We start from the raw sequence: 57,671 nt of genomic DNA, 5'->3' as shown, positions 1-57,671 counted from the left end.
CTTGGGAATACAATTGCAGCTCATCTTGAATTGAAAAGCACATTATAAAAACATCCTTTCTTTTGATTCTAAAGAAAGGTTAACGCTTTTTCCGTTTTTATAACAGGTTTTTTCGAAGGTTTTAACTTAATCCTAATTATATTTTTTATAAATTCTAAAAGTATATTCCCTATTTTGGGTATGATACTTTGTTTTTGGTAATGAGTTTTGGAACTAGATTTTAATCATATTTCAGTCAGTTTTGATAGATATAAATAAAGTTTCTTAAACGGTCATTTTTGGTACTTGTAACGAAAACATTGTTATATCAACGGATTTAGCCTTAACGTACAAAATCCGCGAAATTGGCGGTACCCCTTTTGGAGCAGAATGGGGAAAATCCAGAGGAGTAACGGGACACGATAGAGCAATAAAAACAGCAGCAGTCTAGGACTTTAATTCCAGATGTAAACCGATAATAAAGTTGTTTAATTTTGTTATGAGAATATAAGAGCCTTACTACAATCTAGTGTGTAGTAAGGCTCTTTAAAGTTGTTTAATTTCTATATATTTAAAAGGCATTTGTACTTAAAAATTATTAATAAAGTTGTTTAACTCCTATTGAACTAAAGCACCAGTTAAAGAAGGGAATTCTATATTACCTCGTATACTTCTTCTAAATACTTAATTGATTCTTGTTGAGCTTCTGATTTTACTTGAATGTCGATTTCATAATCTTTTCTGAGATGTAAATAAAGTGATATTGTAGATTTAATTGCATTATAGCAGCTTTCTTTTTCGTGGATGGCTACTGTTTTTTCTAATTTCTCAATGAAGTCTGGTGCATCTTCTTCAATTCTTCTTACCCCTCTTGGTAAAGAATTATTTTTTATTAGCACTAGCGGGCCTATTGCATTTTCTCTGAGAAATGAAAGGAAATCGATTACTTCAAACAATTCCCCTCTTCCAAGTTTAGTAGCAGCATAATGTATCCAAACCCAAAATCCATCTTCAATCCATTGCATATCTGGATAGGGAAAAGAATAATTAGTTTTATTTAGTATCTGACTTACTGTTGAACCTCTTTGCCAAACTACAATAGGTTTTTCAACTCCATTCGAAACCTCGTCAATGGTTACAAATTTTAAATCTACATGAAGAATAGGGGCATTGTACAAGCAAATTAGTAGTCGAGGCTCACCCACATGCTCCCCAGTGAATCCCGATAGAAGATGACCAAACCCACTTGCAATTTGCAACCTGTTCTTCATTATTGCGTCTTGGAAGGTTGAGTCATAAACAAGAATCAAATCTATATCACTAAACTGATCCATAGTATTGGTTATTATTGAACCACCTGCAAGTATACCTATAAAGCGTTCATCTTCTTGTATTTGCTTTTTTACTTTTTGGATAAAATCTTCATGCTGTTTTAACATGCTAATCACTCCCGTAAATTGACCTACTAAAAGTAGGTATTACTTCAGAATAACATAATAGAAATTCAAATTCCACAGTGGTTATTTTGCTATAAACAGAAAAATATGCTTTCTTATTAAGTTAAACTACTCCGTTATTGGAAGAAGGATTTTTAAACAACTATATTATTTTTAAATGACTTTATTGAAAATTAAACAACTTTATTATCGGTTTGCACCAGGGCTGCTGTTGCTGCGTCTTCATCAACATTATTTTTTTGTGTCAAGAACATGGAACGGATGTTTGAACTCTTGCACCGTTATTACATAAGCAGACGCGCCAAATTGACTGAGAATTTTCCTCCTTTGCCACTTCACTCGAATTATTCCCGACATTTGTTTTCGATTAAAAGAAACCGACTACTCGGTATGTTTTAAAGAGAATGTGAGTAATGTTATTTTTCATAGTCATAATATTACTAGTATTATTATGACTATGAAAAATATAAAAAAAACACAACGTTCCCCACTAGCCATGGCTATACTTGCGCTTCTTGCAGAAGAACCCATGCACCCGTATCGAATGCAGCAGCTCATCAAAGAAAGAGGAAAGGATCAAATAATTAACGTACGCCAGCGTGCGAGTATTTACCAAACCATTGAGCGTCTACTGCGGGACGGACAGATTTCTGTTAAAGAAACGTTACGAGAAACCGGAAAACCTGATCGAACTGTTTATGAAATAACTAAGGAAGGAAGAGAAATATTAATAGAATGGATTCGTGAGGTACTATCTACACCAATACAGGAGTTTCCTAATTTCCCGGTTGCAATATCGTATATCAGTATATTGTCACCGCAAGATGCCCTAGAGAAACTCGAGCAAAGGATAGATGTACTAGAAAAAACAGTACAACAGATCGATAATAATCTCCAAACCTACAAGAGTCTCATTCCAAGACTGTTTATGTTGGAATCTGAATATCAAAAGACGGTATTAGCAGCAGAATTGGAATGGGTTCGTTCTGCCAGCGAGGATATCAGGAATGGCTCCCTTTTCTGGAACGATGAGTGGCTCCGTGATATAGCGGAGCGACTGACCAGCCAAGAGGAGTAAGTAATTTTCAAAAAATGAAGGGAATTAATAAGGAGAAGTTTCGCATGACAAACAAAGATGTAACAGCAAAAGGAATGGATTTAACCAAAAGCGATTTGAAAAATTTTGATCTTCAAGCAACGGACCTAAAATACGGAAAGTTTTACTATAGTAATCTAAAAGCAACTGAACTATAGCCAATCTGATTTAACAGGGTGTTCCTTTAAATGCAGTAACTTGGATGACGCTGTATTTTATGGTGCCAGTTTGAATAAGGCTATATTCGATAAATCCGACTTGAAAAACGCATCTTTCTGAAATGCCTTTTTAAACAATGTATCATTCAAATCGGAACTAAAAAAAGTGATTTTTGATGGTGCAACGATGGATAAAGTGACGTATACGATCCTAAAAGGAAATAAAGAAAACCTTGATCATGTAAAGGTCATATAACAAGACTACTTCGGAAAAGGAGGAACACTTTCGTGAAACGAAAAAAGAGCAACTTAGGCATCGTCATTGCAGGACTTTTACTTGGTATATTAATGGGGTCAATGGATGGCACTATAGTCGCAACTGCTATGGGCACTATCGTCGGTGAGCTTGGAGGGTTAGACAAATTTGTTTGGGTTACATCGGCCTATATGGTTGCAGAATTGGCCGGCGTACCGATATTCGGCAAGCTGTCAGATATGTATGGTCGCAAAAGATTTTTCGTTTTTGGTCTTTTAGTATTTATTATAGGATCGGCTTTGTGCGGGACAGCGGATTCCATAACGGAACTGGCAATATACCGCGCTATTCAAGGTATCGGCGCAGGAGCGATCATTCCAATCGCTTTTACAATCATGTTAGACGTTGTTCCATTCGAATCGCGTGGCAAATTTGGTGGTGTCTTTGGTTCTATTTTCGGCCTTTCGAGCATATTTGGACCACTTCTAGGCGCGTACATTACCGACTATATTAATTGGAAATGGATATTTTACATTAACCTACCTGTGGGCGTAACGGCAGTTTTAATGATTGTGTTTTTTTACAAAGAATCCTACGAGCATTCTAAGCAACCAATCGATTGGGCTGGTGCGTTTACGCTTATTGGTGCAGTAATCTGCCTGATATTCATGATGGAGCTTGGGGGCAAACAGTTTGCATGGGACTCTGCTGCTATTTTGGGACTATTCGCCGGGTTTATCCTGTTAACGATTGCGTTTCTTATTATCGAGGCAAAGGTAAAGGAACCAATAATTTCGTACAGTTTATTCAAAAACCGTTTGTATACAACTAGCATCCTAATTTCCTTATTTAGCGGTGCGGCGTTCATCGTCGCTTCAGTATACATGCCGATTTTTATTCAAGGTGTTTTTTGGGGGAAAGCAACGGATTCTGGCCTTGTGCTGCTCCCAATGATGCTTGCATCTATCGTGACTGCAATGATTGGCGGTTTTGTGATAAACAAAGTATCTTATAGAACTGTTATGATTTCGACTTTGTTAGTGTTAGTCGCCGGTGTTGTGCTGGCATCGACCCTAAAGAGTGATTCGACGCGATGGTTAATAACATTAAGTATGATATTAATTGGTTCAGGTATCGGATCTTCGTTCTCTGTGCTTGGCAATGCTGTCATTCACGGAGTAGTGGCGAGACAACGAGGAACTGCGAACTCCACACTTACATTCATTCGATCTCTTGGCATGACTATCGGAATAACCACGTTCGGCATTATTCAAAGCCAGCTGTTTTCGAATAAATTGGCGAATTATCTTCAATCCATGGGTGGCAAAGATGCCCAATTGCCAAAAGGGCTTGACCTGAAAGACCCACATATACTGTTTTCACCAGAAGCGCGTGAACACATTCCGCACGAAATTTTGGACCAAATGAAGAACATGCTTTCCGACTCGATTACGCATACATTCGCATGGGCGATTATTCCCGCTTCTCTTGCATTTTTTATCTCCTTTTTTATGGGACGATCGAAGCTTGATGCGTCTGCAAATGCGGATGAAGAATATGTTTCAGGACATTAAGGAGTTTTGCAAAATGAACTGCTGCATACTCGCTGCAGTTTTAAATTAATTATTTCAAATAGATAGGTGGTAGTAAAGAAATGGCAAAATTTTTAATCAGTACAATGCCTGCTACTGGACATGTAAATCCAATCCTGACAACTGCAACGAAATTGGTTGAAGAAGGGCATCAAGTAGTATGGCATTCAGGACCGGCAATGGAAGGGAAAATAAAAGCTACCGGGGCAAGTTTTGTTCCATTCAAGCATACGCCTGATATTATTGAAAGTGCGATAGATAAACAGGAGAAGGGCCTTGCAGCAGCAAATACTGCTGTGACAAGCTTATTCGTCGACCCCATGCTTGGTCAGATGAAAGATTATCAGGAGATAATAAAAGAATTCCCCGCAGATGTATTAATTGTTGACATGTGTAGTCTAGGAGCTTACCTTTTTCATGAAAAAGGTGGTCCGGTTTGGGCAAGCGTAGGAATGATTCCTTTAAGAACCGGAGAAAGCGCCATGCATGGATCCGGAAAACCTCCAGCTAAAAGTGCTCTTGGAAGGCTTAACAATCGTATGATAAATTGGATCGGGACTAACGTTATGTTAAAAGATGTTACTAAAAAAATGATTAATGATCTTAGAAGTATACAAGGGCCTGAGATCCCTAAAGGTAAAACCGCTTTTGATTGTCTTATGTCTCCATTCTTGCATTTACATGGTACAACAGCAGCATTTGAATTTCCATATAAGGAAATCCCATCTCAACTTCACTATGTTGGACCTATGCTGCCTCCAATGCCGACAGATTTCATACTTCCCAAATGGTGGTCAGAGCTTAGCTCAGGCAAGCCTGTCGTTCATGTAACTCAAGGGACGGTTGCTACTGATGTCGAGGAGCTGACACTGCCGACAATTAGGGCAATGGCGGATGAGAATGTACTTGTTGTCGTTACTACGCCAAATCCAGAAAAACTGGGGGACGTACCGCGCAATGTACGTGTAGAGCGCATGATCCCACATTCTCTTCTGCTTCCGTATGTTGATGTCATGGTTACTAATGGTGGATATAATGGTGTCAAGGTCGCACTATCCCATGGAGTTCCTCTTGTGGCGGCAGGGATTCTATCCGATCAACCCGAAGTGTGTGGTCGTATTGAATACTTCGGTGCAGGGGTTAATCTTAAAACCAGTACCCCAAGCAGTTCTCAATTAAAGGAAGCTATTTTAAAGGTACTAAAAGAGCCAGCTTATCGTAGAGAAGCAAAAGTCATTCAGTCAGATTTTGCTTCCCATGATAGTGCAACGGAAGTGGTACGATTGCTTGAACTTCTAGCGAAAACAAAAAAGGCTGTTCTTCGAGAAAGATTGTAAATGATTGCATCTGTCTCTGTTGATTTGTAGTGTCAAGTGAAAACGTGAAGATAAGGCTTTCCTTAATCCTACGAGCCATATGAGATTATTCTCTTATAATTACATGGCTTTATAATATTGTTTAGCCAATAATAACTATTACAAAAAAATAAATCAGGTGGTATAAATGGAAATTCGTTTTGTAAAATGTTCAGACTACGATATTATTTCTCCACTACTCAATGAGTGGTGGGGGGGGAAGGAATATGTCTGATATATTTATATATAAGTGACATCTATTCTGGATGACACTAAGCCCAGTACTCCCAAGCACCTTCACTTATAATTTGAATGTACAAGTGGAGGTAAAAGCAAATAAATTATACTTAATCTTATTACGAGGTGTTATTAAATGACAGCAGATAAAATTCCCCGTTAAGCCCGTGATCCTCCGTGACCATTCATATATTATCCCATTCATAATTTTATTAAAAAGGAGAAATGATATATGATTGGCCCAAGAAAATTGACAAGAGAAGAAAGAATGGAAATTGCTTATACGATAGCAAAACAACTATTAGTGAGATATGGTTCAAACGTTAAAGCTATTGGAATCTATGGCTCTTTAGCTAGAAAAACTGATGGTCCCTTTTCTGATATTGAAATTAAATGTATTTTAAATCCTTTAGAAGAGAGCTATAGCTATGAATGGACATCAGGAGATTGGAAGGCAGAGGTGAATATTGATTGTGTAAAAGATATTATAGAAGAGGCTACCACAGTAGAAGAAGATTGGCCGCTCACACATGGACAATTTTTCAACATATCTCCACTTTATGATCCTGATGAATTTTTCCAAGCGTTAAGACAAAAAGCTGGTTCGGTAGAAAATAGTTTTTTCAAAGAGGCCATTTGTAAAACATTAGTCGAGGAAATGTATGAATACATGGGAAAATTAAGAAATATAGAATTTCAAGGTCCCAAAACATTCTTACCTACATTGGCGATGAAAATATCAACTACAGGTGCGATGATATTAGGACTACATAACAAACGATATTTTACAACATCCGCTCAAGTATTACCCGAGGCTATGTCTTTTACTGATAAACCTGATGGATTTGACGAGCTCTGCAAAATGGTGATGTCAGGATATCTTTCTGACTCAAAACAAATTGTTAATTCATGCGAAAAATATTGGGAGAATTTATTAAAGTGGTCAGCCAACCATGACTACATGATAAAATGTTCAAGTGACTTGCCTGTACGATCAAAATAAATCTACTTTTCAGGAAACAATTGTAACTAAATGTCTGAAATTTATAAAGCTATAACGAAAATCAAAACAACTCTAGGGATTTCTCACGAGTTGTTTTTTTATATTAAATGAACTCAATTATTGTGGACACCTATGAAAAGATGAAATTTTCGTTTTGTGGGTACTTCAAAATCTTAGCTTGATGGTGATGTGGCGGTACCCCATTGCCATCAACCTAAGAAAACAGTTCACCCCAAAAACGATAAATAAGCTTTTTCGTTACAAGAAATCCTAAAAATTTCGTTATGGGGGTGTAATAAAACTTTAGGTTGATGGGCATGTGGCGGTACCACTTTTTGGTGCGAAATCTGTTGATAGATTTTGCACTTTTTTTAATGTTTAATAGGATCAGAATGATATAGTGCCCCTATTTCTTGTAAACTCCTTTTCTCCATACCCACTCAATAGGACCATAACGGAAATATTTACTCCAAATCTTGCTGAATATAATTTGTACAAAAATAATTAAAAGCCCAAAGATACATAGTTGCCAGTAATATACGTGTGAGACATCTTTAAAGCACCACGAAAGAATGACAAGAGTTAGTATACTTTGGCTAATGTAATTCGTTAAAGCATACTGACCAACGTTCATAAAGGGTTGCAGACATTCTATATATTTTTTATTCTCACAAACTCTCAGTAGAGTACAAATATAGAATATAGCTAGCGTTTTCCCTCCAAATAGAATCCATAGTTGTACATCCTGAGAGTAATAGACATCTGTTTTTATAAAGTAGTAGATAATAGGACAAGAGAGAAGACATGAGATACATAACGAACTCCACTGTAAAAATCTAATTTTCTTTATTAATTCCGGTACCCTTTTAAAAATATTTTTCTTACCAGCCCATAACCCTATTAAAAATAAGCCTATATATTCAGGAATTCCTATTAGTAGTTGCTGGAATTCCTGAGTCATTAGAAAGAAAAGACGTGCTTTTACTTGATGAGAATAATGTATAAATAGATTTACAGTGTGATTGGTAGTGTTACCTGTAAACATATATTGATAGTAATTTGGTACTTCAGTAATAGAAGAACTTGCTCGTAAAAATACAATAATATGTAATACATAGCTAACCGTTAGGAAACTACAACCAGCTATAAAAATAAGCTTAGTAGATCGCTTATAAAAGAACAATAGAATAAATCCAGCTATAGCATACGCATGTAGAATATCTCCATACCATAGAAAGGTGAAGTGGAGTAAGCCGAAGACTAGTAAAATACATAGTCTCCGGGTAAATAGCTTATACATAGGATATCCTTTTGCTTCCGTATTTTTCATAAAGATATAAAATCCTACTCCAAATAAGAATGCGAAAATAGTGTAGAACTTTGTTTGTATAAACAAATCTACTAAAAAACGAATCGTTTTATCTGTACTGGTGTAACCTGCCTGATTAAAGGGATCTAGTCCCGTCATAGTGGGTAGATTCGCAAATAGGATACATAGTATGGCGATACCTCTTATTATGTCTAAAGAATGAATACGGGCGTTTTGTTGCATGTTAATTCTCCTTTCTTACAAAGAAAAACGAGCACTATACTAGCTAGCGCTCGAATTACGTCTTGCAAAGAATCCATCATATGTAGCAGCTGACACTGCCCCTTCTAGACGTTCAACTTCTTCACCTCTGTTATAAGCTACAACAACTGGAGTACCTGGAATGTCGAACTCTTGAAAGGCACTTTGATTTTCTGGTGTAGAGATATCAATACGATAGATGGTTCTATCATGCTTTTTTGACATACGATTGATATCTGGTGCAGCTTTTTTACAAAAATGACAGGTAGGTTGATAGTAATACGCAATGAACTCTTCATGGGATTGTATTTTTTCCTTTAATTCTTCTTTTGAAATATCTTTTATATTTTCAGGTGCTTCTTTTACATTTGCAGCAGATACAATTGTTTTTTCTGGTGTTATAGTTTCTGTATTGACTGATTCATTCTTAGTTAAAGTAAAGATCGCAATACAAGCAACACATAAAGTAGTAACAATTGCTCCAATTTTGTAGACTTTTTTCATAGTAAATTCCTCCTTAAAGAAAAAAAAGGACAAACCTCGCCCGAGTTAACTGGGCGTAAGGTTTGTCCTTCACGCTACGTACAATAGAGTATAAACAATGGAAACAAATTTTCTATCTATATAATACCATAAGATTTATATAGAATGCTATAAGAATTTTAAGAGAAAAACAAAGGAATAAATTAATCATAAATTTCATGTACCAGACTAAATATTAAAAACAATAAACAGAACAACAAGGGGATTCTCTGTGGTGTATCCAACTGATAGGGACACTATCCTCCTCAAATAACATTCAACAAACACATCTCAAAAAGTGTGTGTACTTATGAAGTATGTCTTAAGTACATTTTGATACCTTTTGAAGTAGTTATATTCTTGAAACCTACTTTATAAATGTAATTATGGTGTATAATCCCAACTTAGGTTAATGTGTGAAAAAGAATTAGAAAAGATTTTTGTATTTCCTATTAAAGTAAAAATAAAGGTGAGACAATAGCATTAAATAAAAGTTGAGGTGATTTCATGAAGAAAATATATTTTCTTCATGAAAGAGATAAAATAGATAATATCCCTGTATTCACAAATTATTACCAGTATCAGGAAATTACTTATTTTTTACGTGTTATAGAAGCACTTGATCCTCAATTTGTGGAAGATTTAAATAAGATTGTACCAATCTATACGACAGCGGAGCGATTACATAAAGCATTAGAGGATTCTAACGGTAGTTTTGTAGATATGAGTGATTGGGCAGTACTTGAAAAAGCAAATAATCAATGTAATTCTCATCTTCTAGAATTAAGAGATGCAATTATCAAATGGGCTCAAAAATATAATTTAGTGGATAATTCATTAAATAAGAAAACGTTTTTAGAAATTGGACTTTGGGCTATACCTAGCAAACGAAATCATCCTGCAGAAATAGAGAAAAAAAGAAATTTTATAGCCAAATGGGTAGAGAGCTACCACAGTAAATTATTAATTGGTCTATAACTGACTCAATTTATATAGAGGACGAAGAAGAGTTAGACGAAAGTAAAATCAAAGACAAAGTTTTCACTGGAGATGAATTTCCTTTTGTTTTTACTCCAAACTCTGAAAATATGAATCAGTATAACATTACAGGATTTACCATTGAAGCACATAGCTATGAGAACATTTATCCCAACTATGAATTTGATTTATTTGAGGCCTTTAATGGAAGAAAAGAAAATATACAAGGGTATACATTTGGGTATGCATGGGATCCTAGAGATCAAACATGGAATGAATTTGAGAAAAAATTAGATATTGCTTTTAAACAATATAAAGATTTATATAAGAATCGTACAGAAAATCATATGAAAAAATTAGGATATGTAGAGGGGAAGGAAAAAAGAAATAAAGAACATTTTGAATGGCTTGTACGTTTTCAAATTCAGGGATGGACGATAAAAGAAATTGCTGATTATTATAGTGAAGAAGAAAAAGTACTGGGTGAAGATACAATAAAAAAAGCACTACATTGCACATCAAATATTATTGGGGTTACATTAAGGTAATCTGTAAAGTTATATCTTTAATTTTAATATTTTTTCCTATTAATAAAAAGGAACACATATCAGCTATATAATATGTGTTCCTTTTTACTGTATATTTAAGGAACAATTATATTTCTATTATTTTTACGTACTCTAGTGTGAATGCAATTACATTTTTTTCTTATATATCTAAGGTGATATAATTATGCTAATGCATTACATCTTACTGTTTTAGTAAACCAAAGTGATAGGATGGTTAGAATGAATGTAATTACAGAAGACTTATTGGAGATATATAAGAAAATTGAAAAAGTGCAGAAAAGATATGGAGACTTGAAGAAGTGTGAGATTCATTTGCATACACCAGCTTCGTATGATTACCGTCTAGTTCCTGATAATTCGTTTCAACAACTAACAGAAAAAGAAGTAATCAATATAGCGAAAGATTATGGTTATTTTACCGAGATTCAGCAACAGAAAATGTTTGCTCTCGTTAATGAGGGTGAATATAAAGGACAAGAGTATCTTGATGCTTTATCTCATCAAAAAGTACCTTATGATAGCTTAAAAGAATACATAGCTTATATGTTGATTGCTCATCAATTATACTCACACAAAATTGAGGTTGTAGTAATATCGGATCATAATACCATTAGTGGTTATCATAAACTCCGGTATGCTCTTAATAAATACTTTATAGAGCGGCTAAAAGGGAAGGTATTAAATCAAAAAAGCATACATTTATTCTTAGGTGTAGAAATATCCTGTGCTGATAAAAATCATGTAGTTGGTATATTTGATGAAGCAAATTATGAAAATGTAATGGATTTTTTAGAACGCTTTGTAATTACAGAAAATGATGGAACTTGTGATCATAGTCTAACAATAATTCGAGCTATAGCAGATATTGGAGGGTTACCTTATATAGCACACATAAACAGCTCAGATTATATAGGAACAAATATCTATAAAAAAAGTTTATTTTCATCAGATACCTTAAAAGTGTTAGGTTTGACTAACATAAGTGTTAAAGGGAAAGTATTAAACTCAGTTAGAAATTATGTGAAAAAGAAAGAATTTTGTTTTCTTCATGAAAGTGATGCTCATGATTTAGACAGTATAGGGATAAACAATACTTGGATTAAATTTAATAGTTTTACTTTTGGAGCTTTAAAGCAAGCGATTAATAATTATAGTTTCTGTGTTTTTACTACCAAACCAAATTTTACAGATAAATATATAAAAGGGATATGTATCGATCCTGGAGATGATGGCTATTTATGTGGAACTCAAGGAAAACAAGATAAGTTTGATAAGAATATGTTCAACTTAGATTTTTCGAGGGATTTAAACTGTATCATAGGCGGAAGAGGTACTGGAAAAAGCACCTTATTGAATATTATTGAAACGATTTTTATCATGGAAACTACAAATAGAGATCAGCTAGAATCTCTTTCACAGCACAAGAGAATTTATATTGTATTTTCTTTAAAAGGAAAGGAATATATTATTCGTTTCCTTCCTCAACGAGATACAGCGAAAGTTACACGGGTAAACATGTTTTTCATAAGAATGCTTTTATAGGTGATACGCTTTAAGATGATAAAATAAAACTTGCTAACCACTTGATGGAATTATTTGGAATATAAATGAGAAGAGAAGATACATTTGTTGCATCCTTAGTTACTATTCAAAAGCGTCGTGAAATTTTAAAAGAAGTTTATAGAAAAGGGTACTCCATTAATAATATCATTCATCGAATAGATCAAGGGGAAATTGGTGATTTTGTAAGAGAGACAGTTTTCAATGGAATAAAACTTGAATTTAAAGAGTTTTTAAATCAACTAAAAAAGGAAAATAGAAATAAATATAGAAAGTATTTTAGAGAAAATTTGAATAACTTGATTGGAAGTCTAGATTCGCAAAAAAACATGTTAAAATTGTTATTGATGGGTTTAATAAAGAAAATAAAGATTTGATAAAAATTGAGCTTTCCCCTAAACAAGGACAGTTAGATTACTTTCTTGGAGATTTGTTGATTCGTATCAATCCAAATAAACATATAGCTAAAACCTTTTTAACATGGGGAGAAGTGGAACGATTTTTATATGAAATTGTAGACCGTATAGGATTCTTAGAGTTTTTCAATTTATTAGCAAATGACAAGTATAAGGAACTGGAAAAAACAGTTTCAATCTTGAACTTTACAAAAAATGCTAGTAGTTCTATGCATGATGTTGATGAAAGTTTTGAAGTAATTACTGAACGCAATTTATCGACAGTTTATAAGAAAATTAAAAGTGAGTTACTTAAGGACAAAGAACTTTTATTATCATCACTAAATAAATATTGTGCAATCATTGATGATTACACACTTTTCTTTAACATTAACTCAAAAGAGTCAATAAATTATGAAAAAGTAATAATGAAAAACATAGAATACTTGTCTTTAGGACAAATGGTAGTTGCAATATTAACATCTATATTGAACTATGGTACATATTGTGGTGATAATAGCCCTTTAATTATTGATCAGCCTGAAGATAATCTAGATAATCAATATATATATATAAGAATTTAGTAACTAGTTTGCGACAAGTAAAAAATGAAAGACAAGTTATTGTAGTCACTCATAGTTCAACAATTGTAACTAACGCTGATGCGGAACAAGTAATTGTACTAAAATCAGATAACAAGCATGGCTGGATTGAAAATAGAGGTTATCCAAGCGATAAAATAGTAATGAAGTACATTGTTCAATACCTTGAAGGTGGAGAAGAATCATTTAAACATAAGATGGATGCATATTCTACTATATTATTGGGCGTTTAAATTTTTTCCGTAAATATAATTATAAAACAAAAAGGACTTGTAGAAATCACTACAAGTTCTTTTTTAGATAATGTAGAAAAGGTGAAACAAACTATCTCATAATTTAAATCGGAGCAAACACCCTAACTACGGGATGTTTTCATTATTCGTCAATTGAATAATGAAAGCATATCAAGTGTGGGAAGAAAAAGACGGTTGGTTAAATCTTGGTGGAGATCAGTGGGTATATAGTAACCCATCGTATATTAAGGTTGAAAAGAAAGAATTAATAAACCTGATTGCAGAGAAACATGCTGTTTCAAAAGTGATAACTTGCGGTTCTATTTAGCCCCATCTTAGTAAGATAAAGTTGCTGCGGGTACTGTAAAATGCAAGTGAAGGGTTTATCATTGATACGAAAGTTAAGGTGATTGGATATCCACAATGCAAGGTACACGTATTATATAACGGCAAATGATACTTATGTTTATTGAATCCATGCAAGAATATCAGGTAACAGAAGGATGATAACAGCAAATAAGAGAGCACTTCAATTACAAAAAACAAAGAAATTCGTATAAAGAAGCCATAGCATATTAGATTGACTCCAAGTATGAGTAATAATACGATGTGAAAATCACACAGCAAGCTACCGCCTCCAATTAGGTATATTGCTGTTAGTATGACCAATTAATATGGTAGTAATATAGAAAAAATAATACGTTGGATAGTGAAGATTTAGGAGATATGACGAAGTTTGGTGGGGACAATAGGCATGGTAAATGAGAGATTTCCGAATGATAGCAAGACATAAAGAAATTTACGAAAAAAAGAGCAATCTCAGGTGAAGTGACCCCTAAAAGTTAGACACGGTTATTTCATTAGGCAGCTTGATAAAAGTGAGTCCGGTATTGTACCGGGCTCATTTGTAATTTTGCCTTAATCCGTTTCGTATTATAATAATCTATATATTTTTCTAATTCTATTTTAAAGTGCTCTACATTTTCAAATTCTTTTATGTAGAGGAACTCCGACTTCATAATCCCAAAGAAATTTTCTATTACTGCGTTGTCGTAACAGTTGCCTTTTCGAGACATACTCTGGACAATAGCTCTTGATTCAAGTGTACGGACGTACTGTCTCATTTGATAATGCCATCCTTGATCCGAATGCATCAGTAGCTGGTGGGTTTCAGGTAAACGTTCCAATGCTTTCTCTAACATGTCTGAAACAAGCGAATACGTCGGTCTAGAACCAATTGTATAGGTAATAATTTCACCATTATACAAATCTAATACAGGTGATACATACAGTTTTTCTCCAAACAATTTAAACTCTGTGATGTCTGTTACCCACTTTTGATTCGGTGCATCTGTATGAAAATTACGCTCTAAAATATTAGGGGCAATTCTACCGACTTTTCCTTTATAGGATTTATATTTCTTCATACGCACAACACACTTTAACCCAAGCTCTTTCATAATGCGCTGAACCTTCTTGTGGTTCACTTTCTGGACACGATTCGTTAATTCATCACGAATGCGACGGTAACCATAACGACCTTCATTTTCCTCATAAATCGCTTTAATCTCAGCTTTCAAATCGGCATCTACATCTGGACGATTCATTTTCTTTACTAAATCATAATACGTGCTTCGAGGAATAGTAGCTAGCTCCACGAGTGCCTTCACCGAATATTTATGCCTTAATTCATAGACTACTTGCGCTTTGTCTTGTTTTGTGATTTTTCCTTGTTTTGAACTAAGGCATTTAACTTTTTTAAGTACTCATTTTCCATCTCAAGCTGTTTAATGCGTGCTTCAAGTGCTTCACTGACCCTTCAGCTAAAGGTTGTTTTAATTGTTTATTTGAATCTTTTTTCATGGATGGACGCCTCTTTTTCTTAGATTGAAGGGCATCAATTCCTTGTGTTTCGAGCTGTTTTTTCCAAACAGAAATCGTTGAAGGGGCAGGAATATTAAAGATAGCTGCCGTCTCAAATAAGGACATACCGTTTTCAATCATAAAGTTTAGTACGTCTAGTTTAAATTGTTGTGTGTAATTTGTACATCGTTTTAGAAAAGCTTCCAGACCATTCTGTTTATATTGGTTTACCCAATTCAAAATGATTGTGTCACTTATACCGAGCGATCTACCCATTTCTCGATAACTTTCATTTCCGTTCAAATAACGTAGAACGATTTGTATTTTTTCATCAGCTGTAAATTTAGCCATAGAAAAACTGCACCTCCAATTGTTAGACTGTGTCTAACAATTGGGGTGCAGTTCAAAGTTGGTTGGAGAATTGCTCTTTTACATAGTTTGTACGTTTATTAATTGGATAAAAATCTTATATTTTTAAATTAGAAGGTATCTCTGTATCTGTGATTTATAGAAGATTATCAATTATCACCCCATGTACCATTCTCATTGAAGTAGTGCTTTTTGAAGTCTCCTTCCTTGTTTTTAACTCTTGCTGTTTCATCGTGGAGCATACGCCCTGTGGTATCCTTGAAGTCTTTGTTGCCTTCTTTGTTATCTAGATAGTACCAAGAACTGTGTTTACCATCCCATGTACTCTTTTTCCCCACTTGCATCCATCCAGTCGTCATTTCTCCTTTGTTAAAGACTTTGCCGTCATCGTTTTTCGTTCCGTCTGCTGGGCTGAGGTAATAAGTATTTCCTTCATATGGTTGTAACCACCCAGTCACCATTTCTCCTTTGTCAAAGGTTTTGTGGTCGTAATTTTGAAAGCCGCTGTAAAGACTCAAATAATACCATTTACCGTCATTTTTAATCCAACCAAAGTTTGTATACGTAATTTTTTTGCCTGATATGGCCTCGAAACTTCCTTCGCTTACTGTCAGGTTACGATATAATTCTCGTTTCTCCTCAACTTTTAAATCATTAATGCCTTTAATTTCTTTATCTAATGTGTGTATTCTGCTTTCGGTACCTAAGTTTATAGATATCCCAGGTACAATTAGATTTCGTTTTTCGGCTATTTTTTTATCTCGTGTTTTTAGTAACGTGGTAAGGTCATTGTCTCCCTTTTTAAATGTATCTTCAATATATTTCGCATAGGTATTAATAATGCTCTCAATGTTATCTGTCTTAAACTCCGCGTTTAAGGTACTGGATTTATCATATCGGAAGGGCTTTGGATCTGTTCCATGCGTTTTTAGATATTTTAAAAATAGTATATGAGCTGCGGCAACCTTAGTGTATATAGGCAAATCTACAATTGCGTTATTTTCTTGCTGAGTGAAGTGCATAAGTGAAGTGAATTTGTCATTAACATCTTTTGCTTGATTTACGGAGTACACCATGTATATCCTTTACACTACCATCATAAAAAGTACCTGTATTCAATGAGTCTTCGAATTTTTCCATTGTATGTTGCTCGCCCTATCTTTGCAGTAAGCTTAGCCTCCAATGCATTTAGTTTTGAATCTAATCCAGCTTGCTCTGGCCATATGTAACTAATTATTGGAGAAATAACCATTCCTACGCTAGAGATTTTCCTCACTGCTGCAATACTTACCTGTCGAATCAGGTCGTTCAATTTTGCGGAATCACTAGATGCATCACGCATAATTTTAGCCACATCTTCTGACGTAATCTGTGTTTTTTGCTTAAGCTCTTCACTTAGATCTTTTAAAAATCCTTTTGGTAGTTGGTGTACGTTAATATTCATAATAATATCTTCCTTTCTATCGAATAAAATATCCTATCCCTTTGATTAAGAGATAGATAAAAATCCAAAGGATTGTATGTTGTGACTCGTAAGTACATACGCCTATATTTGATATGCGTTTGTAAGAATTCTATTTGACAAAAGAAATGGAGAGAGTCAGCAAAATACAATCGTAATTTGGATTTTTAATATATCCTTAATCTAGAGTAGCATCCCAAAAGGATTGAGACATTAAAATGTATTTTTCTAATACAGTTCATGGGATAGTAGAGCCGAATCGAGATGGCCTGAAATTATTGAATATATTTAAAAATTATTCTAAATCGATTTATTACGAAAGATCTAGTTTGTCTGTCCTGAAGATAAACTAGATCTACTCGAAGTTTTTGTATAATTCAATGTAAAACATGCTAATTTGCAATGTATTTTAATAATAATTAGAAATAACAAAAGTATGGATATGCAGAATTCTCGGCTATCTTAATAGATAAAGAACAAATTTTTTTGTCATATTCTTTGACAAATTAGACCTTTATATAGTCCATATAAATCTAAGATACTAATTGTAGGAAGAGTGAAAAAATTGTGGAGCTAAAAATAAGGAATTATGTTGGAATCAGTTAATACAACTCAAAACCCTAAATTGGAAAGTAATGTATTTGTCGCATTCTTTAATAAAGAATAATATTAAAGTTTAAGTTAATGAGTCCCTATATTATATTTATTAACATTAAAAAAAGAATTACATTAAAAAATGTATAATATAATATCCTTTATCCAACAATTCCGCCCTTCATTTAAGTTACGTCTAACATTTATTTGATAAACGATTCGGGCATAATTAAAAAAAAGACTTAGCCTTTATAGATTTTATATTGTTAAATTTTTATTTAAATTTATAATGATTTATAAAATTAAAACTATTGATCGGAGGCTGTTTTACGATGAAAGTTTCCAAACAAACATATTATGTAGAAGGAACAAAAGATGCAAAAGAAAATTATATATATGAAGTCTTATTAGAATCTGACACATCTTTAATGCATGAGGCCGCCGAGTGTCTTGCAGATACCTTTTTAGGGATTGAAATAGGTGGAAATTTTATTTCAGAGCCAGTACTAACTGCAGTACATGTATCTAAAAAAACAATGACAGAATTTCTAATTGAATTTTTTGAAATACATGCGAAAGAAGGATTAACAATAATTGCGAAAGATAAAAAATCGAATAGAATAGTAGGCGTTTTTGCGTCAGAATTATATGATCCCACAAAAAATTTCCCAACATATAAAGATAAATATAAAGAATTGAGTAAAATGATGGAATTGTGTGATTATTTCGGCGAGAAATATTCAGAGTTTATTCAATTAAAAACTAAGCAAAAAATAAAAAAAGACGAACACATTCACGCATTTATGATTGGAATAAAGCTGAAATACAATAAAAAGTTTGTTGGTTTGGAAATGCTGAAATTTTTGGAGAAAATAGGGATTGAAAAAGGGTATAAATCTATTTTTGCAGAACTAACAAATATTCGTTCTCAAAAATTATTTACCCTAGAGGGTTGGTCAGCCTCTTTGGACAAGAATGGTAACCCGATTGTATATACCTATGCTAACGATCCAGTCTTTAAAAGTATACCTAGACATATAAGTCTTACCTGCAATCTTCATTACAAATTACTAGATTGATTTTTTCATCATTAGATAAAAAAGGTTAGAGTCGTTCATATTTGACTAATTTATCTTTTAACTTACGTCATCAGTATAAATAGTGGTTCCTTTGAGATCAAAAGCTAGGTATAAGTATATCCATTGTCTCTTTATTTTGAAATATATTTTATCGAATCGTCAAGAGCCAGTAATTCATTTTAAATGGTGACGTAATTTTTTATCTAATTTGGGCCCATTTAGAATTTTATAGGCATCACAAAAAAGTGACAATAGTAGCCAACTGCTATCAAAAAGATATCTTAATTTAAATTTCTTTTCTTTAGATTAGCTTATAAATGATCTTTCTCACTCTACTTTGTAAACGGTTAATGTAATTTTAAAAACTTTGAAATAGAACTAAGATAAATATCCCATAAAAATAGATACTCATGGGTTGTATTTTTTTCTTTCTGTCGATTAATCTTTATGAAATTTGGTGGTCATGAAGTTAAGGGTATTTTAGGTGAATTGGCACCGTATTTATTATCTGTAGACATTGTATTAAGGATTTTGACCAATCATGGAGGATATGAGGGGGGATGTGCGGTAATGGGACACATTGTAGATATTTCAAAGTGGAATGGGAAAATTAATTGGGATATAGCAGCAACACAATTAGATTTTGTAATTGCTAGGGTACAAGATGGTTCGAACTATGTAGATCCGTTATATGAGGAATATGTGCAAGCAATGAAACAATATGGTATTCCTTTTGGTAACTATGCATTTTGTCGCTTTGTTTCTGTGGAAGATGCGCGGGTAGAAGCACGTGATTTTTGGAATCGTGGTGATAAAAGTGCGACCATATGGGTTGCAGACGTGGAAGTGAAAACAATGGATGATATGCGAACAGGTACACAAAACTTTATCGATGAACTAAGACGGTTAGGAGCGAAAAAGGTGGGTTTATATGTGGGTCATCATATGTACGCATCGTTCGGCATGGAAAATGTGCAAGTAGATTTCGTATGGATTCCTCGTTATGGTGGTAACAAACCAGAGTACCCTTGTGATATTTGGCAATACACTGAAACAGGAGATGTACCTGGTATAGGAAAGTGTGATATGAATCAATTAATGGAAGGGAAATCATTATCCTGGTTTACAGATCGAGGAGAAGAAATGATGAGCGAGAGTGGAATGAATAATGGTTATAAATACATAAAATCAGGTGATTTTGGTATAAAAGTGTTACAGGAAACAATCCAATCAATGGTTGAATGCGGCATAAAAGGAAAAATTTTGGTCAATCCATTATCGGGTCTTTGTTATATGCAAACAGAAGTATTACCCGATAAGGAATTAGATAAAATTATTTATTGGATGAATACTCGTCCAGGAGGAAAGTGGTGGTATGAGTATATCCAGATAAAGTAAGCAAAACAAGGAGGTCGCCTCTTCCCTGTCGTTAGGATTTTGACAATTCTCTTTTTTAATCTAAGGAAGAATCTTAGGAAAAATCATAATAAAAAACTGTAAACATAATATCACTTTCGAAACATTTTCTAAAATGGGAAATGTTTTGAAAGTGATAATGCTTCCATTTGAACAAACTTTCCTTTTCGATATCAATCACACACCATTTTTAGAATAACGCTAGCAGTATATCTAAGTTTAATAGATTACTTGAAAGAGTTATTGTATCAGAACCTTATAAACACTACGCTTATATGACAGCATACACAATAATTTAAGATCATGTTTTTATAAATATATATTCTGAAGTTGTCTTTAAAATAGAAAGACTAGGAGTGTATAGAAGAGAATATTAAGCATGTAATTGGCTTTATAGCGTTGTCTAAGATAAAGATGCTATAGGATTAGGGGTACGACTGAGAAGATATTTTTTTGATAATAATTAAAGATACATTTTTCATCTCACCTATTTATATTGCTATAGTAATTCCTTTTTTGTCATTCTTAGATGCGGTTTCTATCCCTTAAATTTATATAACTTAATAACGAAACGTAAACATAAGTAAAAGTACTAAATAATAGATTTGTTTAGTAAAATATTATTCCTTATAAAAATTAAAAGGTATAATGAATCCCTTGTGTATAGTTATTTACTATATTTTATCTTTTATTGATATCAAATAATTTTTTCATAATAAATACCTCCTGTATTCTATAAATTCTGTAATTTCACTAGATACATCCATACTAATACACATTATCTTTAGTCTAGAATATTGGTATGCCCAAGTTGGAGGGGGGGTATTTTCAAATTTTTAGGATTTTTTCAATAATAACATTAAAAAAGGAGAATTTAAAACATGAAAGAAATTTTAAATTTATTTCCGAGCGCTGATGGCAATGAAGAAAAACAAAAACTTTTTTTAGATTCTATACAGAAAATAGTCGAGAGTTTTGATAGATTAAAAGATGAAAACCGAGCAATTTTAGGTAGCTATGAAGAAAAATCAGATGGCTACTATAATAACTTAATTGATCAAAGTCATATACCACTGTCTGGAATTACTATATCTGAGGTTATAGAAGAGTTAAAACAATTTATGAATAATCATCCTTACCAAACTAAATATTACTTGACTAACGCTATACCACTCGCAAGTATTCCATCATTATTAGGTACACTAACCATGGCGCTCTTAAATAGTAATAGCGTTTGGGATGTATATGGTCCTGGGGCAGCAAAAGCAGAAGTGAAAGTTGTATCCATGCTTTCAAAGTTGATTGGTTATAATCCACATAATAGCGGTGGTTATACAACATGGGGTGGACAAGGTTGTGTATTTTCGAGCTTACGTTTAGCAATTTCTAAACAATTCCCATTAGCAAAAGAATATGGTGCTCCACAAAATGTATATTGCTTTGCTTCTGAAAATGCACACTATAGTTTATTAAAGTCAGCTGAAGCAACCGGCATTGGATCAAATCACTTAATTAAAGTGAAAACTGATCCTTATTCGAATTCTATGGATATAGATGATTTAGAGGCCAAAATGATACAAGTTATTAATAATGGCGGTATCCCCCTTTATATTCTAGCTACTATGGGGTCAACAGATACATTTACCATTGATGATATAAAAAAAATTAAAGAGAGCGCTGAAGCAATACAAAAAAAATATAAATTAAAACCCATTTATATCCATGCGGATTCTGCAATGGGTGGATTTTATAGTTTCTTTAATAATTATAATTTCGAAGAAAATCCACTTTCATTTGAACCCAACTTAAAAAATGCTTTACTATATGTACAAGATAAAATAAAATACATGACACTTGCTGATAGTGTATGTTTTGATTTTCATAAATTAGGACAAACACCTTATGCTTCAAGTATTTTAATCGTAAAAAATCATACTGATTTACAACTGATGGACATTGAACAAGATGACACACCTTATCTTGGTAATAGGTCATATGGTAGCTATCATACAAGCTATACCTTAGAATGTTCACGTTCTGGTAGCGCCATTCCGATGTATGTTACTTTATTAGCATTTGGAATTGAAGGCTATCAAAAATTATTAGCGAATTATGTTCGCGTAAATTTATTATTTAGAGATAAAATACGTAAGTCTCTTCCCAAAGTGGCAATAACAAATAATTTTACATATGGGCCAATTACAACTCTTCGTTTTTATATGAATGGAGATGGACAAAAAAATTGGAAAAAGGAACGGACAGGTCTTGCAACACAAAAAGAAATTGAGGAGACAAATCGGTTAAATATAAACATATTCAATCAATTAGGGAAAAATCGTGATCAAATGTTCTTTGGTGATACAACTCGCTCTTGTATAGTAAATGTAATAAACAGTTGTGATAGAATGCCAATTGCCACATTAAAATTCTTTTCTATCTCACCATATACAACTGTTGAATGTTTAGATGAGATTGTAGTATTTCTTATAAAACATATTTCTACCGCTACTGAAAAGATTGATTCATATGAAATGGTATAGTGATATTGAAATATTATACTATGGTTTATAAGTCAAATATATACTATAAAATGAATCTTATAGTATAATTTTTACATAATAATAAATGAGTATCTTACTTCGATACTTTAATGGCGAAATTTCAAATAAACATACGTTTTAATACATATTACTTATTAGATTAGGAGCCTTTGAAGGATATTGAATTATAAAATCTTTCTATGAGATTTTACTTTGAAAATAAATAGCTTAATCTCTTTACATGAAAAATAACGTTTCAACCTATTCAAAATCAAAATTACTAAAAATATAATAAAGATGTGAGTTTTCAATCTTATAGATTAAAATCATAGCAAAAAAGGTATAGAATGGACTTGTACATTCTATACCTTTTTTTTGTTCTATTTCAAACTCGTTTTGATAACTGACAAGTACACTCACAGAAACGTAAAAATATGATGTTAATAAAATTAGAGTATTAATATCCGGCTGATGTCTATTTGTTTCCCAATTTTTAATCTGAGTACTGGTTAAAGGGCATGATTTCCTTAATTTTTTTAAAATCAAAGAAAACAAACAAATAGAAAGATTTATCCAATCTAATCAAAAATCATCCTGCTATATATGTACTAAAACAATGAATTTCCTATATCTATTGTGGCCAAGTTTTGACGTCTTGTACGTTCCCTTAAATAACGTTCCGTCGTTATAATAGATTCATGTCCTAAATAGTCACGTATTTTCTTAAGCTCGACACCTTTTCCCATCAAATGATTTGCAAAGAAGTGCCTACAGGTATGGGGTGTAATTCTATCTTTTCGGTAACGTAGAAATGGTAAGTTTGTTTCTTCAATTTTTTCTGCTACATATTTTGATAAATAGTCGGCTCTATAATGTGAGCCATCCGCTTTAGGTAGAAAAGCAGATATGCTAGAGGCGTCCAATTCACTTGTTTGTTTACGCAATTGACGAAGACGACAAATATCATCGAGTACATCCTCAAAGATACGGACTTCTCTAGTTTTATTTCCTTTTCCAACTACACGTAGGAGATAGACATTTAAAGAAGGATGGAATGCAAGGTCAGCCCATTTTGCATTTGCAACTTCCTCGATCCGGAGACCGGTAGTGGTAAGGAGGAAAAACAAGGAATACATAAAGAAAGTTGTTTTTTTCAATGTATCTAAAATTTCATTCACTTCTTCTGCAAATAAGTCGCGGTTGACCAACTCTTCTTTTTTTACAGATACTTTTTTAAGGCGACTACTAAAGTTATCTGAGAGTCCCTTATTATCATAAATGTATTTTAAAAACTGCTGAACCACTGTTTTTTTTCGGCGTAATGTAGTGGCAGCATATTTCTTACTTAGTTGATAGAAGTAGATTTCCATCTCGTTATGGGATAGCTCCTGAATGGTTCCGATTGTCTCTTTTATATAACGAAGAAAATGAGAAAGATCGTGCAGATACAGTTTTTTTGTTCGCTCACTTCTTTTTTTCGTTAGAGAAGGCTCATCGTGTAAAAATAAATAAACCAATGATTCTTCACTTAATTGAGAATAGTCAATATTTCGGATACCCATACCCATAATTTTTTCGAAATGACTGCTATCAAAAAAATCTGATTTTGATTTTACAATTTGGTTATTATGTTCGTAATTTATAATATTCAAATATAAACACAACCTTTGACAGAATGAAATATAAAATAAATATTTTTATAGTAATAATTATACCACAATAAACAGATTATTTATTGTGGTATAAATTGAAATGATTAAATATATATACCTAAATATTTAACGTTTCTGTTTAGATGATTTATAATGGAAATGTTTAATTGTTTTTATTTGTACATTTCAATCCTAATGTGGTAGGAGGAGATTTTTTTGACTAATCTTCGTCGGAAAATTTTACATGAAATCTATAATTTAGAAGATACCCATTGTTCAATTTGCCCTCTGAACAACCTATCAGTGAATTGTACAGATGAGCAAGAACAGGCAAAACAGAGAAACTACAAACATTGTAAAGGTTGTCCCATTTTCGATTCCATCCGAGAGAAAGGAGAGCAATTGAATTCTTTATCGAAAAAGAGTACATTTAATAAGGTACGAGAACGTTATATGGAAAATCCATTTAAGTATCTGCAGTATAAGGAGTATTCAATCACAGATGTAGTAAAAGAAACAGGTTTAACAAAGTATCAACTAAGAAAATTTAAACAACAGCTAGAATGAACGTTTCGGATGAGGTGAGAAATGGACTATTTATCTTTAGAAGAGGTATGCGATAGGGTAGGTTTAACAAAAAATCAATTAGGCTATTTAATTAAGTATAAACAGATCGAACCTATCAATCTGGCTACCTGGAAAGCAGATGGCGGATATCGTTTTGAGCAAGAAGATGTAAAAAGGTTAGAGAAATTATACAAAGACTCTTTAACATTAAAAGAAGCAGCAGAATTTCTAAATAAATCTAAAACTTACGTTCATAATGCGGCTAAAGATGGGATATTGCCCTTTAAAGAGATTGCTAAGGGGAAATCTACTGAACGATTGTACTTAAAATCCGATTTGGAAATTTTCAAAGAAAGAATTGAAAATAGATCAAAAGAGGATTCGAAAGAAAAAAAGCAGCATTTAAGTCTATACCTTGATGAAAAGGTATTAGAAGCAATAAAGAAAAAAGCTGAAAAGAATGGGTATAATGGCTACAAGAAGTTTGCTGAAGACATTTTATCCGCGGAAGTAAAAGAAGACATAGAAGAATAGAAATTCTAGTGAAAATAGACCCTAAAAAACAAAAAACGTTATAAAGGGTCTATTTTTATTTTTAATAGTTTTTTTAACTATTAGGTATAAATGCATTGCCTAAGACAGAAGTGTTGTTTATAAGCGGATTTGAGAGGTAGATTTTTGGGGCTGTTTTAAAAAATTTCATTTTAATTACAATAAAGGTTTTATATATAAAATATAGAAAATTGAGAGAAAGATGATGGGCGATTTTATGAGCGTTTTATTTAAGATGAAAAAATTGTAAAGAAAGTAATGAGAGGTAATGATACCAGGATTATAAATATAAAGAATTCATTTGAAACTTGGTAGGCCTCTATGAGTATGCTAGAGGGTTTGGGCAAACATACATCGCGGAATACCTTAAAAAGCATACAAACTTTATTTAAAATTTACATTATCAAAAAATATCGTATCAAACTAAGGTTAATTATAAAGAAATTAAGAAATATAGTATACATATTGATATTATAGTAAACTAAAATCTTGTAAAGCCCCTAAACTAAAAAGATTATGAATAGATTAAAATTGGACGGATTTTCTATTTTAGAGTGTAGAAGTATGGTAAAATAGAAGTATAACTGTATATCGTGTGAAGGTGGGTTTGTTATTATCCCTTCTTTCCATTTGGAAGGAAAGGGGGTGATATAACATGGAATTTTTGTTTGAACTTTTAAAAGAAATTGCAAAAGCAGTTGTGCGTGAGCTTTCAGCATACGTATTAAGAAAGCAACTGCAAAAAAAGGACAGCAAAAAACCCACTCTTCGCCGTAGGAAGCTCAAGCGTGGGTCTAAAAAAAGATAATGCATAATAACAACCACCTTGACAGTAGCAGTTATGAGACGGGATGTTCCAGCATCTCGTCTTTTTAGTTTATGCAACTCAGTTAAATATTATACTATCTAGAGTAAACATACCATATTTTTATTTTTTGGTCAATTTCTTAATACATTTATGGCCGCAGTTATAATTACATTATTTATGATAGAAGAAAATAAAAAACATGGGATTTATTATATATTTTAATAATTAAATAATAAAACATAATTATTATATGAAAATTACACAATTATTTATCTGGTTTATTGTGAATGAGACAATGTTATTAAAGAAAAGAGTAAAGAGGAGGGAAATGGAAATTTAAAACTTCCTTTTTATTTCTTACACACCTTTCTACTTAGTTTTTTGTACAGCCTTTTTTTAAATATCTATATCCGTTTAACATATCTTTTGAAAATTGATTTGGATATAGATCATTTAGCATAGCGTAGGAACTTGAATTCCAAAATTTTTCTAACGGTGTCTTTAAACCATTCTGAATTAACCATTTACAAGTATATATTTTTAATAACTCTTCATATGCAAGTTGTTCTTTAACTTCAATTGTCCATTTTAAAGCTTCTAAGGCTCTCTGCTTTGTCCAATAATTATATGGAGTTACAGATAGTTCCCATTCTTTAAAACGTCCTGGATACAAATCATTTAGCATACGATAAGGACTATTTTTCCAAAATCTATTTAGTGGAACAATCATTTTATGTTGTTTTATCCACTTTCTACTATAAGTTCTTTTTAACTCTTCGTGTGTAAGTTGTTCTTTAACTTCAATCGTCCATCTTAAAGCTTTTAAAGCTTTTTGTTTTGTCCAAAATCGATTTGGAGTGGAAATTAATTCCCACTCCTTAAATTTGTCAGGATATAAATCATTTAGATAGGCGTAGGGACTATCTTTCCAAAATTTAATTATAGGTGTCCGTAAATTTTGCTGATTTAGCCACTCTAAACTATATAAATTTTTTATGTCTACATCGGATAATTTTCCCTTAACTTCAATCGTCCATTTAAGGGCTTCTAAGCTTTTTTTAATTGTCCAAAAATTCATAGGAACTTTTTTTAATTGCCATTCTTTGAATCGACTTGGGTATAGTGCATTTAGCATAGCATAGGGACTATTTTTCCAGAAGATTTTGCATGGTGATGATAGACGATGTTTTGTTAACCACGATTTATCAAAAACATTTAATAATTGTTCCTCTGTTAATTTTTCTTTTTTTTCAATTGTCCACTGTAATATCTCTAGAGCTTTTTGTTTTGTCCAAAAACCTTTAGGTACATTTGATAATTGCCATTCTTTAAATTGATTTGGATATAACTCATTCAAATAAGCATAAGGACTGCCGCTCCAATACATACCACAAGGTGTGTTTAATTTATGGAATTTTAACCATTTTTCTCCATATATATATAATAATTGTTGATGTGTAAGTTGTTCTTTTTCTTCAATTGTCCATTTTAAGGCCTCTAAAGCCTTCAGCTTTGTCCAAAAATTTATAGGTGCCATTCCTAATTCCCATTCTTTTACATAATTAGGGTAAGAATCATTTAGCATTGCATATGGACTTGAATTATATTTGGAAAGAACAGTTGATAATTTCATTTTTTGAATTAATTTCTGATTCCACCCATGTCTAATTGCGTCCTGATCCCACTGTAATACATGATTAATTAAATACTTTGTAACACGCCTTGAGAGTTCAAAATTTATATCTTCATTCCATGTATTAGATGGAAAGCGTTTTCTTTTTCCATCTAATATTTCTTGATAAATCAGTTCAATAGTAATTGAATCCATATTCTTTTCCCCTTAAATGTTATGAAACTTAATTGCTTTCTCAGAATTAAAATTTTCATTTGATAATTATTAAAAATTTCTTTGCAAATCTATAATATATGAGTGTATTTATTATTTACTTTATAATGATGTAACAAGGAATAAAAAGTCATAATTTGTCCTTTATGCAGACAAATTATGACTTTTTATATTACACGGGAACAATGAAAAATGTATATAGCATGAAACTATAAGATTTCTAGAGTGTGAATATGTATTATAGGAGATAAAAGCTAAAATAGAGTGCATTAGAAGTGATTTTTTATAATTACTTTAGAGTTTTCTAAATTAAAAAGAATATAATCATACGGAAATAGAAGTGAATGATTAAGAAAAAGCAATGAGAAAGGCAATTAATGATATCTAAAAGTGAAAATTCATGAAAAAATGACACTATTTAAAGTACCTTATAATGAATTACTAATTTAATAATCTATTTTTTCACTATCTAATGTAATATGAATTTCTTGCTTTGGTTTTGCAGCAATAATCCATGCATTGGGTAAATAACGTTCTTTATGAGATAAGGTAGATGGCGAATTTTCGATGCTTCCCAGTAAATACAATGTAGCGGGCGAACCTCCATCCATGGCCATTGCAATGATAGCTCCTTTTTTATAAAGAATATCTTGACATTCTTTTAAAGTTGCTCCTATACTATATGCTTGTCTTCCATCTATAATTAAAAACATAATGGATCCGTCTTTTTTTTGAGCCATAATGCTACGTGGCCCTGATCCCCAACCACCATCACCTTCAGTAATCATCTTTTCTCCGTTAACAATTAGCTGTGGCATAAAACCAGCTGCGGAAATTACTTGCATATTTATTAATTCTTTTGTAGTATAATTCCCTGTTATCATTTGTCCAAATTTGGTTAAATCAGTAACTAGAGTAGGTTCACTTATTTCAGGATTAGAATTAATAACTTTCCCATTCTCTAATACAATTCCAGTAGCTAGATTTCCTCCACCCTTACCAGTTTCGTCATTAAATCCACTTGCATTAATGGCAACAACCGCATGATTTCGTTTTCCCATAATACTAATTTTTTCACCCTTTCCTTGTGAGCCCTGGTGAGTAACAAGTGTAACATTTAATGGGTTATTAATTGGTACAAATTTTCCTTTAAATGGGAATTTAGAATTTGAATTGCTTTCTATAGTTTCAATATTTATATTTAAAGGGCTATCTTTCAATTTATTAAAATTATTGTTTAATAAATTCTTATCAGTATTTGTTAAACTATTCATCCATTTAGCATGATTAACATGTTATGATAACTCTTCTAGTTCCTTTGTATTTAAAAATGTGTATTTTGCATATTGTGGGTGTTAAGAGGTCAATATACTTTCTGCAATTGTTAAACGAAAATCATGACCGTATTGGGTACTAAATAATAAAAAACAACTAATAAAAATAAATACAATAAAAAGAATAAAGAATTTCAGTATAAACTTTATAAGATATTTCATTTTTCGTATCTCCTTTAATGTAATTAATCAATTTAACTTAGGGATATTTATAAGGAAGCAGTGAACTAGAGAGAAGTGAATGAAAGATAATTCATTCACTATTTTAAATAGGTGATAGAAATTTTTATAGGTTGGAGTGCTATTATATCAATTTTTCAAAAAGCGTTTTTTGTGTTAATAAACTAAATGTCTATCATGAACTTTTTTGAAGAAATTAAATTATGTTATTAAAAATAATAAATATTATACTGAAAGGTGATATCAACAAAATTATTTTTTGTATTTTTACAACGAAGGAAAATGTGAAATAAGAGGCTATGAAATATTGATATCATAATTTGAGAAAGGTTGTATAAATATAGCTAGAATATATTTGTCAGGATTCAATAACATGTATAATTACTTAAACTTAAAAATTGAGCTCTTGTAGAACAACTTCTTTGATAGTAGAAAGGATATCAAATATGAAGAATAGTGCATTTGACTAATTTAAATTTAAAAAATTTTTTTTGAATATCTATATTATAGTAAAGGTGCAAGGCAAATACCCTTCATCCGTGTAAGTGTTTGTTCATGCGCTTTACAAATCCAAATTATTGAAAGTAAAAAGAACTTGTAATTTTTCTTACAAGTTCTTTTTACTTTTTATATTTGTTAATTTTTAGGAAACTCAATCATTTAAAAGTAATTAGAGACTTCACGCACTATTTTATAACATGTATTAAGCATAAAGATTAGAATTTCTAATGATGGAGTGTAAAGTTCATAGAAGCTAGCCGTAGATAGAAATTCTGCTTTTATATGATTATTATTGTCCTATAAATTATGTGAAAACTAGAGGATTATGCACAAACGATACAATGAGTCCGATTAAAATTAAATTTTGATATGTATTAATATTGCACCGGATTACCAAAATTGTCTATTTTTCAGACAAATTTGGTAATGAAATTTAATTTCAATTATTAGAAGATTGAAAGGGACTTAATAGAAGATTTAAAAGTTAGATAGTTATTTAATTTTCTATTTATATAGACTTATATGGTTTATTAATTGATGTTCTATTTACTATGTAGTGGCAAGGGCTGCCCTAATTTATAGTTTTTAAATAAAAAATAATAGTCTTTTGTTCTGCATATTTAATGAAAAATAATACTTAAAGGAGTAATTAGAGATGTTGAAAAAAAAGAAAAATTCTAGTGATAGTAATGTGTTTAATATTTTCTTTAGGAGGTGGTGGATTATGGTGGGTAAAGAAAAATAAAAATTGGATATTTGCCGATGGTATACCAATTTTAATGTATCATGCTATAGGAGATCCTCCAAATGGAACAGATAAAAATATGGAAGGATGGTATGTATCAAAAGAGAAATTTAAAGAACAAATGGAATACTTAAAAAAATAATGATAATCTTATTACATTTGATGAATTAAAAAATGCAAAAAATTATAAAAAGCCTATAATAATAACCTTTGATGATGGATATGAAAATAACATGGTTGCATATGAAATATTAAACAAGTTAAAAGATAATAAATTCAAACCAAAAAAAAGATTTCTAAAATAACAGGAAAGAAAGTTTATATATTATCATATCCTTTTGGAAAATTTAATGATATATCGCTGAATCAAGCGAAAAAATATTATAGATATACTGTTGCGATGGGGCATGATAGTAAATGGAAATTTATGTTCATGGTTAGATAATAAAAATTCCCAGAACATTATAATTAATCAGAAATGATGTTTATTTATGCATTAAATCCTCATTTAAGGAAACTTAATTTTTATAAAACTAGGACGGGATTTAATTACTAATTTCTTAGAAAATATGTTTAATAGAATCAAAATTATTTATATCGAATTATATCAATTTAAATAAATTTTAAAATATGGATAATCCTCTTCAATAAGGATTTGTATTTATGAAATTCTTAAACCTAAATAAATATATAGTAGGAATTATTTTCGCGATTTATATATATATTAATATAGCTACCTGGTGCTATTCATGCATTTATGAATGAAATTGTAATAATTGAAAACGAATCGATTAAGCAGTATACGTATAAGGCGAAGTTTATTCGTATAATGTATTTTCTATAATTAAAAAAAAGAGAATATATGAGGTAAATCTTTTTCATAGGATGTGTTAGCGAAATGGAACAACAAATTGGGGAATTACTTATACAATATGGATATTTTGGAATTCTTATAGCCCTTGTTGGCGGAATTGTTGGACTTCCAATACCAGACGAATTTTTACTTACATTTGTAGGTTATAACGTATCAAAAGGAACTATGTCAGGAGTGTTTGCCTTTCTTAGCGGAATGGCTGGTGCAATTTTAGGAATTACATTAAGTTATATACTTGGATTGAAATTAGGATTGCCGATTCTGAATAGATACGGATCTAAAATCTATATTAAAGAGAACCAAATTGAAAAAACACATGCTTTGTTTGAAAAGTATGGCCCTTTCTTTTTAATAATTGGTTACTTCATACCAGGTGTTCGTCATTTGACTGCATATTTTGCTGGAATGTCAAGTTTAACATTTTGGAGATTTTGTTTATATGCATATAGTGGTGCTTTTATTTGGGTTATTACATTTATTGGGCTCGGATGGAAACTTAGTGACAAATGGAATTTTATTGAATATAGTTTGCATCATTATGGAATTCGAATTTTAATAATTTCAACGGTGGTTATATTTATATTTTGGTTGTGCTTAAAAAACAAAAAAAAACTCTAGTTTACTTATTTCCTTATAAAAATAACATATATTTCTCTCATTATGATGCCAATAATAACTATAACGTTTACGATATCATTTTTTCTAATGTAATTTGATGTGATTTAGAAAGGGAAATTGAAGATGAAATCGGGTTATGGATAATAAAATATATGTATATGTAATGGATATCGTATATAAACACCTAATCTGTCTATTTTTAAGACAAACTAGGTGTTTTATATACCGATAAAATATTAGAAAATTAAGTTAATTAGTGGGTGTGATTAAAGGGGAGATGATAGTCGGAATTGTTTGTTTAAAGTCTCTATTAAAATATAATTACTAACTAAAAATCAAAGGATTTTTCCCAGAAGCAAATATTAAATTATTAAGTTAGTTAACTACATATATACTATTCTATGGATGTATTTATCATTCTTTCAGACAAATGTTGTAAATATCATTTTATTTCTTTACAAATTTAAATTAAAAGGGTGAAAAATAAAATGGGACAGAAAGAACACTTTATAGGCACTTGGATGTTAGTTGAATTTTATATTATGAAAGTAAAAGGAGAACCTGTGTATCCTTTTGGAATAAAGCCTAATGGAATGCTTATATACAACAAAGATGGAAATATGAGTGCTACTATTACGGGTGAGAATCAACCAAGTAACGTGAGTATTGATTTTAGAAATACTTCAGCTGAAGAACAAGCATTAGCTTTCCAGCATATTTCATATTGTGGTTTATTTAAAGTAAAGAGAAACATAATCACTCATTACGTACATATAACTCTCTTTCCACAATGGAAAGACACTCAACTCGAACGCTACTATCGTTTTAAGGAAAAAAATAAATTGATTTTAACAACAAAACCTATAAAGATGGCTGCAATGGATGGAATAGGTGTATTAATTTGGGAGAAACAAACTTAAAAAGCGGTGATTTATTTGAAAATTATAATTAAAGAAGTTAATAAAAATGGAATTTCAATACGTTGAGCAAATTCATTCGGGAGAATTTAAAGTATACATTATTGATGATTATGAATTAGGTTGTCCAAAACGAACTGGAACATACGTTATACCTGGAGATGATGGTTTTACATTAATTGATACATGTACGAGCCCTTCTATTCGCTATATTTTAGCTGGGCTAAATGAACTTAAGGTAGAGCTAACTCAAGTCAAAAAATATTATCGTTACACACATACATATTGATCATGCAGGTGCTGCAGGGCTTTTAATGAAATGTTGTCCAAATGCCAAATTATTTGTACATCCTATAGGAACAGCGTTTTTGCACAAACCACATGGGTTAGAACAAAGCCTAAAAAAAGGTTTCGGGAATGACATATTTAATAATCAGTTTGCTCCCCTCATACCAATTAATCAAGCGCGTATTCATTCTGTAAATGATAAAGAAAAATTAAAAATTTCTAAGGGACGTGAGTTGCAATTTATTTATACTCCTGGGCATGCTGATCATCACATTAGTATACATGATCTTGCTACAAATGGAATATTTGCTGGAGATGCAATTGGAGCGTATTTTCATTTCCCTGAAATTCATATTGATTTATATTTACCTATAACTTCTCCACCTCAATTTGACTTTGAAAAAATGATTGAATCAAAAAAAAGGATTGAAAATTTAAAACCAAGTAAAATTTATTTTGGACATTACGGGGCCTCAGCTGAAGTAAACGAGGTATATTGTCAGTTTGATAATTGGTTACACCGTTTTATTGCTATAAGCAAAGAAATTTGGAGAGAAAGGAATAATGACAAAAAAATTAATAATATAATTTCAGAAAAAATCAATAAGGAAATTAAAGATTATCTTACAGAAAAAGGCATGCCATTAAATCATCCATTTTTTGTAAAATTAAAACCGGATATTGATTTTTGTGCGAGTGGAATTATTCGTTATCTAAAAAATCTCAATGGTAATCCATAGTACATATAAATTATAAACAATGTGATGATTGCTTGTTTTAATTCATTTTCTAATTTTAATTATAGAGTTTTAGTGATATATGAATATTGTAGAAAATAAATCTATAACCAAACAACTAGTTGAGCTGAAAATCCGATTAAAAAGCACTCTTTAGAGTGCTTTTTCTTACACAATACATATTACATACTATGAACAATAACACCTTCTACACAAATTTACGAGTAATCCCGAATTCTCCAATAACTTCATAATCTATATCTTGAAATTGGTTAGAAAACGAGTCCAATTTATTAATATCATTGACTACAAGTACAATATCAATAATGGGTTTTGCTTTAAGTCCTGGAGCCGATGAACTTCTAATTGATTGACGACAATAAAGGTGTTTAATTTTCATGTAAAACACTTTTTCTATATCAAAAATAAAACAATAAAGCAATCGAATTATGTGATTATTCAGGTAAAAAATATTCAGAGTTTACGCAATTAAAAACTAAGCAAAAATTAAAAAAGGGTGAACATATTCATGCCTTTATGATTGGGGTAAAGCTAGAATACAATAAAAAGTATGTTGGTATGGAAATGTTGAATTTTTTGGAAAGAGTAGGGATTGAAAAAGGCCATAAATCTCTTTTTGCAGAACTTACAAATTTTCGTTCTCAAAAATTATTTTCTATGTTAAATTGGTCATTCCCTTTGGATAATAATGGTGACCCTATTGGATATACCTATGCTAACGATCCAGTATTTAAAAGTATACCTAGGCATATTAGTCTCACTTGCGATCTTTGTTACAAATTATTAAATTAACTTTTATATCATTAGATGGAAAATTACGATAAAAGAGATTAGATTTAGCCATATGTGATTAATTTATTTCTAACTTTATAATATCAGCATGAATGATATTTTTAGTTTAGTTAGTCTTTCTCAGATTCTAAAAAAATTAAATTTATAGGTAATTAATAATTTTAAAGATTATTAGTTATAATTCTGGCGCGAAAGATATGTCAATTATGGAAGTATAGACTTCTAACGAAATTTATTACTATGAGGGAAGAATGAAGATTTGAGTGATTAACTTAATTTGTTTTTGGGCAGACTTTTTTGCAAAGGCTGTCCTTTTTTATTCCATCACTTTTGGTATAACTAATATTCGTGTGATTAATTAAAAAGATTTCAATCCTAATGTGGTATGTATTCACTTCTTTCAACGTTTCTAATCGGATAAAATTTGATGAAATAGTTGCTAGTTTTGAATAGTCTATAGTAGGGGCTCTTCTATACCATATGATCCTATATTTGTGTTCCAAGTTATAAAGAATGAAAACAATATCGGTAGCACGCATATTTTTACGTTATTATACGTTAAGAAATTCTTAAAACACAATTACAAGAATTCAATGGAGAGTTTGATTTAAACATGATTTTTGAGACATTTTTTATTGTTCTCATTACTTTTTAAATTGGATTGTATTTGTCTTAAATGCCTACGGTTTCTTATATCGAATGTAGCATGTATTATTTTATCCCTAATAGGATTAAACGGATTGAATAAGGGGAAAGAAGCTTCGTCTCAAATATATAAGGATAGTTTACTTCCAATTGAATGGATAGGAGCCGTGGAAACTAACCTATACTTTGTCAATAAGAATCTAATGGAACTCATGGTATCAGCGGATGAACAAAGGGATAGAGAACTTGAGAGGAAAATAGATGAAGTATGTAAAGAAAATGACCAGCTATTGAGGAAATTTGAGCCCATAAAAAGTTCACAAAAGGAAAAAGAGTTGTATGTAGAATTCAGAAATACATTTAATAAATTAAAAGTAAAAATGGAAGAAGTACAAGATTTAGGTTGCAATAATAAAAATGAGGAAGCATATGCTTATTATTTAAAAGAAGTTGAACCTGATATGAAAAGAGCGATACAGTATATTCAAGAATAAATTATTTATAATAAAAACGAGGCGGAACAATACCAGAAAGATAATGCTAGTAGTACAAAAGATACAGTGTTTCTTTTTATCATTGTTTCAATCATCGTGGTTGTAATTATCATATTTATAGGATGCATCATTAAAAGGGCTATTAAACGTCCAATTGCTTTGTTGCAACGTGATATGGATCTAGTAGCAGCTGGCAATCTAACATTTCGTACTTCTTATCGGGAAAAGGATGAATTAGGAAGTATTGTTGCATCCTTTAATAGTATGTTGGATAGTTTACAGCAACTCATTAAGAAGGTAAAAATAACGACACAAGGCGTTATTTCTTCGACTAATAGTGTGTTACAAGATACGTACCACACATCAAAGATATCTAATGCAGCAGTTCAGACAATTAGTAAAGTGAATAAACAAGTAGAAGAACAAGTCAATATTATTCATGAAAGTTCACTGGCAATGGATAAAATAGCGAATGGGGTCCAAACGGTAGCTACTTTAGCATCAACTGTCGTTGAAGTAGCTGTCATTACAACAGAGCGTGCGAATACCGGGAATATCATAGTAAAACAAGCAATTGCTCAAATGAATAATGTCCATAAAACTGTTTAAGAAACATCCAAAGTGATAGAACGTCTTGTTACGCGTACACAGCATATAGATAAAGCACTGGATGCCATTATTAATATTGCCGAACCAACAAATTTGCTCGCTTTAAATGCAACAATTGAAGCTGCACATGCAGGTGAAAATGGAAAGGGATTTGCAGTAGTTGCAGCTGAAGTAATAAAATTAGCTAAGCAATCTAAGCAATTGGCTAGTGAAATTAACGATTTGTTTAAGTCCATTCAACAAGATACAGTTCTGGTAATGAAAAAAGGGAAAAATGAAGCAGAACAAGGAAAAATAACTGCTTATAAGGCGGAACAGGCATTTTCTACAATTATGCAAGATATTAATACAATAACATATCAAATTCAAGAAGTATCGGCTACAACAGAAGAAATATCTGCTGAAGCAGAGGAAATTAGTGCCTCTCTATCAGTAGCTTCAGAAACTTCTACACATGTAACTGAAGATACACTTCAAACTGTTCAAGTGATTCAAACACAAACATTGTCCATTACAGAAATAGCTAATCAATCAATCAATTTAAATGAAAAAGAAGGTTGAAGAACTAGAAATGTTAATTTCAAAATTTATTATTGATAAACAAAAATAGAGTTGCAATACTACCAATAATTATGAAAAAAGATCTATCCGCTATGGTTGATAATTAGTGGAAAATGGAATTATCTATCTCATACGATTGATAAAAAAGGTTATACATGGAAGTTTGGCTTCGCAAAAAGCAAGATTATCAGGCTACTTATGCTTTTATGAAAAGAGTTGTGAAAACGCTGTGAGAACCAACGATTCTCATAACTGACAAAGTACCATCGTTACTTTACGAGTTTAAAAAATTAAGAGAACACAGCTTCTATAAACATGAAATTAATTATATAATCAAACATTTAAATATATTTACTAAACAGTACCATCGACATGTAAAACGATGATTTTCCAAATCCGCGGGATTTCAAATTCTTCGGTATGCTTCACGTACAATCAAAGGAATTGAAATTGTTCATGTAATATATAAACAAAACAGGAGTTATATATTAGACTCCTGTTTTTAAGCTTGTAGTGAACTACAAAAATTATTTATAGCTGCATAATAGATAGAGACAAATCTCTCCCCTAATTTGATGTTCAGAAACTTTGTAATAGAACCCTTTAAATAAATATGTATTGACGTTCTTATGCTAATTAGACTACATGAGTTTAAGAAAGGATTACTTATAAAATGTGATTTGTAGATTTAGAACGTATGATCTTCGAGGAATTGTCCGTACGCCTCTTCAAGATATGAACCATGTTGTTGAGTAAGCAGAGTTATTACAACAGATAGAACAATCTTTTGGAAGAAGGTCTACCTTAAGACAGCGGAACTATTTAAGATGCATAGAAGATATAGTAAGAATTTGCGAGAATAATATAATTGTCAAAATATAAGATCTTGAGTAAAAATTATGTGTGTTTCATTTGCGCTTCAAGAGCCATTCGTTTGTTTTGAAGTAGATGTCAGATTATATGGATGGACCCATCGCATAATTGTTATATGCACGAAGGATACTCCTCTTTCCTTCAGCATCTCTATCAAATCACAAAACTAAGATTATACCGTAGTACCAATGCAAAGTTAATAGAATAATATTTGGTTGATAATGTTCCCCCTTAAACATATTTTTGTCTCCATACTAATCGCACACCTTTTTTTATATTAATATAGGTAAGTTAAAGAAAAGAGTTTCAAACAGTTTTTATTTTTTGACAAGAACACAACTTTAAATATCCGTAATTTAAAATTTTTTTAGATTTGCAAAAAGAACGCAGTATTTTAAAAATTATTACGTTAGCCAAAATCGTATTTTGTTATATAACAATACATTATTGGGCCTATACTATATCATGTCACTCCTTTATTTGATGTGATACAAATTCTCACAAAATAGTCTAAACAGAAAGGAAGTACACGTATGAAGTACAAAAATCGAACACGTGCAAAATGCAAATACAAACAAGCGCTTCTTGTAACAGTAGCAACAATGACACTAGGAGTAAGTACATTAGGAAGCAATGCCTCAGCATTCGCTGATGAAAAAGAAAAGAATGTTATTCAGCAAAAAAGTCCTGGCACTTATTATGAAGATGCTCAAAAAAATCTGGGCTCCCTAGCACGATTTGATACATGGGCACAAGATCTTGGAAAAACAACAGGTGCAGAGAATTATAAAACTACACTTGGTATGGCAGAAAAGCTACTACCAACAATTTATAATGATTTAAATAGTGGAAATTTCAACAATACTGCAAGGTCCATTACGATGTTATCTACAGCGTTGATTCCATATGGAGGAGCATTCATTTCTCCGATAATTGGGATACTTTGGCCAGAAAACGGGCCAAATATAAAAGAAATGCTGCAGGAAATGGAAAACAAACTTGTTGGTATAATGGATGAAAAAATTGAAGCCAAAGATTTAGATGATCTTGAGGCTGCAGTAAAAGGATTGATGGTAAGTCTAAAAGAATTTGAAAACTCATTGAATGGTAATATAGGTGGTGAATATTATTCTGCCCTAGCTGATGTAGACTCACTTAACCGAGGTCGTATAACAGCCATTCAAAAGGGTTTTAACGACCTTATTAGTGCTACTAGTAAACCGAAGTTCAAAATAACAGAACTTCCTCTATATACAATTATTGCAACTGCTCACTTGAATTTCTTGAATACTGTGGAAAAACAGGGAACTTCACCTAAAATAAACTACACAGAAGCAGCCTTAAAAGATCTTCTACAAAATATGAAGAAGAATCACAAGGATTATGCAGATTATATAGAAAAAACGTATACAGAAGGAGAAGCTAGAATCAATAGCAAACTAGAAGATAAACAAAAAATAGAACAAGATTTAGCTGCCGTAAACCAAAAGCTATCGGAAATGCCTCGTAAACCTAAGAATCACACCCACGAGGAAGAGAATAAATTTATAATTCAAAAAGAGAAGCTTTACGCGCAACAAGACTCTCTTGAGAAAAAGTTGTCTGAATACAATGACTTGATGTATCAAAAGAGTGATTTTTATAGCAAGACAAAGGGTAGCGAAGCATTCCAAATAGCATCAACAGGAAAAACGATACCAACTCCAAGTTGGGTTAAAACAGAAGGAACGTGGGTTTGCGAGGCTGGTTTTTGGTTTTATATTGACGCAAAAGGGCAAAAGAAAAGTGATTGGTTCAATGATAAGACACCTGATGGTAAGGATAGATGGTATTACCTTAGCACTGAAACACCACGTCTCGACAATGTAAGGGGGAATGCTTATGTTGGAAAAGGAACAATGCTGACTGGTTGGTTCCACGATACGCGTAAAGATAAGCAGATCATCGGTGTGAATACGAAGACTACTTATGAATACTGGTATTACCTCAGCCCAGAAAAAAATCTTAAAAACTCTGCCGGAGAACTATTTAAGCAGGGACAGATGATGACGAAATGGGTTGAAATTAAGGATACAAAGACTGGTGAACCACACTGGTATTATTTCAATCCTGACGACGGTAGTATGACACATGATAAAAAAGCGGTACAAATTGGTGACAAAAAATATGATTTTGGTTCCAATGGTGTATGTACAACGCCTAACGGTTACTAAACAACGAGATTATCCAACTTGTTTATTTATATAACAATCATTCTATTAAAAACGAGTACTCTATATAGGAAGTACTCGTTTTTCTATAAAATTCCCTAAGTTACGCTGCTATTATTCAAAAATCCTGCATTTTTCACACCTGTTTTTCTCTCTAATCTACGGGTTTTGGTGCATACATTCCAATGAATAAGAAGGATTCCTACCAGAATCGTTCTTTACGCTGGTTAGTCAAAATAATTGATGAATGATTTGTTTTTAATTTTGAACAGACTGATTTAAGATGTGGGGAATAGAATAGAAAATTATTTATTGAGTAAAGAATTAATAGTAATAAAACAAAAGTTGGATTTTCCAAAAGTAACTTTTGGAATACATATAATAGTTTAATAAATATAATAAAAATAAGATTTGAAATATAAAATCCTGTTTCTGACAAAGAGAGCGTTGAAATAGAAGAAATTAACACGAATAGACACCATTAATTGAAGACTTAAATGAGAAATTTAAGTTTTATACATGTCCTTCTGCACTATATACAATCCAATGTAATTAAAACTTTAAATTATATAATAAGAAGGACACCCTTTAGGGGTGTTTTTCTTATTATGTTTTCACTGTATAAACAGTAATTAATTTATCAAGAACACATATTTATAAATACGTATTCTTCAATTTTTGTATTGAAAGTTTAAACGAATCTGTTACTTGATGAAGGAGAAAATATTATAGAGCCTCTAGACAAAAAAATTAGTAATGAAAGAATAACGGAAATTTTCCAAAAGATTTACTATGTAAAAAAACAACTATATAAATTAATCTACTGCAATATTAGATTGCACGTTTTAAAAAGTTTAAAAGATAATGTAAGGTAAAAGAATATCATATTATAATCAAATATTATTAAATAATGGAAGCATCTTCAGCCTGAAATTTCAAAAAGGTTTTGCAGTGCATTTCTTATTTTAAAATTTCGTGTTATAACACGAAATATAAATCTAGTTTATCCCATTAGTAATTGAACAATTGAAAAAAAGTATACTTGATGGTATGCGACTTAAGCAAAAAAAGTGTTTGAATAACATCGTAGAATAAAAAAATATGGCTTTATAATGAAGCAAATCCGTTCCATTTCTATGCTAAAATTCAAATACTTTTGACACAGTTATATCTATTCTTTCTGGAGTAGAAGCCATGCATAGAAGGGGTCCCGTCAACCAAATAACATAAAACCCACGCTAAGACATTTTATGGAAGATAAAAATCCAAATTTCCTACGTTAAGGGGAAAATTATTCCTTCTTGAAGAGAGGGCTGTGTAGCAATGGAACTAGGGATTCGGCCGAGATACGTGTAAAAAGGGGTAGCACCACACATCCATCAACTTAAGGATTTAGACTATTTTTGAAGCTAAAAGCACGTTACTATTCTCTTATGTTAATGAGAAAGGGTGACGTGCTTTTTATGAATATGCATCAAAAACAAGAGTTATCTTTATTTGCCGAAGAGTTATATCGATATATGTCTCCCGCTACACTTAATCAATTAGCTACAGAAGCAGGCGGAATGAAACGAAAACGTAAGTGCCACGGGCACCACCTCTTATCTTTGTGTGTATGGTTAAATCAACAAATCGCTACTACCTCTCTTACTCAACTTTGTAGTCAATTAGAAACTTCAACAGGAATTTTATTAAGTCCGGAGGGACTTAATCGACGATTTAACTCGGCTTCTGTAGCCTTTTTCCGAACTGTATTTACTACACTTTTACAAGCTAAAATTGGAGGAGAATCTAAGATTTCTCATTCTCTTTCTTCTTATTTTGAGCGGATTCTCGTCCTTGATTCTACAACCTTCCAAGTTCCAGATCGATTCGCAACTACTTATCCTGGTGCCGGAGGATGTAGTCATACAGCTGGTGTGAAAATTCAACTAGAGTATGACTTGTTGAGTGGAAAATTTTCTGATGTGGAAATTGAACCAGGAAAACGAAGTGATCAGGCATATAGTGCAACTCGAACAGGCATGGCACAAAAGAATGAACTATATATTCGTGACTTAGGATATTTTCGTCTACAAGACTTTAAGTCTATTCAAGATAAGCAGGGATATTATTTATCACGTCTTAAGTTACCAACTAAAATATATAGAAAGGAATTTGAAACAGTAGTATTTAAAACAAAACCCGCTCAATTGAAACCGGTATATATACAAATTCATTTGGAAGACATCATGAAACAATTACAACCTGGCCAAGTATATGAATTACATGATGTATATGTAGGGAGTAAAGACAAACTGCCTACTCGCATTGTGGTTTATAGATGTACCGAGGAACAAAAACAGAAACGCCTACACGATCGAGCGATTCGCGAAAAGAAAAAAGGGATTACATATACAGAGCGTACGAAACTTTTACAAGGAATTACGGTATATATGACAAATATTCCTACGGAATGGGTACCAAAAGAGAAAATCTATGATTTATATTCACTACGCTGGCAAATTGAGCTGTGATTTAAAGTATGGAAATCTTGGTTTCAAATTCATCGTTGTAAATCTATTAAACAAGAGCGGTTAGAATGTCATCTTTATGGTCAACTCATTAGTATTCTATTATGTTCTTCTACTATGTTTAAAATGAGAGAACTTCTGTTACGTAAGAAACAGAAAGAATTAAGTGAATATAAAGCGATGTACATGATTAAAGATTATTTCTTACTTTTTCATCAAGCATTACACAAAAACACCCAAGAATTATCAAAGGTTCTCCTTCGTCTGTTTAACCTCCTACAGCACAACGGACGAAAATCTCATCGATATGAGAAAAAGACAGTCTTTGATATTTTGGGTGTTGTGTATGAGTATACCACTTCTACTCAACAGATAGCATAGTGAAAAAATTGAAACCCGTCAGGGTTTATTTGATATGCCCACTTTTATAATATCTATAAAAGATAATATAAAACTATATGGAAGGGCCGCATTTTGTATAAAAATATACCTTAAGTTGATGGATGTGGGGTAGCACCACATCACAATCAAGCTAAGAAAAGCAATTACCCCCAAAACGAAAATTTTGTATCTTTTATATCCCTGCATTCTCATTTTTATTTAATGAGAATGCAGGGATACTCAATTTGTAATATTACCGCAACAATTGTAATGATTATTCCGGAAATTAAAAATAGACTTCTAATTCTAAGGGTATTTCCGGTTGTTTGATTGGATTTTGAGAAAGAGTAAGGTAAATACTTTTAAAACAATATAAAACGAAAATTAGGTACCTTTATGCATGTTAAACTAGCATAAATAAGAATACACAGGGAGTTTCAACTCGTTTGAATTTAAAGTGTTTTTAACTCCGATGAAACATGAATCATTCTAATTATTGGTAAAATTAGAATGTAAGATTCAAGTGGAAAGAAGGGGTTAATGTGAAAGAAACAATTAGTAGTTATGAAGATTTATTGAATATGTTAGACTCATTATTGCGCGAACCAACTCAATTTTGGGATGATTTTTATTCTAATCGTGAAAAAGAGATTCCTTTTTTCACGAATAAACCGGATGAGAACTTAGTTAGTTATTTTGAAAAAAAATTACTTAATCCAGGAAAAGTTCTTGAGCTTGGATGCGGTCCAGGCAGGAATGCAATTTACTTTGCTGAAAACGGATGCTTAGTTGATGCAGTAGATTTATCGCAGGAATCAATTCAATGGGCAACAGAACGATCAAAAGAAAAAAATGTAAATGTGAATTTTATTCATGACAATATCTTTGATCTACAAATGGAAAAAGGTACATACGATATTGTGTATGATTCAGGATGTTTTCATCATATTGCTCCACACAGAAGAATGAGTTACATAAACTTAGTAAAAAAGGCTTTAAAACCAGGTGGTTATTTTGCAATCACTTGTTTTGTTCAAGGTGGAGAATTAGGTGGAGCAGACATTACAGATTGGGAAGTATACAGACTACGGAGTCTTAAAGGAGGACTAGGCTTTACAGATGAAAAGTTAAGAACTATCTTTAAAGACTTCTCTGAGATAGAAATACGTAGGATGAAGGGAATTAAACAATCAAATGAAGTATTTGGTGTGCCTGCGTTATGGACAGCCTTATTTAGGAACAATCTTACTGAGTAGTAAAAAGAATGATGTTTTCTTAAACGAATTATATATATTTCTGTTAGTAAAGACTATGCGAACGAAGAAAATCTTCAAAATACATTAAATATATTTGTTATGATTCTAAATTTATCTTCCAATTATTTGCTGAAAAATAGCTAAATTATTAGTATGTATATTTGACTCGCATTGTGCAATATTATACCTATCCTCTAAATCTATCTATATAGTTATAGATAATCTTCTTAAACGTAAAGTATCCAGTGGGGGTTTTCATAGATGTTCCGTTGCGTTCAAATTTATAGTTTTGGGAATAAAGAAACAGAAGCATTTTCGAGAATGACTCAGAATACATCTGAATATTCTAGTAAAATACATTTTTATGTGCTATAAGTGGTTTGTCGTGGGAATGAGAGGCACTCATTTTGAAGACTATTGAACCAGAAATAAAATACGAACGCCTTAGCGTTAATACTTAGGAGTAGAGCTTGCGACTTCAGCAGTGAGAGTATCAAATAACTAGGGAAAAGTTGTATGAATAAAGATAAAAAATATTTTTTAAGAGTTTAATGCTGCATATAGTTATTCGAACTTTAAAATGGAGTATTTGACTAATTTAGATTTTAAAATTCCTAATACAAAAATCTATAATACAGTAAGACTGTAAGGTAAATAACCCCAATCCGTGTAAATATTTGTAGATTTTCGAGCAACTTAATTGATTAAAAATAAATAGAATCCTCCTAATAATTGAATACGTAATGTTTGAAAGGCAGGTAATTCATCACTATGTTTGATCAATTCATCGATTGCAACGTTAACAATATCACTTTTTGCATCTTTTCTAGTACTATACTTTCCATCGAATTTAACATAATTTGACGGCTTGTTTATCAAATATTTTCGCCTTCTGATAGGTACATTTGATGTTTCCAGTACTTGTACGACGATAAGACTCCCGTTTTTCATCACTTGAAATGGTAATTTTAGATGTTTTAGCAAAATTCCTGATAATAACAAATGGAACATCTGTAATGGAAAACATCTTCTGTAACTAAAAAGAATGAATCGTTGCCGTGCCCCTCTTACTAATTAAAAACTCAATATATATTAAATTCTTCAAAAATGATTATTATTAATTGGATGTAAATATATTGAGTATCGTCAAATTTCCCAAAGCGTAAAAAAGGAATTAGGGCGTCTTGGGAACCTTTGTAAATAAAATTAGAATTAGTATGAGCAAAGTCAGAGCAGCTTACTACAGCTTCACTTTTTGTCTGTCGGACGAGAAAAACATACGTACCGAAAAGAATTTGTAAGGATGAAACAACCCGTTCCTTGTGGAACTTTTAAGCTTATATATAAGAATGAGATGAAAAAATAAGAAAAATAGAAAGGTTAAGGTTCTATGAGGTATAGGGTGTCGCAAAAAATTAACACTCAGAAAATAAGAATGTATACAAACAAAGATAACAATGACATTTTTGTCCTCATCCCGTAAATAAATAGTCTAGAAGTTTATAATTTTTACTAATATGATTAATTTAAATAGTTATTCAAATTATTAGTTGGATGTTTTTCTACACCTTTCCTCAAAAGGTACCTATATATTTAAAAATTAGGAGACTTTATAATGCCTAGAAAGGGGTTCATCATTTATGTGAAGGAGGTTGAATTTGGGTATATTCCGCTAGAAAGCGGCTTGTTGGAGAGAACTTTTATTCACTTTTTAAAGGGTAAAGATTTTTATATTACGTTAGGTTAACAAACATGGCAATTTAAATTTCTGTTGTCATGGATAACCGACTTATATCATAAAATAACTTTTTCTTTTAGAAGATAGCTTAAAAATCTAAATTATCTTTAAATTTACACAATAATATTTGTGAAAATTTCTAAAATAGATATAATTTAGGTTTTTATCTTTTTTTTAATTCAAAAATAAAAAATATTTAATTAGAGAGGAAGAGATGTATGGCATCTAATGCACAAAAAATATTTGATGTAGGAGTAGATGGATCTGTAACGCTGCTGAATGACAAAGTTTTTGGAAAAGATGAAACGACGAAAAAAGCCATTGCTAAATTAGGAGGAAAATCATTAAAAGAACTTTATAATAGTGCAAACTCCGGTGATTATACTGAGCTTGTTAAAACTTTAGTACTAGGAGCTGTAGCACTTGTACCATACGGAGGAGCATTTGCATCTTCTGTATTAGGTATAATATGGCCTTTTGGCACTGAGAACAATAAAGACCCTTTAGCACCGCTAAAAAAGGAAATAGAAGCTTTACAGGCTACAATTTCTGCAACAGCTACTGATACATTCAAAGCACATTATGTAACATTATTGACAAACTTACAAAGATTTGAAAATCAACTAAATGATAAAGGAGGCAGTATAGCGACTTATACATCTCATTCAGATGACCTGGGACAACAAGCAGTGCGTATTAATGAAGATTTCAGAAAAATAATTGGAGAATGTTCAATTCAAACGTTACAAACTGAATTGCTTCCTTTGTATACCCTAGTTGCTATGTCTCATTTGGTATTTTTAGACTTTTTGGCACACAATCATGATAATTCTGGACTACACATTGATTCTCAAACTTTCAAACATCAATTGCAGCCAGATATTGATCATACTCTACCAAAATACCGAATACACATACAAGATACTTACGCAGTAAAAAATACGGAACTCCAAAATGATATGGCAAATATATTATCATATTATGGAATTTCGTATTCTGATAATACTCCAAAGCACGTTCAAGAAAATTTAAGTGCTTTAAAAAATCGTAGAAACCAATTGGAAAGGGAATTTAATAATACTATACAAAATAGTAATGGTTTTCCAGTATCATTACCTGATAAGTTAAAAACAATTCCAGAAGATATACAGAAATTCGAAAAGTTAATAGATGAGCGACAGAAATATTATGAATATACATTAGGTAATCCTGGATTTCGTATGTTAGTACCATTTAATAGTTGGCAAATAAAAAATGGGAAATGGTATTATTATGATGATGCTGGTCATGTAGTAACAGGGTGGAAAAATGAGGGGACTAATTATGTGTATTATTTAGATCCAAAAGAAAGTGGAGCTATGGTTACCGGGTGGAAAAGTTTCAATGTTCAGGAACTACTTATAATATCAAGGTTTAGTAACGGAAAACTTTTAATACCTATATCCAAAATTTTAAAGAATACACATTTTAAAGGAGATATGCTTCATATGGATTTATGGTTTTATTTTAATAAACCGCAAGGTGAACCGGGACATATTGAAGGATTTTCAGAAGGTGCGTCCATTTATGATGGTACACATAAAATAAGTGGAAAAGAGTATATATTTGATAAACAAGGTATTTGTCTAAATCCTTAATGCTTTATAATGTTGAAAATTAAAAGAATACACAGAAATAAACACATAGAAAAATCGGTCCTTTTTGGGAAAATGATAGTTGCCTAAACTATGCCCAAAAAGGACCGATTTACTAATTTTAAAACAGTTTAACAATCAACAAACTCTTGATACTCACCGGAGTTTGCACTATTAAATAGCCATTCTTTTATCCATATCTAAACAAAATTCATCATATAGGTTATTATGAGAGTAAATCACAGATGTGAGTGTCCGATAATCTTCTTCCAACCGATTTTTCCATTCTTTTTCGCTGAATAGTTGTTGGATAATTAAATTATTAATGTAAATAATACTAGTGTATAAATAATTGTGATGCATAATCTATGTTATAAATTGTATGAATAAAAAAAACAAAAGCAGCTGTTACCATTACTTTTGTAATATCTGTTTTATTGTGATATATAAATTTTAAATAAATAAAATCTAACTAATTGAGCTGAAAATCCGATTTAAAAAGGCGGTTTCGTTGCAAAGTTAGAAAAAATCTAAAGAGGGCTATAAATTTGGGATAGGATTTAAGCAATCGCTACTGATTTTTGTAATTCTTTGTACGCAGAAAAGACGGAGTCTGATTCAAGACTTCGTTTCTGTTTATATAGGGCTTGAATCGTTTCAATCCCTTTTATGGTACGAGAAGCGTTTCGGATACTTTGAAATCCAGACGATTTCGATGTTTGATGGTACATTGTTTTGTATGTATATAAAAATTGCCTTTCTATAACTTTTTGAACGCACAAAGCAAGGCGGGTTCTTTATCTGTTGTGAGAACCGATGGTTCTGATCAATCTTTTCATAAAAGCATACGCAGCCTGATAATCACGAGTTTTTCGAAGTTGAAAATCCAGTGTATTCCCATCACAATCAATGGTACGATATAAATAACAGCATTCCCCATTGACTTTGATATACGTCTCATCTAAATGCCAAGCATGGTGTGCAATTTTGTTTTTCTTCTTCCAAATTTGATAGATCAAATTTCCATATTCATGAACCCAGCGCATAATGGTTGTAGGGTGAAGAGAAACTCCTCGCTCTTTTAGGATCTCAGATACATCGCGATAACTTAAAGAAAAGCGGCAATAGTAGCCCACGGCTACCAAAATAATATCTTTCTTGAATTGTTTTCCTTTAAAATATCCCATGTATCATTCTCCACACCTCATTTTCTCCCCAGTTTAGCTCAGCTCAAAAAACTTTGCAACAGAATCACCACCACTTAAAATATAATATCAAAATTAATTCATGAAATAATAAAAAATGATTTTAACATATGGAATTTTTGTAGGTCTCTTTTTTGCAACAGAAGAGAGGAAATACAAAATTAAGAATTTAAAGTTCAGTATAGTCACCTAAACACAGAAATTGTGGTTCTTTGATGTAGTTTTTTCTGTTACCAAGGAAATGTTGAAAAATAGAGAATATAGCATTTGTCTAATTTAAATTTTGGAATCTCAAATGTGAATTTAATAGTATAGTAAGATTGTAACACAATGAACCTTCATCCTTTAAAGTATTTACTCATTAGCTTTAAGATTACAATTTATTGAAAGTAAAAAGAACTTGTAATATTGCATACAAGTTCTTTTTACTGCTTTTTTGTATTTGTGAATCTTCGAAATACCTAATCATTCGAAATAAGGAAATTTACTCCATAACCTAATAAAACTAATCATAAATATGAAAGCCTCCATTAAAAACGCTACTATTCCTTTAAAATAATGTTCATAAATTAAATGATGATACGTAAAAAATGATATTAGTTCCCCTGAAATTTTATTTTGATTTATATAAATACTACGTATAATTGTCAAATTTGTCTAATTTTTAGACAGATTTGACGGTGAAAAGTCTCTCCAAATATAAGAAGATTAGGATGGATTAAATAACATATCTGTATATTTGATAATTATTCGAATTATAATTTATAAGGTTTATTAATTGATAATTTATTAAGTAGTATCAGATGTTATTGTGAGTTATCCGATTTTTAGTTTGTATTAAAAAAATCGTGTTTGAAAGAAGTGAGGAAGAATGTTTATCAAAAAGAACAAAAAGTTAGTGATAGTAATCAGTTTAATGTTCGTTTTAGGGACTACTGGATTATGGTGGGCGAAGGAAAATAAGAACTGGATATTTGCTGATGGTATACCAATTCTTATGTATCATGCTATAGGAGATCCACCAAATGGAACTGATAAAAAAATGACAGGATGGTATGTATCAAAAGAAAAATTTAAAGAGCAAATGGAATACTTAAAAAAAAATGATTATGATTTTATTTCATTTGATGAATTAAAAAATGCGAAAAGGTATAAAAAGCCTGTAATTGTAACCTTTGATGATGGGTATGAGAATAACATGATTGCCTATAAAATATTGAACGAATTAAAAGATAGTAAGTTTAAACCAAAAGTTACTCTTTTTATGATATCTAGTCTTATTGATCAACCAAACTATTTAAATCAGAATCAATTAAAACAACTTTCACAATCAGAAATTTTTTCAATTCAATCACATACAGGAAGCCATATAAATTTAACGGATTCCACAGTGGATTTTCAACTAGAATATGAAGAAACGAATAAAAAGATTTCTAAAATCACTGAAAAAAATGTTTATATATTATCATATCCTTTCGGAGCCTTTAATGATGAATCGTTAAATCAAGCAAAAAAATATTATAAATATGCTGTTGCAATGGGGCATGACAGATTTAAATTACAGGATGAAAAAGATGAATTATATAAAATTAAACGATTGACTATTTCGGGTCATGATAGTATATGGAAATTCATTCTTATGGTTCGATAATTTCAATAATTATTATTTTAAGGAATAGAATTTTCAAGTGCTAATCTAGTATTGGTGAAATATTTACATAGAATAAGGAGTTATAATTATGATTACCCTAAAACAAACTAAATATATAGCAGGACTTGTATTAACAACATTTTCGCTGTCGCTTTGCATACATCCAATATCTATTTATGCTAATAGCCATGCACCTCAGCACTTTTTAACCTTACCAAATAAAAACGAGCCGAATTTAGTACCAAAACCAGTGGAAGATGAGAATTGGTTTTTGGGAGAAATGCCTGAAAGTATTGATCATAATAAATTTCCTATTGTCTTTGTACATGGTCTTCATGGGTATGCAAACGAATGGTGGGGAGGAAATGAAATGTATGCGCGTGCATTTAAAGAAGGCTTTCGTACAGCATTTGTATCACTAAATGGTGAGAAAAATAACTGGGATAATGGTAAACAATTGGCCGATATCCTAGAAAGAATTTCCGAATACTTTGGCAGTAAAGTTAATATTGTTGCACATAGCAAGGGAGGAATAGATACACAAACAGCATTAGTTCATTTTGGTGCTCATTCATATGCCAATAATGTAATAACACTGGCTACCCCATTTCATGGAACTGCTTTAGCTGATTTAGCGTATAGCGCCCCAGCAAAATGGCTTATGAAGCTATTAGGAAATTTAGATGATGGAACAGAATCACTTCAAACAAGTAACATGAAACATTTTCGTGAAATAACTGATTCTAATCAAAATATATTAAAAAACACATATTATACAGCTGCAGGAACTGATTGGGGCTCAGTATTTAGTGCGTCATGGTTAGGAGGTGTTTATCTTTCTGGAGTAGGGGGATCAAACGACGGTCAAGTAAATGTATTAAGTACACAATTCCCTTATGGGAAACAGCTTTTTGTAGCTCCTCTCACTCATGAAAATATGCATCAAGGTTCTGCAATATTCGAAAAGATTAATCCTATACTACAAAAAAATAATAATAGTTTACAACCATTTTTTATGGTGAATTCTAAAGTGAAAGAGATTAAACAAAATTCTAAAAACACTGAACAATTTATAAGTGGCGGGATTCTACCGGCACTTAAGACAATAGAAGAAAAAATCTCTATAGATTCTGCTATTCAGGGAATCGAATTGTATATTTTAACCAAAAATGAAGACACTCATATAGAGGTTATATCCCCTTCTGAAAAAAAATATAAAACAAAAGATGTACAAACAGTGCCTATGTCAGAGAATGGGGTGTTTGATGGAAGTTACTTACATCGCATTGCTATTAATCAACCTGAAAAAGGAGACTGGAAATTGTACATGAATAGTACAAAGGAGGATGCCTATTTTATGATGGCCCAATTTAATAGTAATCCGATCATCTCAATAAATATGGCTTCAGTGGTTAAAGCAAATACTTCTATTCCATTACGAATCAAAATAGAAAATTCCGAAATTTTAAGCAGGGCTTCCATGAGAATAAATATTAAAAAAGGAGAAAGTGAAACTTCGCAAAAAATAGATATTAAGGTGATGGAGCAAATAAAAGACAATACTTTTGTTAAAATGATTCCACCTTCCAATAACACAGGGAATTTAAACGTCACGATAGAAATTGAAGGAAAAACAACACAAAATACAAATTTTAGACGTACAGAAGTTCGATCCATTCATGTTTCAGAATGAAGACATGAATACATTTTTAGTATAGTAACCGAGAGTTTTTAAGATATATATATTTTTAATAATCAACTTTAGGAGAAAAATGTAAAGAATCTATATATAAATATTTGTTTCTTTCTTGCATATTCAATTTAGCATATAACCAACTATAAAAGAAATATTTGAAACACTAGAAAGAAGGGATTTTTTATAGCTACTATTATGATTATAACTAATAGGGTTAGCTCACAAGAGTTACTTATAGCACATCTGAAAAAATATAATTATAAGCCCCTTGTTGTAAACGAGTTTGATAATGTTTTAGATCGATTTTGTGAAATATCTCCTGAATTAGTTATTATTGATGTTCCACCACCGAAATTCGACGCATTTTCTTGGTGTCGTCAAATTCGTAACATCTCTATTTGTCCAATCATTTTTTTTTCAAAATTAAATGAAAAAATGGAGCAAATTATGGCATTAGAAAATGGAGCGGATGATTACATAGCTGCGCCATTTCATTATGGAGTTATATTAGCAAGAATACGTAGTCATCTGAGAAGAGTTTACGGTGAATATGCTTCTAAATCAAACGAGAGAATCATTAACCGTTCTGGATTGATTCTATATACAGATAGGATGGAACTGAAATATGATGGAAAATTGATATCATTAACTAAAAAAGAAGGACAACTAGTAGAGCTTTTATTGAAGAACTATCCGAGTTTGGTACATCGAGAAGAAATATTCAATAAACTTTGGGATGGTATGAAATATATTGACGAAAATACATTGTCAGTATATATAACGCGGATTCGCTATAAATTAAAAGAGTTGGGGATTAGAAATGCTCTTGAAACAATACGCGGTTCTGGATATCGCTTACATAATACATGGGAAAAATCAATTCATTCATTAAATTAGAAATAATAAATATTAACGTATTTTATTTCATAATACTTGCAATGCTCTAAGAAAATTATACGAAGTTAATAATTGGTCTTTATTTAATAATTTGTTGATATGAGGCAGTTAGTAGATGATGAGTTTGAAAATAAATAACAAGAAGTGTTTGTGGCGATGAAAATTCGGAGGAAAATATGTTCAAATCAAAAACGCATCCTTTCCTATAACTCTACAGACAGGATAACATCTTTTTCGCTTTATAGGTATTACAAAATCTTAGCTTGATAGCAATGTGATTCTCTCCCAAATTTATCTGGTTTAGAAAAGATAACGTTTTTTGGTATTTGAGAAGTTTATGGACATGTATGGAGGAGGGTTATAGGGGTCACCATATATCGCCATTAAGTTAAGATAAATTTGTATCCATATAGCGAAAAAATCGCTATTCTTTTTGTAGAAATATACAGAAAGGACGGTGTCTTTTATGAATCTTACGATTCAAGGGGTTCTGTTGCAAAGTTTTTTAAGCTGAGCTAAACTGGGGAGAAAAATGGGATATTTTAAAGGAAAACAATTCAAGAAAGATATTATTTTGGTAGCCGTGGGCTACTATTGCCGTTTTTCTTTAAGTTATCGCGATGTATCTGAGATCCTGAAAGAGCGAGAAGTTTCTATTCACCCTACAACCATTATGCGCTGGGTTCATGAATATGGAAATTTGATCTATCAAATTTGGAAGAAGAAAAACAAAATTGCACACCAAGCTTGGCATTTAGATGAGACGTATATCAAAGTCAAAGGAGAATGCTGTTATTTATATCGTGCTATTGATTGTGATGGGAATACACTGGATTTTCAACTTCGAAAAACTCGTGATCATCAGGCTGCGTATGCTTTTATGAAAAGATTGGTCAAGCATTTTGGAGAACCATCGGTTCTCACAACAGATAAAGCACCCGCCTTGCTTTGTGCGTTCAAAAAGTTACAGAAAGACGATTTTTATACACATACAAAACAATGTACCATCAAACATCGTTTCAAAGTATTCGACACGTTTCTCGCTCCATAAAAGGGATTGAAACGATTCAGGCCCTATATAAACAGAGACGAAGTCTTGAATCAGACTCCGTCTTTTCTGCGTATAAAGAACTACAAAAATTAGTAGCGATTGCTTAAATCCTATCCCAAATTTATAGCCCTCTTTAGATTTTTTCTAACTTTGCAACGGAACCGAAAAAAGAAATAATCTTAACTATACTTGACGTTGTATAAGATTAGCTTGATAACGAAGAGTGCTAGGGTACCTTTTTGTAATCAAATGGAACTGATAGATGCAAATATTCCCTAACAATTAGGTAGAGAATATTTGCTTAGTGATATTGTAGTTGAATTAGTTTATTTTTTCTAATCTGAATTTTTGATTATCCTGCCCATTTTTATCAAATAAATCTATTTTTGTTTCAGCAGCTGTGTTATTCCCCGTTATATCTAATACTTTACCGGGTAGTTCATAATTATGAAAGAAGTAGTAGCCGTCTTCTGCAGGTTCCAAAGTCCAATAATGCTCTGGCTTTTCAGCAGTATCGTCTGTAATAAAGACAAAACTGTGATTTTTAGAACCCCAATTACATGTTAATATCCCAGGGTGATTACCTTGTCTGTTTGTGATCATATAAGCCTTCTTACTTTTATCATAGTGAAAAGTCCAATCGTTTCCCCATATATCCTCATTAATCCCCTTCAATACTGTGCTATGTTGAGTAGTATTTAATACCATGGAAGGGGCCGATTTAGACACTATTTTGTAAGTTCCGACGATAGAACCGCTGTTAGGGTCTTCCATTTCTCCTGTTTTTGAATTGAAGTAATACCATTTACCATCAATTTCGACCCGTCCAGTCATCATTTCCCCTTTTTTAAATATTTCACCCTTATAATTTTTCGTATCGTCTGCAGGACTGAGGTAATACCAGTTAGAACCAATTTCAAGCCATCCAGTTTTCCGTTGACCATTAGAATCAATAAATGACCATTTATCATTTACTTTTTTCCAAGCTCCTACTGCTAACATTTGAAATGCAGTGTTACCCCATGTTTGATTGTAATAGTTCTTTAGTTCTATGCTTAATTTGTCACATGTCTCTATATCTTTATCAATCTGTGTAACTTTATATGAAAGTGTTCCGTTTCTATCACCTACTGATCTTATATATCCGTTTAATTCCTTTTGTTTCTTTTTTAAAACTTCTTCGTAATTAGTTGCATCAATTTCACTTAACCTGTATTTTTTTTCAATATCTTCTATTTTCTTGATGACATCTTTATGCTTCTTATTATACGTATCTTTTATATGTTTTGTATACTCTGTAGTTTTTTCTTTTAGGTTATTAAAGTTAGAATTGAAGGTACCTTTATCAATGCCTGCATCCGTTTGGACCTCGTCCAGTTGCATAGATTTTAAAAATGCTAGATGAGAGGTGGCAGTAATTGTATATATAGGAAGTTCTGCTTCTTCTAGTTTCTCATCTTTAGAAGAAGCATGTATAAGTTCTACAAATTTGTTATCAGCGTTGATCGCGTTAGTCTTACGGGTGGATTTTTTAATCCCCTTTTCAATCATTGAGTATTCGAATTTTTTTTGAAAATCTAATAGTGTTTTGTAGCTACTCTGAATAGCATCTCAAAAGGATTGAAACATTAGAATATATTTTTCTAATAGAGTTCATGGGATAGTAGAGCCGAATTGAGATGTACTGAAATTATTGAATGCATTTAAATTTTATTCTAAATCGACTTATTATGAAATATCTAGTTTCTCTGTCCTAAAGACAAACTAGATATACTCGAAGTCTTTGTATAATTCAAATATAAAACATGCTAATTTACAATAAATTTTAATAACGATTAGAAACGACAAGAGCGGCAAGTGAAGGTTCTGGCGCAAATAAAGTATATATTTCAAAGAACAATGGGGATTCCTACCAGAATCTTATTTTACGCTGTTAATCCAAATAATTGATGAATGAATTGTTTTTGATTGTGAACAGACTGATCTCGTAAATCAATCTGCTCTTTTTTAATCATATGCATGGCTTCTACGCCTGCAAGAATACATGTAGCTGTACGAAAAGATTTAAATCCTAACATAGAGCGTATACGTTTTTTAATGAAACGATGATCTTGCTCTACGATATTATTTAAATATTTTATCTGCCTGATTTGAATGCCTGACGGCATTTTTTCTTTTTCTTCAACCTGGTGATAGCAATGGGATAGGTGGGATTTTTATCAACTGTGATTGTACGAGGTTTTGAAACATGAAAAGATCGCTAAGCCTTCTTAAGGAATCGCCTTGTAGCCTGAGGGTTTCTAGATTTACTGAGATAAAAATCAATCGTGTTCCCTTCAGAATCAACAGCACAATATAAGTACACCCATTCTCCTTTTACGTACGTTTCATCTACTCTCCAAGAATTATTCGTTTATTTGAAATGACGTCGAATTCGCTTATCTAACTCCAGCCCATATTGGTGGACTTATCGCATAATCGTTGTATGAGCCAAGGATAGTCCTCTTTCTTCCATCATTTCTACCAATTCACGAAAACTAAGATTGTACCATAGGTGCCAGCTTACAGTTAATAGAATAATATTTGGCTGATAGTGCTTCCACTTAAACATATTTTTTGTCCTCATACTAATCACACACCTTTTTTTAATATTAAAATAGGTCAGTTAAAGAAAAGAGTTTCAAACAGTTTTTATGTTTTGACAAGAACACAATTTTAAATCTGTGTAATTTTAGTTTTTTTAGATTTGCAAAAAGAACGCAGTATTTTTTCAGAAAAATTATGTTAGCCAAAATCATTTTTTGTTATGTAACATACTTTATTGAGCCTATACTATATCATGTCACTCCTTTTTTTATTAAAATCTTCTACTTTACTAATTATTAATTCTTGATAACCTATATTCTAATTCTATATTTACGTGCGCCCATACGGGCATTT

At 31.6% G+C, this 57,671-nt stretch carries 39 protein-coding genes and 10 pseudogenes (1 of these 49 running past the window's edge); 33 read left to right on the top strand and 16 right to left on the bottom strand.

Features of this window, described 5'->3' with window-relative positions; genetic code table 11:
- Both CN409_RS09115 and CN409_RS09110 read right to left on the bottom strand, forming a co-directional pair.
- A protein-coding gene (locus CN409_RS09115; RefSeq protein ID WP_097981688.1) for an IS4 family transposase crosses the window boundary here: on the bottom strand, positions 1 to 43 show its 5' end (the start). 1,388 nt of this gene lie to the left of the window's left edge; only the first 43 of its 1,431 coding nucleotides appear in the window; it begins with the start codon at positions 41 to 43; its stop codon lies off the left edge, out of view.
- A gap of 589 nt (positions 44 to 632) precedes the next feature.
- On the bottom strand, positions 633 to 1,418 hold the full coding sequence (locus tag CN409_RS09110) for a nucleotidyltransferase domain-containing protein (RefSeq protein WP_097981689.1): 786 nt from the start codon (positions 1,416 to 1,418) through the stop codon (positions 633 to 635).
- A 424-nt stretch (positions 1,419 to 1,842) separates the two neighbouring features.
- Between CN409_RS09110 and CN409_RS09105 the strand changes: the two genes are divergently transcribed.
- The 6 genes from CN409_RS09105 (at position 1,843) to CN409_RS09085 (ending at position 7,133) form a co-directional block, all read left to right on the top strand.
- Positions 1,843 to 2,514: a PadR family transcriptional regulator gene (locus CN409_RS09105; RefSeq protein ID WP_240518627.1), complete on the top strand. Its 672-nt coding sequence runs from the start codon at positions 1,843 to 1,845 to the stop codon at positions 2,512 to 2,514.
- 44 nt (positions 2,515 to 2,558) lie between these two features.
- Positions 2,559 to 2,690 (top strand): hypothetical protein, encoded by a 132-nt coding sequence (locus tag CN409_RS32540; RefSeq protein WP_255260088.1) that lies wholly within the window; start codon positions 2,559 to 2,561, stop codon positions 2,688 to 2,690.
- Entirely contained in the window at positions 2,680 to 2,811 is a 132-nt protein-coding gene (locus CN409_RS32785; RefSeq protein WP_080000404.1) for a pentapeptide repeat-containing protein, read from the top strand. Before CN409_RS32540 ends, CN409_RS32785 begins: the two co-directional genes overlap by 11 nt.
- Before the next feature lie 167 nt (positions 2,812 to 2,978).
- Positions 2,979 to 4,520 (top strand): MDR family MFS transporter, encoded by a 1,542-nt coding sequence (locus CN409_RS09095; protein ID WP_097981691.1) that lies wholly within the window; start codon positions 2,979 to 2,981, stop codon positions 4,518 to 4,520.
- 80 nt (positions 4,521 to 4,600) lie between these two features.
- Complete coding sequence (locus tag CN409_RS09090; RefSeq protein WP_097981692.1) at positions 4,601 to 5,875, top strand: glycosyltransferase; 1,275 nt, start codon at positions 4,601 to 4,603, stop codon at positions 5,873 to 5,875.
- A 487-nt stretch (positions 5,876 to 6,362) separates the two neighbouring features.
- Positions 6,363 to 7,133: an ANT(4')-I family aminoglycoside nucleotidyltransferase gene (locus CN409_RS09085; protein WP_000580135.1), complete on the top strand. Its 771-nt coding sequence runs from the start codon at positions 6,363 to 6,365 to the stop codon at positions 7,131 to 7,133.
- Positions 7,134 to 7,539: 406 nt separating this feature from the next.
- Here the strand turns inward: CN409_RS09085 and CN409_RS09080 are convergent, their stop codons facing one another.
- Positions 7,540 to 8,685 (bottom strand): DUF418 domain-containing protein, encoded by a 1,146-nt coding sequence (locus CN409_RS09080; RefSeq protein ID WP_097981694.1) that lies wholly within the window; start codon positions 8,683 to 8,685, stop codon positions 7,540 to 7,542.
- Between the two features lie 39 nt (positions 8,686 to 8,724).
- On the bottom strand, positions 8,725 to 9,207 hold the full coding sequence (locus CN409_RS09075) for a thioredoxin family protein (RefSeq protein ID WP_097856106.1): 483 nt from the start codon (positions 9,205 to 9,207) through the stop codon (positions 8,725 to 8,727).
- A gap of 525 nt (positions 9,208 to 9,732) precedes the next feature.
- Between CN409_RS09075 and CN409_RS32310 the strand changes: the two genes are divergently transcribed.
- The 4 genes and pseudogenes from CN409_RS32310 (at position 9,733) to CN409_RS32640 (ending at position 13,890) form a co-directional block, all read left to right on the top strand.
- Positions 9,733 to 10,203 carry a hypothetical protein gene (locus CN409_RS32310; protein WP_240517865.1) on the top strand — a complete coding sequence of 157 codons (471 nt, stop codon included), beginning with the start codon at positions 9,733 to 9,735 and terminating at the stop codon, positions 10,201 to 10,203.
- A gap of 110 nt (positions 10,204 to 10,313) precedes the next feature.
- Positions 10,314 to 10,751, top strand: a complete 438-nt coding sequence (locus CN409_RS32305) for a hypothetical protein (protein WP_235355693.1) — start codon at positions 10,314 to 10,316, stop codon at positions 10,749 to 10,751.
- A gap of 240 nt (positions 10,752 to 10,991) precedes the next feature.
- Positions 10,992 to 13,562: pseudogene (locus CN409_RS32780) on the top strand (Spaf_1101 family AAA-like ATPase).
- Between the two features lie 160 nt (positions 13,563 to 13,722).
- Positions 13,723 to 13,890, top strand: a complete 168-nt coding sequence (locus CN409_RS32640; RefSeq protein ID WP_160292230.1) for a hypothetical protein — start codon at positions 13,723 to 13,725, stop codon at positions 13,888 to 13,890.
- Between the two features lie 532 nt (positions 13,891 to 14,422).
- Here CN409_RS32640 and CN409_RS09060 read toward each other — a convergent pair.
- The 3 genes and pseudogenes from CN409_RS09060 to CN409_RS09045 form a co-directional block, all read right to left on the bottom strand.
- Positions 14,423 to 15,776: pseudogene (locus CN409_RS09060) on the bottom strand (IS3 family transposase).
- Positions 15,777 to 15,943: 167 nt separating this feature from the next.
- On the bottom strand, positions 15,944 to 16,867 hold the full coding sequence (locus CN409_RS09050) for a hypothetical protein (RefSeq protein ID WP_097891175.1): 924 nt from the start codon (positions 16,865 to 16,867) through the stop codon (positions 15,944 to 15,946).
- 23 nt (positions 16,868 to 16,890) lie between these two features.
- Positions 16,891 to 17,238, bottom strand: a complete 348-nt coding sequence (locus CN409_RS09045) for a hypothetical protein (protein ID WP_097891173.1) — start codon at positions 17,236 to 17,238, stop codon at positions 16,891 to 16,893.
- A 944-nt stretch (positions 17,239 to 18,182) separates the two neighbouring features.
- On the opposite strand from CN409_RS09045, the gene CN409_RS09040 reads away from it, so the two are divergent.
- The 3 genes from CN409_RS09040 to CN409_RS09030 all read left to right on the top strand — a co-directional run bounded on the left by CN409_RS09040 (position 18,183) and on the right by CN409_RS09030 (position 22,885).
- Complete coding sequence (locus tag CN409_RS09040) at positions 18,183 to 18,929, top strand: hypothetical protein (RefSeq protein WP_044306770.1); 747 nt, start codon at positions 18,183 to 18,185, stop codon at positions 18,927 to 18,929.
- Between the two features lie 570 nt (positions 18,930 to 19,499).
- Positions 19,500 to 20,327 (top strand): GH25 family lysozyme, encoded by an 828-nt coding sequence (locus tag CN409_RS09035; protein WP_044306774.1) that lies wholly within the window; start codon positions 19,500 to 19,502, stop codon positions 20,325 to 20,327.
- 899 nt (positions 20,328 to 21,226) lie between these two features.
- The gene (locus CN409_RS09030; RefSeq protein ID WP_097891171.1) at positions 21,227 to 22,885 is read left to right on the top strand and encodes a pyridoxal phosphate-dependent decarboxylase family protein; all 1,659 of its coding nucleotides are present in this window, start codon (positions 21,227 to 21,229) and stop codon (positions 22,883 to 22,885) included.
- Positions 22,886 to 23,493: 608 nt separating this feature from the next.
- Here the strand turns inward: CN409_RS09030 and CN409_RS09025 are convergent.
- A complete protein-coding gene (locus tag CN409_RS09025; protein WP_097891169.1) occupies positions 23,494 to 24,537 on the bottom strand; it encodes a tyrosine-type recombinase/integrase in 1,044 nt (347 codons plus the stop codon).
- Between the two features lie 216 nt (positions 24,538 to 24,753).
- On the opposite strand from CN409_RS09025, the gene CN409_RS09020 reads away from it, so the two are divergent.
- From CN409_RS09020 to CN409_RS31730, 3 genes are all read left to right on the top strand, one after another.
- Positions 24,754 to 25,104, top strand: a complete 351-nt coding sequence (locus tag CN409_RS09020; RefSeq protein WP_088610388.1) for a zinc-finger domain-containing protein — start codon at positions 24,754 to 24,756, stop codon at positions 25,102 to 25,104.
- Between the two features lie 21 nt (positions 25,105 to 25,125).
- Positions 25,126 to 25,638 carry a helix-turn-helix domain-containing protein gene (locus CN409_RS09015; protein ID WP_097891167.1) on the top strand — a complete coding sequence of 171 codons (513 nt, stop codon included), beginning with the start codon at positions 25,126 to 25,128 and terminating at the stop codon, positions 25,636 to 25,638.
- A gap of 673 nt (positions 25,639 to 26,311) precedes the next feature.
- On the top strand, positions 26,312 to 26,464 hold the full coding sequence (locus tag CN409_RS31730; RefSeq protein ID WP_170951612.1) for a hypothetical protein: 153 nt from the start codon (positions 26,312 to 26,314) through the stop codon (positions 26,462 to 26,464).
- A gap of 373 nt (positions 26,465 to 26,837) precedes the next feature.
- Here the strand turns inward: CN409_RS31730 and CN409_RS09010 are convergent, their stop codons facing one another.
- Both CN409_RS09010 and CN409_RS09005 read right to left on the bottom strand, forming a co-directional pair.
- Positions 26,838 to 28,292, bottom strand: a complete 1,455-nt coding sequence (locus tag CN409_RS09010) for a DUF4046 domain-containing protein (RefSeq protein WP_097891165.1) — start codon at positions 28,290 to 28,292, stop codon at positions 26,838 to 26,840.
- A gap of 464 nt (positions 28,293 to 28,756) precedes the next feature.
- Positions 28,757 to 29,806: pseudogene (locus CN409_RS09005) on the bottom strand (phosphodiester glycosidase family protein).
- A 1,199-nt stretch (positions 29,807 to 31,005) separates the two neighbouring features.
- Here CN409_RS09005 and CN409_RS32175 point away from each other — a divergent pair.
- The 5 genes from CN409_RS32175 (at position 31,006) to CN409_RS08980 (ending at position 34,507) form a co-directional block, all read left to right on the top strand.
- Entirely contained in the window at positions 31,006 to 31,212 is a 207-nt protein-coding gene (locus tag CN409_RS32175; protein ID WP_052508614.1) for a hypothetical protein, read from the top strand.
- Positions 31,213 to 31,968: 756 nt separating this feature from the next.
- Positions 31,969 to 32,562, top strand: a complete 594-nt coding sequence (locus CN409_RS08995; protein WP_044306763.1) for a DedA family protein — start codon at positions 31,969 to 31,971, stop codon at positions 32,560 to 32,562.
- 488 nt (positions 32,563 to 33,050) lie between these two features.
- The gene (locus CN409_RS08990; protein ID WP_097981695.1) at positions 33,051 to 33,482 is read left to right on the top strand and encodes a lipocalin-like domain-containing protein; all 432 of its coding nucleotides are present in this window, start codon (positions 33,051 to 33,053) and stop codon (positions 33,480 to 33,482) included.
- 46 nt (positions 33,483 to 33,528) lie between these two features.
- Positions 33,529 to 33,768 (top strand): MBL fold metallo-hydrolase, encoded by a 240-nt coding sequence (locus tag CN409_RS08985; RefSeq protein WP_097981697.1) that lies wholly within the window; start codon positions 33,529 to 33,531, stop codon positions 33,766 to 33,768.
- A gap of 25 nt (positions 33,769 to 33,793) precedes the next feature.
- Positions 33,794 to 34,507 carry an MBL fold metallo-hydrolase gene (locus tag CN409_RS08980; protein ID WP_240518625.1) on the top strand — a complete coding sequence of 238 codons (714 nt, stop codon included), beginning with the start codon at positions 33,794 to 33,796 and terminating at the stop codon, positions 34,505 to 34,507.
- 205 nt (positions 34,508 to 34,712) lie between these two features.
- Here CN409_RS08980 and CN409_RS08975 read toward each other — a convergent pair whose 3' ends face one another.
- The gene (locus CN409_RS08975; RefSeq protein WP_052508613.1) at positions 34,713 to 34,904 is read right to left on the bottom strand and encodes a GrpB family protein; all 192 of its coding nucleotides are present in this window, start codon (positions 34,902 to 34,904) and stop codon (positions 34,713 to 34,715) included.
- A gap of 1,153 nt (positions 34,905 to 36,057) precedes the next feature.
- Between CN409_RS08975 and CN409_RS32775 the strand changes: the two genes are divergently transcribed.
- Both CN409_RS32775 and CN409_RS32770 read left to right on the top strand, forming a co-directional pair.
- A complete protein-coding gene (locus CN409_RS32775) occupies positions 36,058 to 36,456 on the top strand; it encodes an MCP four helix bundle domain-containing protein (RefSeq protein ID WP_373605287.1) in 399 nt (132 codons plus the stop codon).
- 189 nt (positions 36,457 to 36,645) lie between these two features.
- A pseudogene (locus tag CN409_RS32770) lies at positions 36,646 to 37,626 on the top strand (methyl-accepting chemotaxis protein); the annotation flags it as partial.
- Positions 37,627 to 38,548: 922 nt separating this feature from the next.
- On the opposite strand, the pseudogene CN409_RS32275 reads toward CN409_RS32770, so the two are convergent.
- Positions 38,549 to 38,738, bottom strand: a pseudogene (locus tag CN409_RS32275) (IS6 family transposase); the annotation flags it as partial.
- Positions 38,739 to 39,032: 294 nt separating this feature from the next.
- Here CN409_RS32275 and CN409_RS08960 point away from each other — a divergent pair.
- The 4 genes and pseudogenes from CN409_RS08960 to CN409_RS08945 all read left to right on the top strand — a co-directional run bounded on the left by CN409_RS08960 (position 39,033) and on the right by CN409_RS08945 (position 44,859).
- Complete coding sequence (locus tag CN409_RS08960) at positions 39,033 to 40,712, top strand: insecticidal delta-endotoxin Cry8Ea1 family protein (RefSeq protein ID WP_044306759.1); 1,680 nt, start codon at positions 39,033 to 39,035, stop codon at positions 40,710 to 40,712.
- A gap of 962 nt (positions 40,713 to 41,674) precedes the next feature.
- A pseudogene (locus tag CN409_RS32765) lies at positions 41,675 to 41,909 on the top strand (IS6 family transposase); the annotation flags it as partial.
- Positions 41,910 to 42,172: 263 nt separating this feature from the next.
- A pseudogene (locus CN409_RS08955) lies at positions 42,173 to 43,603 on the top strand (IS4 family transposase).
- A 542-nt stretch (positions 43,604 to 44,145) separates the two neighbouring features.
- Positions 44,146 to 44,859 (top strand): class I SAM-dependent methyltransferase, encoded by a 714-nt coding sequence (locus CN409_RS08945; protein WP_097981700.1) that lies wholly within the window; start codon positions 44,146 to 44,148, stop codon positions 44,857 to 44,859.
- Between the two features lie 696 nt (positions 44,860 to 45,555).
- Here CN409_RS08945 and CN409_RS08940 read toward each other — a convergent pair.
- Positions 45,556 to 45,738, bottom strand: coding sequence for a hypothetical protein (locus CN409_RS08940; protein ID WP_044306757.1), 183 nt, complete (start codon positions 45,736 to 45,738; stop codon positions 45,556 to 45,558).
- Between the two features lie 736 nt (positions 45,739 to 46,474).
- On the opposite strand from CN409_RS08940, the gene CN409_RS32535 reads away from it, so the two are divergent.
- Together CN409_RS32535 and CN409_RS08935 are read left to right on the top strand one after the other, a co-directional pair.
- Positions 46,475 to 46,606 (top strand): hypothetical protein, encoded by a 132-nt coding sequence (locus CN409_RS32535; RefSeq protein WP_255260086.1) that lies wholly within the window; start codon positions 46,475 to 46,477, stop codon positions 46,604 to 46,606.
- 209 nt (positions 46,607 to 46,815) lie between these two features.
- Positions 46,816 to 48,234: an insecticidal delta-endotoxin Cry8Ea1 family protein gene (locus CN409_RS08935; RefSeq protein WP_044306756.1), complete on the top strand. Its 1,419-nt coding sequence runs from the start codon at positions 46,816 to 46,818 to the stop codon at positions 48,232 to 48,234.
- Positions 48,235 to 48,791: 557 nt separating this feature from the next.
- Here CN409_RS08935 and CN409_RS08925 read toward each other — a convergent pair.
- Positions 48,792 to 49,418: pseudogene (locus CN409_RS08925) on the bottom strand (IS6 family transposase).
- A gap of 889 nt (positions 49,419 to 50,307) precedes the next feature.
- On the opposite strand from CN409_RS08925, the gene CN409_RS08920 reads away from it, so the two are divergent.
- The 4 genes and pseudogenes from CN409_RS08920 (at position 50,308) to CN409_RS08905 (ending at position 54,838) form a co-directional block, all read left to right on the top strand.
- Positions 50,308 to 51,087, top strand: coding sequence for a polysaccharide deacetylase family protein (locus CN409_RS08920; protein WP_240517832.1), 780 nt, complete (start codon positions 50,308 to 50,310; stop codon positions 51,085 to 51,087).
- 88 nt (positions 51,088 to 51,175) lie between these two features.
- Positions 51,176 to 52,780, top strand: coding sequence for an esterase/lipase family protein (locus CN409_RS08915; RefSeq protein WP_097981701.1), 1,605 nt, complete (start codon positions 51,176 to 51,178; stop codon positions 52,778 to 52,780).
- Positions 52,781 to 52,966: 186 nt separating this feature from the next.
- Positions 52,967 to 53,680 (top strand): response regulator transcription factor, encoded by a 714-nt coding sequence (locus CN409_RS08910; RefSeq protein WP_391485513.1) that lies wholly within the window; start codon positions 52,967 to 52,969, stop codon positions 53,678 to 53,680.
- A gap of 532 nt (positions 53,681 to 54,212) precedes the next feature.
- A pseudogene (locus CN409_RS08905) lies at positions 54,213 to 54,838 on the top strand (IS6 family transposase).
- 214 nt (positions 54,839 to 55,052) lie between these two features.
- Here the strand turns inward: CN409_RS08905 and CN409_RS08900 are convergent.
- Both CN409_RS08900 and CN409_RS08895 read right to left on the bottom strand, forming a co-directional pair.
- Positions 55,053 to 56,282, bottom strand: a complete 1,230-nt coding sequence (locus CN409_RS08900) for an insecticidal delta-endotoxin Cry8Ea1 family protein (RefSeq protein ID WP_097981703.1) — start codon at positions 56,280 to 56,282, stop codon at positions 55,053 to 55,055.
- A 374-nt stretch (positions 56,283 to 56,656) separates the two neighbouring features.
- A pseudogene (locus CN409_RS08895) lies at positions 56,657 to 57,357 on the bottom strand (IS6 family transposase).
- Positions 57,358 to 57,671 lie beyond the last annotated feature (314 nt).

Source organism: Bacillus sp. AFS012607 (assembly GCF_002558005.1).
GTDB classification, from domain to species: Bacteria; Bacillota; Bacilli; order Bacillales; family Bacillaceae_G; genus Bacillus_A; species Bacillus_A thuringiensis_S.
This window is presented reverse-complemented; position numbering and strand designations above follow the sequence as displayed.

What these genes read in the sequence shown, in the direction of transcription:
- CN409_RS09110 (WP_097981689.1), bottom strand. Translation starts at nt 1,418, where the DNA reads ATGTTAAAACAGCATGAAGATTTTATCCAAAAAGTAAAAAAGCAAATA.
- CN409_RS32540 (WP_255260088.1), top strand. Translation starts at nt 2,559, where the DNA reads ATGACAAACAAAGATGTAACAGCAAAAGGAATGGATTTAACCAAAAGC.
- CN409_RS09090 (WP_097981692.1), top strand. Translation starts at nt 4,601, where the DNA reads ATGGCAAAATTTTTAATCAGTACAATGCCTGCTACTGGACATGTAAAT.
- CN409_RS09085 (WP_000580135.1), top strand. Translation starts at nt 6,363, where the DNA reads ATGATTGGCCCAAGAAAATTGACAAGAGAAGAAAGAATGGAAATTGCT.
- CN409_RS09080 (WP_097981694.1), bottom strand. Translation starts at nt 8,685, where the DNA reads ATGCAACAAAACGCCCGTATTCATTCTTTAGACATAATAAGAGGTATC.
- CN409_RS09075 (WP_097856106.1), bottom strand. Translation starts at nt 9,207, where the DNA reads ATGAAAAAAGTCTACAAAATTGGAGCAATTGTTACTACTTTATGTGTT.
- CN409_RS32310 (WP_240517865.1), top strand. Translation starts at nt 9,733, where the DNA reads ATGAAGAAAATATATTTTCTTCATGAAAGAGATAAAATAGATAATATC.
- CN409_RS32305 (WP_235355693.1), top strand. Translation starts at nt 10,314, where the DNA reads ATGAATCAGTATAACATTACAGGATTTACCATTGAAGCACATAGCTAT.
- CN409_RS32640 (WP_160292230.1), top strand. Translation starts at nt 13,723, where the DNA reads ATGAAAGCATATCAAGTGTGGGAAGAAAAAGACGGTTGGTTAAATCTT.
- CN409_RS09045 (WP_097891173.1), bottom strand. Translation starts at nt 17,238, where the DNA reads ATGAATATTAACGTACACCAACTACCAAAAGGATTTTTAAAAGATCTA.
- CN409_RS09040 (WP_044306770.1), top strand. Translation starts at nt 18,183, where the DNA reads ATGAAAGTTTCCAAACAAACATATTATGTAGAAGGAACAAAAGATGCA.
- CN409_RS09035 (WP_044306774.1), top strand. Translation starts at nt 19,500, where the DNA reads ATGGGACACATTGTAGATATTTCAAAGTGGAATGGGAAAATTAATTGG.
- CN409_RS09030 (WP_097891171.1), top strand. Translation starts at nt 21,227, where the DNA reads ATGAAAGAAATTTTAAATTTATTTCCGAGCGCTGATGGCAATGAAGAA.
- CN409_RS09015 (WP_097891167.1), top strand. Translation starts at nt 25,126, where the DNA reads ATGGACTATTTATCTTTAGAAGAGGTATGCGATAGGGTAGGTTTAACA.
- CN409_RS31730 (WP_170951612.1), top strand. Translation starts at nt 26,312, where the DNA reads ATGGAATTTTTGTTTGAACTTTTAAAAGAAATTGCAAAAGCAGTTGTG.
- CN409_RS09010 (WP_097891165.1), bottom strand. Translation starts at nt 28,292, where the DNA reads ATGGATTCAATTACTATTGAACTGATTTATCAAGAAATATTAGATGGA.
- CN409_RS08995 (WP_044306763.1), top strand. Translation starts at nt 31,969, where the DNA reads ATGGAACAACAAATTGGGGAATTACTTATACAATATGGATATTTTGGA.
- CN409_RS08990 (WP_097981695.1), top strand. Translation starts at nt 33,051, where the DNA reads ATGGGACAGAAAGAACACTTTATAGGCACTTGGATGTTAGTTGAATTT.
- CN409_RS08985 (WP_097981697.1), top strand. Translation starts at nt 33,529, where the DNA reads ATGGAATTTCAATACGTTGAGCAAATTCATTCGGGAGAATTTAAAGTA.
- CN409_RS08980 (WP_240518625.1), top strand. Translation starts at nt 33,794, where the DNA reads ATGAAATGTTGTCCAAATGCCAAATTATTTGTACATCCTATAGGAACA.
- CN409_RS08975 (WP_052508613.1), bottom strand. Translation starts at nt 34,904, where the DNA reads ATGAAAATTAAACACCTTTATTGTCGTCAATCAATTAGAAGTTCATCG.
- CN409_RS08960 (WP_044306759.1), top strand. Translation starts at nt 39,033, where the DNA reads ATGAAGTACAAAAATCGAACACGTGCAAAATGCAAATACAAACAAGCG.
- CN409_RS32535 (WP_255260086.1), top strand. Translation starts at nt 46,475, where the DNA reads ATGCCTAGAAAGGGGTTCATCATTTATGTGAAGGAGGTTGAATTTGGG.
- CN409_RS08935 (WP_044306756.1), top strand. Translation starts at nt 46,816, where the DNA reads ATGGCATCTAATGCACAAAAAATATTTGATGTAGGAGTAGATGGATCT.
- CN409_RS08920 (WP_240517832.1), top strand. Translation starts at nt 50,308, where the DNA reads ATGTTTATCAAAAAGAACAAAAAGTTAGTGATAGTAATCAGTTTAATG.
- CN409_RS08915 (WP_097981701.1), top strand. Translation starts at nt 51,176, where the DNA reads ATGATTACCCTAAAACAAACTAAATATATAGCAGGACTTGTATTAACA.
- CN409_RS08900 (WP_097981703.1), bottom strand. Translation starts at nt 56,282, where the DNA reads ATGATTGAAAAGGGGATTAAAAAATCCACCCGTAAGACTAACGCGATC.